Annotated in this window: 44 protein-coding genes, 1 tRNA gene and 1 pseudogene; 27 read left to right on the top strand and 19 right to left on the bottom strand. The window is 58.5% G+C overall.

Annotated features, from left to right (window positions below; all coding sequences use genetic code 11):
* On the bottom strand, nucleotides 1–1,752 hold a 1,752-nt coding region (locus WBG04_RS15495; protein ID WP_424315362.1), incomplete at its 3' end, for a DEAD/DEAH box helicase.
* 174 nt (nucleotides 1,753–1,926) lie between these two features.
* On the opposite strand from WBG04_RS15495, the gene WBG04_RS15500 reads away from it, so the two are divergent.
* The gene (locus WBG04_RS15500) at nucleotides 1,927–2,238 is read left to right on the top strand and encodes a pyrimidine/purine nucleoside phosphorylase (protein ID WP_424315363.1); all 312 of its coding nucleotides are present in this window, start codon (nucleotides 1,927–1,929) and stop codon (nucleotides 2,236–2,238) included.
* An 82-nt stretch (nucleotides 2,239–2,320) separates the two neighbouring features.
* Here WBG04_RS15500 and smc read toward each other — a convergent pair whose 3' ends face one another.
* Nucleotides 2,321–6,154, bottom strand: a complete 3,834-nt coding sequence (smc, locus tag WBG04_RS15505; protein WP_424315364.1) for a chromosome segregation protein SMC — start codon at nucleotides 6,152–6,154, stop codon at nucleotides 2,321–2,323.
* A gap of 226 nt (nucleotides 6,155–6,380) precedes the next feature.
* On the opposite strand from smc, the gene WBG04_RS15510 reads away from it, so the two are divergent.
* The 7 genes from WBG04_RS15510 (at nucleotide 6,381) to WBG04_RS15540 (ending at nucleotide 13,555) form a co-directional block, all read left to right on the top strand.
* Nucleotides 6,381–7,457: an Ldh family oxidoreductase gene (locus WBG04_RS15510; protein WP_424315365.1), complete on the top strand. Its 1,077-nt coding sequence runs from the start codon at nucleotides 6,381–6,383 to the stop codon at nucleotides 7,455–7,457.
* Nucleotides 7,454–7,795: a low molecular weight protein tyrosine phosphatase family protein gene (locus WBG04_RS15515; RefSeq protein ID WP_424315366.1), complete on the top strand. Its 342-nt coding sequence runs from the start codon at nucleotides 7,454–7,456 to the stop codon at nucleotides 7,793–7,795. The genes WBG04_RS15510 and WBG04_RS15515 overlap by 4 nt, the downstream gene beginning before the upstream one ends.
* A gap of 297 nt (nucleotides 7,796–8,092) precedes the next feature.
* Nucleotides 8,093–9,295, top strand: a complete 1,203-nt coding sequence (locus WBG04_RS15520) for a bifunctional 3,4-dihydroxy-2-butanone-4-phosphate synthase/GTP cyclohydrolase II (RefSeq protein ID WP_424315367.1) — start codon at nucleotides 8,093–8,095, stop codon at nucleotides 9,293–9,295.
* A gap of 74 nt (nucleotides 9,296–9,369) precedes the next feature.
* Complete coding sequence (gene ribH / locus WBG04_RS15525) at nucleotides 9,370–9,888, top strand: 6,7-dimethyl-8-ribityllumazine synthase (RefSeq protein ID WP_424315368.1); 519 nt, start codon at nucleotides 9,370–9,372, stop codon at nucleotides 9,886–9,888.
* A complete protein-coding gene (gene nusB / locus WBG04_RS15530) occupies nucleotides 9,881–10,774 on the top strand; it encodes a transcription antitermination factor NusB (RefSeq protein WP_424315369.1) in 894 nt (297 codons plus the stop codon). The genes ribH and nusB overlap by 8 nt, the downstream gene beginning before the upstream one ends.
* Nucleotides 10,775–10,883: 109 nt before the next feature.
* Entirely contained in the window at nucleotides 10,884–12,296 is a 1,413-nt protein-coding gene (locus tag WBG04_RS15535; protein ID WP_424315370.1) for an AI-2E family transporter, read from the top strand.
* Entirely contained in the window at nucleotides 12,293–13,555 is a 1,263-nt protein-coding gene (locus WBG04_RS15540) for a peptidylprolyl isomerase (protein WP_424315371.1), read from the top strand. The genes WBG04_RS15535 and WBG04_RS15540 overlap by 4 nt, the downstream gene beginning before the upstream one ends.
* On the opposite strand, the gene WBG04_RS15545 is transcribed toward WBG04_RS15540, so the two are convergent.
* Entirely contained in the window at nucleotides 13,542–14,540 is a 999-nt protein-coding gene (locus tag WBG04_RS15545; protein WP_424315372.1) for a calcium/sodium antiporter, read from the bottom strand. The genes WBG04_RS15540 and WBG04_RS15545 overlap by 14 nt on opposite strands.
* A 119-nt stretch (nucleotides 14,541–14,659) precedes the next feature.
* On the opposite strand from WBG04_RS15545, the gene leuB reads away from it, so the two are divergent.
* On the top strand, nucleotides 14,660–15,772 hold the full coding sequence (leuB, locus tag WBG04_RS15550) for a 3-isopropylmalate dehydrogenase (RefSeq protein ID WP_424315373.1): 1,113 nt from the start codon (nucleotides 14,660–14,662) through the stop codon (nucleotides 15,770–15,772).
* Nucleotides 15,773–15,950: 178 nt separating this feature from the next.
* Here the strand turns inward: leuB and yihA are convergent, their stop codons facing one another.
* Nucleotides 15,951–16,544, bottom strand: a complete 594-nt coding sequence (yihA, locus tag WBG04_RS15555; protein WP_424315374.1) for a ribosome biogenesis GTP-binding protein YihA/YsxC — start codon at nucleotides 16,542–16,544, stop codon at nucleotides 15,951–15,953.
* 179 nt (nucleotides 16,545–16,723) lie between these two features.
* On the opposite strand from yihA, the gene WBG04_RS15560 reads away from it, so the two are divergent.
* The 4 genes from WBG04_RS15560 (at nucleotide 16,724) to WBG04_RS15575 (ending at nucleotide 20,878) form a co-directional block, all read left to right on the top strand.
* The gene (locus tag WBG04_RS15560; protein ID WP_424315375.1) at nucleotides 16,724–17,701 is read left to right on the top strand and encodes a metal ABC transporter solute-binding protein, Zn/Mn family; all 978 of its coding nucleotides are present in this window, start codon (nucleotides 16,724–16,726) and stop codon (nucleotides 17,699–17,701) included.
* A gap of 125 nt (nucleotides 17,702–17,826) precedes the next feature.
* Complete coding sequence (locus WBG04_RS15565) at nucleotides 17,827–18,633, top strand: metal ABC transporter ATP-binding protein (RefSeq protein ID WP_424315376.1); 807 nt, start codon at nucleotides 17,827–17,829, stop codon at nucleotides 18,631–18,633.
* A 26-nt stretch (nucleotides 18,634–18,659) separates the two neighbouring features.
* Nucleotides 18,660–19,982, top strand: a complete 1,323-nt coding sequence (locus tag WBG04_RS15570) for an iron chelate uptake ABC transporter family permease subunit (protein ID WP_424315377.1) — start codon at nucleotides 18,660–18,662, stop codon at nucleotides 19,980–19,982.
* Nucleotides 19,979–20,878, top strand: a complete 900-nt coding sequence (locus tag WBG04_RS15575; protein WP_424315378.1) for a metal ABC transporter permease — start codon at nucleotides 19,979–19,981, stop codon at nucleotides 20,876–20,878. Before WBG04_RS15570 ends, WBG04_RS15575 begins: the two co-directional genes overlap by 4 nt.
* On the opposite strand, the gene WBG04_RS15580 is transcribed toward WBG04_RS15575, so the two are convergent.
* The 3 genes from WBG04_RS15580 to WBG04_RS15590 all read right to left on the bottom strand — a co-directional run bounded on the left by WBG04_RS15580 (nucleotide 20,862) and on the right by WBG04_RS15590 (nucleotide 23,392).
* The gene (locus WBG04_RS15580) at nucleotides 20,862–21,461 is read right to left on the bottom strand and encodes a hypothetical protein (RefSeq protein WP_424315379.1); all 600 of its coding nucleotides are present in this window, start codon (nucleotides 21,459–21,461) and stop codon (nucleotides 20,862–20,864) included. The genes WBG04_RS15575 and WBG04_RS15580 overlap by 17 nt on opposite strands.
* A 6-nt stretch (nucleotides 21,462–21,467) precedes the next feature.
* Nucleotides 21,468–22,214 carry a hypothetical protein gene (locus WBG04_RS15585; RefSeq protein ID WP_424315380.1) on the bottom strand — a complete coding sequence of 249 codons (747 nt, stop codon included), beginning with the start codon at nucleotides 22,212–22,214 and terminating at the stop codon, nucleotides 21,468–21,470.
* Nucleotides 22,215–22,303: 89 nt separating this feature from the next.
* Entirely contained in the window at nucleotides 22,304–23,392 is a 1,089-nt protein-coding gene (locus WBG04_RS15590; RefSeq protein ID WP_424315381.1) for a peroxiredoxin family protein, read from the bottom strand.
* Nucleotides 23,393–23,490: 98 nt separating this feature from the next.
* On the opposite strand from WBG04_RS15590, the gene gatC reads away from it, so the two are divergent.
* From gatC to WBG04_RS15610, 4 genes are all read left to right on the top strand, one after another.
* Nucleotides 23,491–23,784, top strand: coding sequence for an Asp-tRNA(Asn)/Glu-tRNA(Gln) amidotransferase subunit GatC (gene gatC, locus WBG04_RS15595; RefSeq protein ID WP_424315382.1), 294 nt, complete (start codon nucleotides 23,491–23,493; stop codon nucleotides 23,782–23,784).
* A gap of 5 nt (nucleotides 23,785–23,789) precedes the next feature.
* Nucleotides 23,790–25,208, top strand: a complete 1,419-nt coding sequence (gatA, locus tag WBG04_RS15600; protein WP_424315383.1) for an Asp-tRNA(Asn)/Glu-tRNA(Gln) amidotransferase subunit GatA — start codon at nucleotides 23,790–23,792, stop codon at nucleotides 25,206–25,208.
* Between the two features lie 187 nt (nucleotides 25,209–25,395).
* A complete protein-coding gene (locus tag WBG04_RS15605) occupies nucleotides 25,396–31,254 on the top strand; it encodes a hypothetical protein (protein ID WP_424315384.1) in 5,859 nt (1,952 codons plus the stop codon).
* 25 nt (nucleotides 31,255–31,279) lie between these two features.
* Nucleotides 31,280–31,558 (top strand): amidase family protein, encoded by a 279-nt coding sequence (locus WBG04_RS15610; protein ID WP_424315385.1) that lies wholly within the window; start codon nucleotides 31,280–31,282, stop codon nucleotides 31,556–31,558.
* Nucleotides 31,559–31,779: 221 nt separating this feature from the next.
* Here WBG04_RS15610 and WBG04_RS15615 read toward each other — a convergent pair whose 3' ends face one another.
* The 3 genes from WBG04_RS15615 to WBG04_RS15625 all read right to left on the bottom strand — a co-directional run bounded on the left by WBG04_RS15615 (nucleotide 31,780) and on the right by WBG04_RS15625 (nucleotide 37,371).
* The gene (locus WBG04_RS15615; protein WP_424315386.1) at nucleotides 31,780–33,393 is read right to left on the bottom strand and encodes a c-type cytochrome domain-containing protein; all 1,614 of its coding nucleotides are present in this window, start codon (nucleotides 33,391–33,393) and stop codon (nucleotides 31,780–31,782) included.
* Between the two features lie 70 nt (nucleotides 33,394–33,463).
* A complete protein-coding gene (locus WBG04_RS15620; RefSeq protein WP_424315387.1) occupies nucleotides 33,464–33,688 on the bottom strand; it encodes a hypothetical protein in 225 nt (74 codons plus the stop codon).
* Nucleotides 33,689–33,804: 116 nt separating this feature from the next.
* A complete protein-coding gene (locus WBG04_RS15625; RefSeq protein WP_424315388.1) occupies nucleotides 33,805–37,371 on the bottom strand; it encodes a DEAD/DEAH box helicase in 3,567 nt (1,188 codons plus the stop codon).
* A 442-nt stretch (nucleotides 37,372–37,813) separates the two neighbouring features.
* On the opposite strand from WBG04_RS15625, the gene WBG04_RS15630 reads away from it, so the two are divergent.
* Genes WBG04_RS15630 through WBG04_RS15640 form a run of 3 tightly spaced genes read left to right on the top strand, consistent with a single transcriptional unit; the run spans nucleotide 37,814 to nucleotide 40,092 of the window.
* Nucleotides 37,814–38,071, top strand: coding sequence for a FeoA domain-containing protein (locus tag WBG04_RS15630; protein ID WP_424315389.1), 258 nt, complete (start codon nucleotides 37,814–37,816; stop codon nucleotides 38,069–38,071).
* A gap of 13 nt (nucleotides 38,072–38,084) precedes the next feature.
* Nucleotides 38,085–39,965 (top strand): ferrous iron transporter B, encoded by a 1,881-nt coding sequence (gene feoB / locus WBG04_RS15635; protein WP_424315390.1) that lies wholly within the window; start codon nucleotides 38,085–38,087, stop codon nucleotides 39,963–39,965.
* Nucleotide 39,966: 1 nt separating this feature from the next.
* Complete coding sequence (locus tag WBG04_RS15640) at nucleotides 39,967–40,092, top strand: hypothetical protein (RefSeq protein WP_424315391.1); 126 nt, start codon at nucleotides 39,967–39,969, stop codon at nucleotides 40,090–40,092.
* 44 nt (nucleotides 40,093–40,136) lie between these two features.
* Here the strand turns inward: WBG04_RS15640 and WBG04_RS15645 are convergent, their stop codons facing one another.
* The 3 genes from WBG04_RS15645 to WBG04_RS15655 are packed head-to-tail and all read right to left on the bottom strand — an operon-like array spanning nucleotide 40,137 to nucleotide 44,026.
* Entirely contained in the window at nucleotides 40,137–42,140 is a 2,004-nt protein-coding gene (locus WBG04_RS15645; protein ID WP_424315392.1) for a cytochrome c biogenesis protein, read from the bottom strand.
* 1 nt (nucleotide 42,141) lies between these two features.
* Nucleotides 42,142–43,356 (bottom strand): cytochrome c biogenesis protein ResB, encoded by a 1,215-nt coding sequence (locus tag WBG04_RS15650; RefSeq protein ID WP_424315393.1) that lies wholly within the window; start codon nucleotides 43,354–43,356, stop codon nucleotides 42,142–42,144.
* Between the two features lie 49 nt (nucleotides 43,357–43,405).
* On the bottom strand, nucleotides 43,406–44,026 hold the full coding sequence (locus WBG04_RS15655; RefSeq protein ID WP_424315394.1) for a hypothetical protein: 621 nt from the start codon (nucleotides 44,024–44,026) through the stop codon (nucleotides 43,406–43,408).
* Nucleotides 44,027–44,121: 95 nt separating this feature from the next.
* On the opposite strand from WBG04_RS15655, the gene WBG04_RS15660 reads away from it, so the two are divergent.
* The gene (locus WBG04_RS15660) at nucleotides 44,122–45,006 is read left to right on the top strand and encodes a phosphatidylserine decarboxylase (RefSeq protein WP_424315395.1); all 885 of its coding nucleotides are present in this window, start codon (nucleotides 44,122–44,124) and stop codon (nucleotides 45,004–45,006) included.
* Nucleotides 45,007–45,539: 533 nt separating this feature from the next.
* Nucleotides 45,540–45,815 carry a hypothetical protein gene (locus WBG04_RS15665; RefSeq protein ID WP_424315396.1) on the top strand — a complete coding sequence of 92 codons (276 nt, stop codon included), beginning with the start codon at nucleotides 45,540–45,542 and terminating at the stop codon, nucleotides 45,813–45,815.
* A gap of 309 nt (nucleotides 45,816–46,124) precedes the next feature.
* Here the strand turns inward: WBG04_RS15665 and WBG04_RS15670 are convergent, their stop codons facing one another.
* Nucleotides 46,125–47,009: an ATP-dependent helicase C-terminal domain-containing protein gene (locus WBG04_RS15670; RefSeq protein WP_424315397.1), complete on the bottom strand. Its 885-nt coding sequence runs from the start codon at nucleotides 47,007–47,009 to the stop codon at nucleotides 46,125–46,127.
* Nucleotides 46,966–47,370, bottom strand: coding sequence for a hypothetical protein (locus WBG04_RS15675; protein WP_424315398.1), 405 nt, complete (start codon nucleotides 47,368–47,370; stop codon nucleotides 46,966–46,968). Before WBG04_RS15675 ends, WBG04_RS15670 begins: the two co-directional genes overlap by 44 nt.
* A 388-nt stretch (nucleotides 47,371–47,758) precedes the next feature.
* On the opposite strand from WBG04_RS15675, the gene WBG04_RS15680 reads away from it, so the two are divergent.
* From WBG04_RS15680 to WBG04_RS15690, 3 genes are all read left to right on the top strand, one after another.
* Nucleotides 47,759–50,941, top strand: a complete 3,183-nt coding sequence (locus WBG04_RS15680) for an efflux RND transporter permease subunit (protein ID WP_424315399.1) — start codon at nucleotides 47,759–47,761, stop codon at nucleotides 50,939–50,941.
* A gap of 72 nt (nucleotides 50,942–51,013) precedes the next feature.
* Nucleotides 51,014–51,628: a hypothetical protein gene (locus tag WBG04_RS15685; RefSeq protein ID WP_424315400.1), complete on the top strand. Its 615-nt coding sequence runs from the start codon at nucleotides 51,014–51,016 to the stop codon at nucleotides 51,626–51,628.
* An 11-nt stretch (nucleotides 51,629–51,639) separates the two neighbouring features.
* The gene (locus WBG04_RS15690) at nucleotides 51,640–51,963 is read left to right on the top strand and encodes a hypothetical protein (RefSeq protein ID WP_424315401.1); all 324 of its coding nucleotides are present in this window, start codon (nucleotides 51,640–51,642) and stop codon (nucleotides 51,961–51,963) included.
* A 40-nt stretch (nucleotides 51,964–52,003) separates the two neighbouring features.
* On the opposite strand, the gene WBG04_RS15695 is transcribed toward WBG04_RS15690, so the two are convergent.
* Together WBG04_RS15695 and WBG04_RS15700 are read right to left on the bottom strand one after the other, a co-directional pair.
* Nucleotides 52,004–52,600, bottom strand: a complete 597-nt coding sequence (locus WBG04_RS15695; protein WP_424315402.1) for an SET domain-containing protein — start codon at nucleotides 52,598–52,600, stop codon at nucleotides 52,004–52,006.
* Nucleotides 52,601–52,614: 14 nt separating this feature from the next.
* Complete coding sequence (locus WBG04_RS15700) at nucleotides 52,615–53,232, bottom strand: hypothetical protein (RefSeq protein ID WP_424315403.1); 618 nt, start codon at nucleotides 53,230–53,232, stop codon at nucleotides 52,615–52,617.
* Between the two features lie 148 nt (nucleotides 53,233–53,380).
* Between WBG04_RS15700 and WBG04_RS15705 the strand changes: the two genes are divergently transcribed.
* Together WBG04_RS15705 and WBG04_RS15710 are read left to right on the top strand one after the other, a co-directional pair.
* Complete coding sequence (locus WBG04_RS15705; protein WP_424315404.1) at nucleotides 53,381–54,271, top strand: ParB/RepB/Spo0J family partition protein; 891 nt, start codon at nucleotides 53,381–53,383, stop codon at nucleotides 54,269–54,271.
* A 15-nt stretch (nucleotides 54,272–54,286) separates the two neighbouring features.
* Nucleotides 54,287–55,252, top strand: coding sequence for a M28 family peptidase (locus tag WBG04_RS15710; protein ID WP_424315405.1), 966 nt, complete (start codon nucleotides 54,287–54,289; stop codon nucleotides 55,250–55,252).
* Nucleotides 55,253–55,290: 38 nt separating this feature from the next.
* On the opposite strand, the gene WBG04_RS15715 is transcribed toward WBG04_RS15710, so the two are convergent.
* Together WBG04_RS15715 and WBG04_RS15720 are read right to left on the bottom strand one after the other, a co-directional pair.
* Nucleotides 55,291–55,366: transfer RNA gene (locus WBG04_RS15715), tRNA-Phe, on the bottom strand.
* A gap of 130 nt (nucleotides 55,367–55,496) precedes the next feature.
* A pseudogene (locus WBG04_RS15720) lies at nucleotides 55,497–55,829 on the bottom strand (hypothetical protein); the annotation flags it as partial.

A 55,829-nucleotide genomic window follows, 5' to 3' on the forward strand; every position in this document is an offset into this window, starting at 1 on the left:
CAGCTGCTCCATCCGGTCGTCATACTCGACGCCCTGATCTTTCAGTTTCGCGACAAGTTCCGACTTCAACTTGTCGACCTGTTTGCGGATCACCGCCGTCGGATCCTCAAGAATCGCTTCCACCAACGAAATCACGTTCACCACGTAATCCGGCGACTCGCGATCGAGCTTGGGAATCGCATCGATCAGATAGAGACCGAGCGCCTGATTCATCGTGAAGTCGTCCTGCAACTCGACGTTCAGCACCACCTTGGCCGGCCCACTACGTTGATCCTTGGGCAAGATACTGAGCACCTTCCCTTGCACCAATCCCTTGAACAAGGCGAAGGCCCGGCGGCGCAGCTCCTTCTTCTTCACCGGCGTCTCATGACTCCTCGAAATAATCCGCCGCAGCTCGGCGCAGCCATCGATCTCGGACCGACTCAACACATTGAGCAGCATTCCATGCCGAATATTGAAACTTGAGACCAGCTTCTCGGAAGGTGAACTCATCAGCTTCTGGAAGGTATTCTCGTCCCAATTGACGAAACCCTTCTCCGGCGGTTTCTTCTTCATCGCCTTGCTCTTCTTGCCCTTCGCCGCCGCTTTCGCATCGGCCTTGATGTTGTCGATCACATGCTCGGGAGCCTGCGCGACGACGTAGCCGACGCTGTCGAACCCTCTCCGTCCGGCACGCCCACAGATCTGCTTGAAATCCCTCACCGCAAGAATCTTGGTACTCTGTCCCCCGTACTTGAAAAGCTGCGTGAACATCACCGTCCGGATGGGCACATTCACTCCCACCCCGAGCGTGTCCGTCCCGCAGATGACCTTGAGCAGCCCCTTCTGCGCCAGCTTCTCCACCAGCACCCGATACTTCGGCAGCATCCCGGCGTGATGAATGCCAAGGCCGTGCCGCAGCAACTTTTTGATCTCCTTGCCATACGGACTCCTGAAGTCCGCATTCTCCAGCACCTCCGCAATGCCCTCCTTCTCCTCCTTCGAGCAGAAGTTCCGGCTCATCAGGTTCTGAGCGGTCCTCGCACAAGCAAGCTGCGTGAAGTGAACGAGATAGATCGGCGCCCGGTCCTGCTCCACCAACTCCTCGACCTTCTCCTCCAGGGCCGTCGTGCTGTATTCAAATTCCAGCGGCACAGGTCGATCCTCCGACTTCACCAGCACCGTCTCCACTCCCGTCAATGCGGTGAGTTCCTTTTCAAAGAAGGCCGTCTCACCAAGCGTCGCAGACATCAGCAGAAACCGCGCCTGCGGCAAAGTCAGCAGCGGCACCTGCCAGGCCACGCCTCGTTCGTGATCGGAGTAGTAGTGAAACTCATCAATGATCACATCATCGACCAACGCCAACTCGCCTTCACGCAGCGCCATGTTCGATAGAATCTCCGCCGTGCAGCAGATCACCGGTGCCCCGGCATTGACCGTCGCGTCGCCCGTGATCATTCCCACCTGATCGGGACCAAAGGTCTGGCAAAGTGAGAGAAACTTCTCATTCGCCAGCGCCTTCACCGGCACGGTGTAAAACGAGCGGCGTTTCTGACAGATCGCCCGAAAATGCAGCGCCAGCGCCACCAGGGATTTCCCCGATCCCGTCGGCGTGTTCAGGATCACATTTTTCCCCTCGAAAAGCTCAAGAATCGCCTCCTCCTGATGATCGTAGGGCTCGATGCCACTATCGACCAAATATTCGAGGAAAGCATCGAGCACCGCCGAATTCGAGTCGGGATCCGAAACTTGGGATGGATCGAGAACTGGCATGAAGAAGAAAGGCCCGCGACCCTGACTCTCAGAACACGAATTGCAATGCCTTCCCACTCGCCATCAGAAGACAGAGGCCGAGGACCAAGCCAATTTCACCAATTCATCCGCAGACTCTCGCGGCCTCCGCTTTCCGCTTGTGCCTCCCTCATGATCCAGTCATGGAATTCGCCCATGGAAATTCCTAACGTCACCGCGATCGCGGAAGCCAACGTCTATTTCGAAGGTCGCGTCGTCTCCCACACCATCATGACGGCCGACGGCGCCAAGAAGACCCTCGGTGTCATCCTTCCAGGCGACTACCACTTCGATACCGTCGCTGCCGAACACATGGACATCATCGTGGGCTCCTGCGAAGTGGTCATCGCAGGCACCAACCAGACGGAAACCTTCCGTGCCGGATCCTCGTTTAACGTCCCTGCCGACTCCAGCTTCACGATCACCGTAACCGGTAGGCCCTGCCACTACGTCTGCTCGTTTCTGTGAGTAAAAAATAAGGAGGCGGCAGCTCGGACCCACTCAGGTCCTTCGCCACCGCCCCCATCCCTCTTCTGTCGGAAGAACTGTATTACGCATCCAGGCGCAGCGCGGCCTTTTGAGCCGCCGACTTCGCTTCACCCTTACCCCCGATCGTCTCGTCCTCGGCCGTGAGGCGCATGCCCACCGGCTTGGAAACTCCGAACTCTTCCATCGTCACGCCATACATCACGTCGGCGCGACTCATCGTGCGCTTCGAGTGAGTCACGATGATGAACTGCGAGCGATCGACGAAGCGATCGAGCACCTTGACGAAGCGGCCGATGTTCGACTCATCGAGCGGCGCATCAAGTTCATCCAGCACACAGAACGGGCTCGGCTTGATCATGTAGATCGAGAACAGCAGTGCCACGGCCGTCATCGAGCGCTCACCACCGGATAGCAGCGCGATCGATTGAAGCTTCTTGCCCGGAGGCTTGGCGATCACCTCGATGCCGGACTCCAGCGGGTCGCTTTCATCAATCAACTGGAGATCGGCCTGACCCTTTTCACCAAAGAGCTCCCTGAACATGTCGCGGAAGTTGATCTTCACCTGCGCGAAGGTCTCGGAGAAGCGGCGCTGGGTCTCTTCGTTGATCTTCTCGATGACCTGAATGAGTTCCTCCTTCGAGGAAACGAGATCCTCATAACTGGTGCGGACATCGTTGTGGCGTTCTTCGAGCTCTTCGAACTCTTCGATCGCATCGACATTGACAGGACCCATCGAATCGAGACGACGTTTGAGATCGGCCACGCAGGCTTCCACGAAGTTCCAGTCCGGCTCTCCGACCATCCCGCCGGGCAATTCGATCTCATCCTCGTCGGCCGTATCATCGACGACCATCACCGGTGCTTCTTCCTCATCGGCTTGATCCCCATCACCATTCTCATCATCGCCCAGATCGACAAACTTCTGGCGCCCACCGCGGGCCTGGGCCTCCTTCTGGCTGGCGATGCAGGAGAGCAGGGCATGGGCATCCGGCTCGAAGGTCGCCAGCTCGATATTGTGACGCTCAAGGATGGCGTTCACCAGATTCTCAAGACGCAGCTCGATCTTGGTGACCGCGACTTCCTCACGTCCACGCTGTTCCGACGCCTTGGCATGACCACGACGAGCGTTGGCAAGTTCGGCCTCGGCCTTGTCGATCTCACTGAGAAGCTCATTGCGCCGACCGGCGCGCGACTCGAGTTCGGCCTCTAGATCCTCCGCCTCGTGACGGTGGGTATCGCACTCTTCAATCAAGCGGGCATTCTCTTGGACTGCTCCCTCCATCCGCTCAAGAAACGCGTTGATCTCCGTCTCACGACGAACACTGACCTCGCGCAGCTCGGCAAGCCGGGCTTCCATCGGCTGCTGCTGGGCTTCCTGGGCCTGCTTGCTCTGCCGTTCTACGGCAAGTGCCGTACGCAGTTCGTTGAGTCCTTCCGCCAGTTCGGCCGCATCGCGTTGCGCGGACTCGACCTGCGATTGCAGACGCTGCTGGTCGCTTTCACAAGCTTCCAGACGCTCGCGGCCAGCCACGAGGTCCTGCTCGAGCGAAGAGCGGCCTTCGTTCGCGGACTGCTCCCGACTTTCAAGATCTCCACGTTCCCAACGCACACTCTCCAGCTTGGTCTCCACCCCTTCGAGCTCGCGGGTGGCGAGTGAAAGCTCTCCCTGAAGCGTCGACATCTCGACCTTGTGACGCTGCATCCGCTCGCGTGCCGACTCGACCTCTTCCTGAAAGCGAACCACTTCGCTCTCCAGGTGAGCCACGCGGTTCCGCGCTGCCTCTTCAGAAGCCGACAGCTGGGCGACTTCGACTTCGAGGTCACGCACTTCGTTCTGACGTTCGAGCACCGATACGTTGCCTTCTCCTGCGGCACCTCCGGAGACGATGCCCTCCGCACCGATCAGCTCACCTTGCTTGGTGGCAAAGATGATCTCGCGATGGCCCGGACGAAGCCTCAAGGCCGTCGCCAGATCGGGAACGATCAACACCTTTTCAAGCAAGCGCTCAATCACGCCACTGACCCGTGAATCAATCTTCACCCGGTCGAGTGCCCACGCAATCGCTCCGTCGGGGACGGTCTCCATCTGCGTGCCTGCCGCAGCGCCGACGAAACTTTCCGGAAGAATCGCGGCATGTCCGAGCTTCTTCTCGGTGAGTCGCGCGATGAGTGTTTCGGCCAGGGATTCATCGGCCACCAGCACCGCTTGAAGATGACCTCCGAGCGCCACTTCGATCGCCCGGGCACACTCGTTGTCCGCTTCGATGAATCCAGCGAGCACGCCTTGAATTCCCGGTTTGAATTGATCCGGCTGATCCAGACCGTTGAGCACCTGTCGCGTGCCGCCTTCAAATCCTTCTCCACTTGCTACGAGCTGCCTCAGCACATCGAGACGCGACGAACGTTGCGCCAGACTCTTGTGGGCCTCCGATGCCGTCGTGCGGGCGGCGTCGAGATCTCCACGGTTGTGCTGGTACTGCCTCTCAGCCCGTTGAAATGCTTCTTCCAACCCGGTCGTGTTTGCCGCGTGCTCTTCGAGCTTGGTGGCGATCTCCTGACGCTGGACCGTCGCCTCTTCGAGTTCCTGATTCAGGCGCTCCTCCTCATCGCCCAACTGCTTGGCTCGTTCGCGACTGGTTTCGAGCTGTGCCAGTGAACTTTCGATCTTGGCCTGGGTCGCCGCGATGATCGTCTGCGTCCGATTGGCTTCGGAACGGGATTCGCGAAGCAGCGTCTCGATCTCCTGTCGACGCGCGTGAGCCACCTGGGTCTTCTCTTCCTGATCTGCCAGTTGGATCTCCATCTCGGCGATCCGGCGGGCGAGCTGCTCAAGCGCCTCATTGGCCGCAACAAAATCAAACTCCTGACGCTCAAGCTTCTCGCGGGTCGCCTCGATCTCTTCACGATTCTGTCCGACACGGCCTTCCAGCTCGGCGCGACGCTCGTCATTGAAGGCGATCCGGCCTTCGGAACTCGCCAGCGCATTGCGATGGTTGTTGAGCTCCTGTCGCAGTTCGGCGAGTTCTCCTTCGAAATTTCTGGCAGCCAGACGGGCATCCGCCACCGCCTCTTCCTTGGGCTGCATCAGACGCTCCAATTCGCACTCCGTCGCTTCGAGCGAGCGAATCGAAGTTCGGTATTCATCGCGTTCGGCGCTCATTTCAACGAATCGCCGATGACCGAGGTGCGTATCAAGCACCAGCACGTCAGCTGCGAGCTTCTTGTAGCGCCGCGCTTTCGCAACCTGGCGCTTGAGTGAATTCATCCGGCGCTCCTGTTCGGCGAGCACGTCACTCACGCGGAGCAGATTCGCCTCGGTGTAATCGAGCTTCCGCAGCGCCTCCTTCTTCTCCTTCTTATACTTGGTGATCCCCGCCGCTTCCTCGAACACCGCACGGCGCTCTTCCGGCTTGGAGGAAAGAATCTGGTCAATCTGACCCTGCGCCATGATTGAGTAGGCCGTGCGACCAATGCCGGTATCCATCAGCATGTCGCTGATGTCCTTCAAACGACAGAGTGTCCCATTGATCCGATACTCGGACTTGCCGTCGCGGAACACCCGGCGCGTGATCGCGACCTCGTTGTAGTCGACCTTCAGCTTCTCCTCGCAGTCGGCCATGGTCAGCGTGACTTCCGCCATACCGAGCGGCTTGCGCTTCTCGGTGCCATTGAAAATGACATCCGCCATCTCGCCGCCACGCAGCGCCTTGGCCGAAGTTTCACCGAGCACCCAGCGGATGGCATCGACGACATTGGATTTTCCGCAGCCATTCGGACCGACAATGCCGGTCACGCCTTGGTGGAACTCGAGGTGGGTCTTGTCGGCAAACGACTTGAACCCGTGGATATCTAGGGATTTGAGATACATGTGGTGACAGAAGTAGGGATGGAACATGCCCCGGGAGGGAATCCGGGCAAGCAAGAGCCTAGGGACGAAGCCCCAACGGAAAAGCTCACGTCGCGCATAACACCACATGAGATGGTGTTTACCATATTTATATACCATATATTGTGTTTTGGGCTAATTAAGACTTCCAAATCAATTCGCAAAGCGGGAACCCATTCCAAGCTTGAGTTGTCCGACAACTTCGCTTTGCTGTCCCCAGCCAAACGCTCAAATCATGTCTGAATTCCTTACCGTTTCCCGTGCCGATCACGACCGTCTCGTCAAAGCTGCTTACGAATCCCGGGGGTTTACCTCCGATGAGTCCGCCGAAGGTGCCAAGCTTGCCGCCGAAGCAGCCCGTCATGGAATCCGCACCCACCACGCGCTCAAAGCCCTCCACCTCGACCACCTTTTCGGCTCGGCCACCGGCGGCTGCACTCCCGGTGCGGAAATCGAAGTCATCCCTTCCAAGTTCGCCGCTTCCGAAACCTGGAACGCCAACCGCAAGCTCGGGCAGTCCGTCGCCTACCGTGCCATCGACCGTTGCATCGAACTCGCCGACCAGTATGGCATCGGCCAGGTCTCGGTCGACAATGCCTTCCACTACCTGTGGGGCGGCGGCTACGTGATGGAAGCCGCCGAGCGCGGATACATCGCCTACACCAACTGCACCTCGGCCCTTGCCGAGGTGGTTCCTTTCGGCGGAAAATTCCCTACGCTCGGCACCAATCCCCACTCATGGGGCTTTCCTACTACAGACGCCGTAGGTTTCCCGCTCGTCAGCGACTGGGCCACCTCCGTCGTTGCCATGGGCCGCGTCCAGGCACTCAAGCGCGAAGGCAAGCAGCTCCCACCAAACGCCGCGGTCGACAAAGACGGCAATCCCACCACCGACCCGAATGAAGTGGTCGCCCTCCTCCCCTTCGGCGCGCACAAAGGCTACGCCATGTGCCTTCTCAACGAACTCTACGGCGCACTCATCGGTGGCTCGCTTCCAAGCATCCGCGGCCGCGCCCAGCAGGCAGGTCCCGGCGAGAAAACCAGCACCGCCTTCTACTTCCAGGTCATCCATCCCGACGCGGTTTCGGGCAATGCTTTCGCCAAGGGCCGCAGCCAGATGGAGAACCTCAAGGAGGTCATCGCCGACATCTTCGGACACGGCAACGAGAAGTGCATTCTCCCCGGCCAGTTCGAAGCAGAGGCTCGCAAGCGCTCCGACGAAGCCGGCGGCCTTCATTTCACCCAGGCTGAACTCGACGAATTCGCTGAGCTCGCCGAGGAAGTCGGCACCGAGCCACTCAAGGCGATTTGAGCAGTCAGCCAAAACGGATTCTTTTCCTCTGTTCGCAAAACAAGCTCCGCAGCCCAACGGCCGAAGCCGTCTTTGCAGAGCGAGCGGATGTCGAGGTCGACTCGGCCGGCTTGAACAATGACGCCATCGTCACCCTTTCGGCCGAGCAGCTGGAATGGGCGGATCTGATCGTCGTCATGGAGAAGGCGCATCGAAATCGACTGAACCGGAAATTCCGCACTTCGCTGGCGGGAAAACGCATCGTCGTCCTGAATATCCCGGACGACTACGACTACATGGACCCGGAACTGGTCGAGCTGCTCGATCGGCGCTGCTCGCCGTTTTTCCCCGCCGGATAATTGTATCAAGGCAGATTGAGAACAACGAAATCGCGCGAAACTCCGCGAAACTTTTTGAGGTTTGAGGCCCAGTCTTTGGTTCTATCTCAGAGTCGCAAACCTATTTCACCATCACTTCATTTTCCGTGTATTCGGTGGTTCCCCATCTGCCGTTCTGAAATTTCGCGCTTTTTCGCGCGATTTCGTTGTTCCCATTCATAGCATTCGCCGAAGTTTCGTTGTTCCTCATTCCATCAACCATCGACCCGATTCCCCCCCTTGACCGGATAGCTTCCAGCACCGAGCATTGCGTCCCGCATGGCCACCGCCCTTCAATTCAGTCCGATCGATGAAATCATCGCCGAAGTCGCCGCAGGGCGCATCGTGATCGTCGCCGACGATCCATCACGCGAGAACGAGGCCGACCTGATCGCGGCGGCCTCCCTTTGCACTCCCGAAACCGTCTCTTTCATGGCGACTCATGGCCGCGGTCTGATCTGCGCCCCGATCACGGAAGAGCGTGCCGAGGAGCTCGATCTTCCGCCCATGACCCGTCGCAACCGCGAGGTCCAGCGCACCGCATTCACCGTCACGGTCGATGCCGCCCGAGGCATCACCACCGGCATCTCCGCCAGCGACCGCGCCCTGGGCATGCAACTCCTCGCCGATCCGAAGGCCGGACCGGACGACTTCGTCCAACCCGGACACATCTTCCCCCTTCAGGCACGCCAAGGCGGCACCTTGCGACGCGCTGGCCACACCGAGGCCGCCGTCGACCTGGCACGCCTCGCCGGTCTTCCCGCGGCAGGGGTCATTTGCGAAATCATGAATGACGATGGCAACATGGCCCGCGTCGGCGATCTCGGAGACTTTCAGAAGGCGCACGATCTGAAAGCCTGTACCATCGCCCAACTCATCGAATGGCGTCGTCGCTCCGAGAAGCTCGTGATTCGCGAGGAGACGATCAAAATGCCAACCGACCACGGAGAGTTCGATTGCCATCTCTACCGGATCAACACCGACGACTCCCACCATCTGGCACTCAGCCGGGGTGATATCGACCGCGATACGCCAACCCTGGTCCGCGTGCATTCCGAATGCCTCACCGGTGACGTCTTCGCCTCGAAACGCTGCGACTGTGGCGGCCAACTCCACGACGCCATGGCGCGCATCGCAGATGAAGGAGGCGTTCTCCTTTATCTCCGCCAAGAAGGCCGGGGCATCGGGCTTGCCGGAAAAATCCACGCCTACAAACTTCAGGAACAGGGCCTCGATACGATCGAAGCCAATGAAAAGCTCGGATTCTCCGCCGACCTGCGCGACTACGGCATGGGAGCCCAGATCCTGCAGGACCTCGGCCTCGGCAAGATCCGCTTGATGACCAACAACCCAAAGAAGGTCGTCGGACTCGAAGGCTACGGGCTCGAAATCGTGGAACAACTTCCGATCAGCCGCCCGTCGAATCCTCACAACGAGCGCTATCTGGAGACCAAGCGCAGCCGCATGGGTCACAGCATCTGAAATTCGGCGCTGGAATCTTACATCCAGCGTGCCTGCTCGTTGACAAGCGCGCTCCCTGCCGCCATACCCCGAACATGTCTTCGGCACTCCCGCCCCAACCCCGTATCATCGGACCCCGCGTCCGGGTGTGCATCGTTGCCGCCAAATACAACGAGCAGTTCGCTGACGCTCTCGTTGACAACGCCGTCGAGGAAATCGGAGTGCTGATGCCCTCGACTCGTGTCGACCTGATTCGCGTCCCCGGTGCTTTCGAAATCCCCGTCGCAGTCGCCACCGTGCTCCAGCGCGAAAAACCCGCCGCGGTGCTCGCGCTTGGAGTGATCATCAAGGGAGCCACCGCCCATGCGGATCTCGTTGCCTGCTCGGTCACCGAAGCACTGCAACGTCTCGCCGTGGAATACACCATCCCGGTGATCAATGAAGTGCTGCTGCTCGAGGACGAAAAGCAGGCCTACGCCCGCTGCATCGGTGCCAATCTCAATCGTGGTAAGGAAGCGGCTCGAGCCGCAGCCGCGATGGTCGACGTCTTCCACGAACTCGACCGCACCATGCCCAAGGACTCGTCCAAGACGAAGAAGTCACGACATGCCTAGCCGCCGCCAGATCCGCGAGGCCGTCGTCCAGTTCCTCTACTGCTCCGACCTCGAAGGCGGTGCCGATCCCGCGTCTCTACGCGAACCCTTCTGGCAATTCGTCACCGAGTCCGATCGGCGGGCCCTGATGCTGGCCACCTGGAAGACCATCCATCACCTCGGCGTCGGTCGTGATCAGCGACACGACGAATTCGTCGCTCGACTGCCCACCGCATCCGCCACCCTGCGCGCCGATCCGGCACTCGAAAAAGCGTCAGCACTGCTCGACCGGATCGCTTCGCTCGAAGACGAGTGGACTGCCCGGATGGCCAAACTCTCGCGCATTCCAAAAGACGATGACGATGATGCCGTCGGCAGCCGCTTTGAGTCGGCGATCGACGATCTCTTCCGCACCGATCGAACGCTCTCGACTTCGATTCAAGAGTTTCAGGAGATGATCGAGGATCACCCCGCTGCCCGGCCACAGCTTGAGCCATTGATGGGAAGCCTCCGACGCCTCAAGCGCGTCTCCGATCGCATGCGGATGATCGAGAGCCCTGAGGATTTTCCCGAACAAAGTGAACTCGCCAAGATCCGCGACTCACGAACCTCACTCAAGGTCCTGCGGGAAGAAGCCAACCGGCTCGCCGACGCCGTCTTGAGTCAGCGGGAAGCCATCGATGAACGCCTCCACGAGGTCATCGAGAACTTCGCGCCCGAGCGAATCGACCCGATCGACCGCTCCATCCTGAGATTGGCCACTTGGGAAATCCTCCACGATCCAAACGTTCCCGCACCCGTGGCCATCGACGAGGCCATCGAACTCGCGAAACGCTTCGGGACCTCCGACTCCGGACGCTTCGTCAACGGCGTCCTCGACAAGATCGCGAAAGGAGTGGCGCTCTGAGAGCGCCATGAAAGGGCACGGCGCTTTTCAGGCCCACCATCGCTCCAAAAGCAGGCCGATTTTCCCATCCCCAATTGGGTCTGATGTCTGCTAGAACCCTCCCCATCGCATGGCACGCTACCCGACCCGATTCCAGCTCCGGACCCTTTGGAACGCCGCAACAGGCGTCTCGATCCTCATTCTAGGAGCCCTGCTCGTCGGCCTGATCTGGTTGTTCGGGGAGGTCTTCGGCTTCCTCCAACCCGTTCTCGTCCCACTCGCCGTCGCTGCCATTGTCGCCTATCTCCTCGATCCGATTGTCCGCTGGTTTCAAAACCACGGCATGACTCGTGGCCGCGCCGTCGTCATGACATTCGGCTCAGCCACCGCACTCACGCTGGCCTTGGTGGCAATCATGATCCCGCTGGTCGGGAATCAGATCAATCAGTTCAAGCAGCGCCAGGTTGATGAAACAGGCCCCGCTATTGAAAAAGTGGGCGAGAATGAGGAACAACCTGAAAAGCCTTCTTTTGACGACAAGATTGTCAACGCGCTGATCAAGGAACGAAACACCGTCCCATGGACCCGGCCCGCCATCGACTGGGCCCTGTCCGCGCCTCAGGAACTCATTCTCAAGGAAGCGAAAATCGAAGAGCTCAGCGACGAGGGAAACGTCGACGAAGTCGCCTCCATGCGCGGAGACGCCCTCACTGAGCTTCTCGACAAGGCCTATGAAAACGACGGGATTTCAAATCCTAACATTCAACTCGAAAACACCCAGATCTGGCATTCGATCAAGGGTTTGCAGGACGAAGCACTTGCATGGGCGCGAGGAGGCACCTCGAAGATTATGGGCTTCATCGGCTTGATCATCGGCTTCTTCATGGTGCCGATCTATCTTTACTACTTCCTCCGCGAAAGCGCGGCGATCAAGGAACACTGGCATGAGTTCGTCCCGCTCAAGGCCTCCCGTTTCAAAACGGAACTCATCGAGACGCTCACCGAGGTCAACCAGTACCTCATCTCCTTCTTCCGTGGTCAGGTGCTCGTCGCCTTCATCGATGGCATGCTGGTCGGCATCGCCCTCACCATCTTCGGCCTGCCTTTGGGCCTGCTGATCGGTATCATGATGGCAATTCTGGGAATCATTCCCTACATCGGCAACATCATCACGCTGATCCCGGCCTGCGTCCTCGCCTATTTCCACTTTTCGGCAGAGCCCTCCTTCCTCGGTGCCAACCCTTGGTCCTATGTCCTCGCCGTCATCGCCATCTTCATCATCGTCCAACAGATCAATTCGCTGATCACCGCACCAAAGATCGTCGGAGACTCCGTTGGACTTCACCCGATGACGGTGATTTTCTCGATGCTCTTCTGGTCGCTGCTGCTCGGTGGATTCGTCGGAGCCCTGCTGGCCGTCCCCCTTTCCGCTTCCATCAAGGTCCTCTTCCGCCGCTACATCTGGGAGCGCAAACTCAAGGAGGGGCCCTCGGATCCGGAAATCGATGGCGATGAATGGTCACCTGCTGAGGCAGAAGCTTGATCGATCTCTCCTTGCATGCGGAAAAGCGCCATGCGAAGTCTCATTCGTTGAAGCTAGCCACCATCATCCACCTCAGTCTCGCAGGTATTGCGACGGCTGACTTGATCGCCCGTTTCGAAACTGACAGGGGGGATATCGACGTCATTCTGCAATACGAAACGGCACCGCAAGCGGTCGCGAATCTGATCACCCTGTCGCAGGGCACCCGGGCGCGCCTCGACCCGGCCTCAGGCGCACCGACATTCAAACCACTTTACGTCGGGGAGAAATTCTTCCGCACTGGCAACAACGATTTTTCGAAATTCGCCCAGACCGGATCAGGAACCGGAACCAACAGCGGGAGCACGGGCTTCACGTTCAAGGATGAATTTACGCCCACCCTGAAGCATGAGGGCTATACGCTCTCCATGGCCAACAGCGGACCGAATTCCAACTCCGGACAGATCTTCTTTACGGGAAACATTACCATCCCCAGCTACGATCCCCGCCATACCATCCTCGGACTCGTGCTCGATGAAGACAGCCGCGCGGTCGTCGACGAAATCATCAATGCCGGAGATAACAACAGCATGATCAATACGGTTAGTATTGAACGTACCGATCAAGCGGCCATCGATTTCGACGAGCACGCCCAAGGACTTCCGACTCTCTACAAACCCGAAGGAAAACTATTCGTTACAAAGAACGAGTCTACCCGGTTCAATCTGCTTCCTGCAGCCACCACCGGCGATGTCGTCCGCGCATTCAGATCGACCGATCTCATCAACTGGGAAACAACGAACACGGCTCACGTCGGCATCAGTACCGGAGCGATCGCCGTTCCCGCCCTGACCGACATCATCTTGGATGACGCGAGTTTCGACTCCGCTTTCTATAATATCACCGTCGCTTCTCATCCGGGAGCGGTTGCACCTTCATCGCTCCGCTCCCGAAGCCTTGAGATCACTCTGGGGGGGAACGCCTATCGCTTTGACTTCGATAATTCCGGGGCCGGGGGAACAGTTGCCTGCACTCCCAGCAGCGGAGAACCCGTCTCCGGCCCGTTCAGCGTTTTCGACTTTGCCAGTGGGGCGCACAACGTCTTCGTAATCACGGATTCATTATCCATCGCCTCGCCGTCAATACCTCGCTATTTGCAAATCCGCTTCGGTGCCGATTCGGCCACCAACTCCCTTGTCAGTGGTCACCAGCTATCGTATTTCTGGGTTGGAAGTTGGGCGGAATACCCACCCGGAACCGCCACCATCACCCGGCAATAAGGCCAAACCACTCCGGCTTCACCAGCCAGGCACAGTAGATCATGTAGCCGGTAACGAGCGCTCCCCCTTCGTAGCGGTTGATCTTTCGTCCCCACGCCAAAAAGGGCACAAGGATCAATGTCACTCCCCCCATCACCCAAAGACTGACCGAGTCCATCGTCTTTGCTTCGATCGGCTTCACTGCGGCAGTAATACCCATCACCGCGAGGATGTTGAAAAGGTTCGAACCGATGATGTTCCCCGCAATGAGATCCATTTGACGACGTCGAACCGCAGCGATCGTGGTCGCAAGCTCCGGCAGCGAGGTGCCCAATGCCACAAGCGTCAACCCGATCACCAGCTCGGGAACCCCGATCTGCTGCGCAAGAATCACTCCACTGTTTACCAGACGGTCCGCGCCGAATAGCAGCGCTGCCAAGCCCAGCACGACCCATCCGGCGCTTTTCAGATAAGCCTTAACGCTGTGATCAGCCGCGTTCGCGATCGCTTCCTCAGGGATGTCGTGCACCGCAGGATCCCCGCGATGCCGCTTTGAGATGCGAATACTGGTCACGACATAAAGAATAATTGCCAGTGTCATCGCAACCCCCTCCCATCGAGCAATCGCCCCATCCCAGATCATGACCATGAAGACCCCGGTCACGACGAGAAGAATGGGCAACTCCCGGCGAACCACCTGACTGCTGACGACGAAGGGGCGCATCAGCGCGGCGAGTCCCAGCATCAGCGCGATGTTGCAGATATTGGAGCCGACGATGTTGCCAACGGCGATATCCGCATTCGTATCGGGATCGAGGTTCGCCTTGAGACTCACGATCAGCTCAGGAGCACTGGTGCCGAACGCCACCACGGTCAATCCAATCAACAATGGCTTGAGCCCCGATTTCAGCGCGATTTCCGAAGCTCCGCGGACCAACCAGTCGGCACCGAACGAGAGCAAGGCGAGACCGGCAATCAGCCAGGTGAGGTGCACCAGTAGTTCCATTCGCTCCAGACTGGACTGAAACCACCGCTTGCCAACTGGAAATCATTGCCGCTTTTACCAGTGCACAATTCCCGCTTTTTTCACTTCGCACAGCCGCCTCCACCCTTTACCCAACGCCCATGTCACGCACCCACCGCATCGCAGTCCTCGCCGGCGACGGCATCGGCCCTGAAGTCATGACCGACTCGCTGCGCGTCCTTGACGCCGTCGAGGCGAAATACGGTTTCACCACCGTGCGCAACGAGCAGCTTGTCGGAGGTGCGGCCCTTGATGCCACCAACAACGAGACTCCTCTGCCGGCCGAGACCATCTCTGCCTGCGAAAACAGCGATGCCATTCTCTTCGGCTCCGTCGGTGGCCCGAAATGGGAATCCCTCCCGCCGGACATCCAGCCCGAGCGCGGAGCCCTGCTTCCGCTCCGCAAACACTTCGGCCTCTTCGCCAATCTCCGCCCGGGCGTCTGCCTTCCCTCCCTGACCCACGCGTCGCCCGTCAAAAACGAGCTCATCCCGAATGGCTTCGACGTCCTCTGCGTGCGCGAACTCACCGGTGGTGTCTACTTCGGCAGCCCGAAAGGCCGCGAGGAACGCGATGGCGAAACCGTCGCCTTCGATACCATGATCTACAAGCGCAGCGAGATCGACCGCATCCTGCGCGTCGCCTTCACCGCCGCCATGGGCCGCGGCAAGCGCCTTGTCTCGGTCGACAAGGCCAACGTGCTCGCCTCCTCCGTCCTCTGGCGCGAAGTCGCCACCGAAGTGGCCAAGGATTATCCTGAGGTCGAACTTTCCCACCTCTACGTCGACAACGCTGCGATGCAGCTCTGCCGCCGGCCCGACAGCTTCGACGTGCTTGTTACCGAGAATCTTTTTGGCGACATCCTCTCCGACGAAATGGCGATGATCTCCGGATCCCTCGGCATGCTTCCTTCCGCCTCGCTTGGAGAAAAGAAGGAAGGCAGCGATCTCTATTTCGGCATGTATGAGCCGTCCGGCGGATCCGCACCCGATATCATGGGGCAAGGCATCGCCAACCCGATCGCCCAGATCCTCTCCGTCGCCATGCTGCTGCGCTTCTCGCTCGGCGAAAACGATGCAGCCCAAGCGATCGAAGACGCCGTCTCAGCGGCCATCGACAAGGGCTTCCGCACAGGCGACATCGCCACCGGTGCCGCCACCGAAACCAAGGTCGGCACCACCGCCATGACCGACGCGATCCTCGCAGGGATCTAATGGGAAGAGCGACGCCCCCGTCGCTCAAGGGGAGAGGCCGCCTCTCCTTGACGCCCCACCAAGCAATCAGGTTCCCCGCAAATCTGAGCTCGGATCAGAACCATACGATCCGACTGTTAGAGCGCCTGTTGAAACAGACCACTCTTCAGCTAATGGCACGGGGGCGTGCCATCTCCCATCACGCCTTCAAGACCTGCTCGACAAACTCAAGCACCTCCCCCCGGCCCTTCCCTGTCTTCGTCGAGGTCTGAAAGTATCTCGGCTCGCCTTCACAACGCTCGGAGAGCGCCTCAAGAAAAAGCGCCACGTTCGACTTCACCTTGTTGGCCTTCGACTTGTCGGTCTTGGTGAAAACCAACGCGAAGGGAATCCCGCCAACCGCGAGCCAATCGCAGAAATCCAAATCGATCGCCTGAGGCGTAAGCCGTGAGTCGATCAACACAAACACACAGCGCAACTGCTCGCGCTGAGAAAGGTAGTCGGACACTGCTTTCTGAAACTCCTGCCGACTCTCCTTCCTTACCTTGGCATAGCCGTAGCCCGGAAGATCCACCAGCATCCACGCTTTGTTCATCACGAAGAAGTTGATCAAGCGCGTCGCACCGGGAGTCGATGAGACCTTTGCCAGGTCCTTCCGATTGGCCAGCAGGTTGAGCAACGAGGATTTTCCAACGTTCGATCGACCAATGAAAGCGAACTCCTGGAGTCCCGATTCAGGACAAGTCTCGAAGTCCGGTGAACTGGTGAGAAAGTCGGCAGCAGTAATCTTCATGGGCGCGGAGCCATCTAGCCGCAAAACCCGTCCACAGCGAAAACCAAATCTTCCATTCATTCGTCGCGCGTCTCGCTTGCCCCTAGATACAAGTCCGGAAATGACGATGAAAAACCCATTTTTGAGCTATCCCGCTCTTTTTCTTTGACTACTCAAAGTCAATCGCTTCAGTTCGCCTCATGCGAAGTTCCCTGACACGGCTTTGGCTCGTTGCTTCTTGCCTCCTGATCCCTTTGACGAACTGCTCCAAAGAGCCCGCGAACAGCGCGGCCGATGCCCGCTACAAGACGGTCGCCACCGTCGGTATGATTGCCGATGTCGTCCGCCAGATCGCAGGAGACAAAACCGAAGTGGAAGGCCTGATCGGCGAGGGAGTCGACCCTCACCTCTACAAGCCGACGGGATCCGACGTGAAGAAACTCCAGGCGGCGGACATCGTCTTTTACAACGGTCTGATGTTAGAAGGAAAGATGGGAGATGTGCTCGTGCGCGTCGCCTCCAGCGGCAAGCCGGTCCACGCCGTCACGGAGAGGATTCTCGAGAGCAAGGACTTCGTCATGAGCACGGAGGAAAACCACTACGACCCCCATGTCTGGATGGATGTCGCAGGCTGGATCAAGGCCAGCAGCGTGATTGGAGATTCGCTTGCCAAATACGACCCTGCGAACGCGAACTACTACAAAGACAGGACGAGTCAATACATCGACCAACTGAACAAGCTCGACGAGTATGCCCGCGTCTCCATCGCTTCGATTCCCGAAGGCAAACGCGTCCTGGTGACCGCTCATGACGCCTTCAGCTACCTCGGTCGTGCCTACGGCATCGAAGTCCGCGGCATTCAGGGCCTCAGCACCGAGTCCGAAGCCGGCCTCAAGGACATCAACCAGCTCGTTGACTTTCTTGTTGAAAACAAGATCCCTGCCGTCTTCGTCGAAAGCTCGGTCTCTCAAAAGAACATCAAGGCTCTCATCGAAGGAGCCCGGGCCAATGGTCATGAAGTCAAAATCGGCGGTGAACTTTTTTCCGACGCCATGGGCCCCACTGGCAGTTACGAAGGAACCTACATCGGCATGATCGACCACAACGTCACCACCATCACCCGTGCCCTCGGTGGCGATGCGCCGGCTGGTGGATTGAACGGAAAGCTCTCTAACTGATCCAGCGAGCGGGGATTTGTGATCCTCGTGTAACTCCAGCACCCCACCCTCAACAAACGATCAACCCCAAGCTCTCCAATCAGCCTCATCCTTCGGGGACTGCACGTCCCCGCTCCTTGCCATCCATGCACAACACATCCAGCGTCGATATCGCCACCGGTGTTCATCCGGAGCATCCACCGGACTGCCCTCTGGCGATTCATGACCTAACGGTCGCCTACCAGCGCAAGCCGGTCATTTGGGACATCGAGCTCAACATCCCCGAAGGCAAACTCGTCGGCATCGTCGGACCGAACGGTGCCGGCAAGAGCACGCTCCTCAAAGCCTGCCTCGATCTCATTCCTTCCACCTCCGGATGGGCCCACATCTACGGCCAGCCCTACAAGAAGCAACGCCACCTCGTCGGCTACGTCCCCCAACGCGAAAGCGTCGACTGGGACTTCCCTGTCAGCGCGCTCGACGTGGTCGCCATGGGAACCTACCGCACACTCGGCTGGCTGCGGCGCGTTGGAAAACGAGAGAAGGCCCTCGCCCACGAAGCCCTCGAGAAAGTCGGGATCGCCCACCTCGCCAAGCGCCAGATCAGCCAACTCTCCGGCGGTCAGCAGCAACGCGTGTTCCTCGCCCGTGCTCTCGTCCAGGACGCCAGACTCTACTTCATGGACGAGCCCTTTGCCGCGGTCGATGCGGCGACCGAACAGGCGATCGTCACCCTCCTCAAGGAGCTTCGAGCCCAGGGCAAGACCTGCATCGTCGTCCACCACGACCTCGCCACCGTCTCCCAGTACTTCGACTGGCTCATTCTTCTCAACATGCGCGTCGTCGCCGCAGGACCGACCGAGGAAGTCTTCACTCAGGAGAACCTCAGGAAGACCTACGGCGGAAAACTCGATCTGTTAGACAATGCCGCGGTCGCCCTGCGCCAGCGGTAAACGAAACGCGGAAACACCGGAAAACATTGCCCTTCACCCTTCAGGACCTGTTCGACGTCGTTTTGCTGAAAAGCTACAACGTCCGGCTTGTCGTCGTCAGCACCATGCTGCTGGGCATCACCTCCGGGCTCATCGGGTCATTCCTCCTGATGCGTAAACGCTCGCTGATGGGCGACGCGCTGTCCCATGCCACGCTCCCCGGCATCGGCATCGCTTTCGCCGTCATGGTCGTAGCAGGCGGAACAGGCAAGTACCTTCCCGGCCTGCTTCTGGGCGCGACCATTTCCGGCATCGCCGGCGTGCTCGTCATGCTCGCCATCACCAAAACCACCCGGCTGCGCGACGACGTTGCCATGGGATTCGTGCTCAGTGTCTTCTTTGGCATCGGCGTCGCAGTTCTCGGACTCATCCAAAAGATGCCCCAGGGAAATGCCGCCGGTCTCGAATCCTTCATCTACGGCAAGGCCGCATCGATCGTCTGGCAGGACTCCGTTCTCATTGCCGCCATCGCCTTGGTAACCGCCGTATCCGCCGTTCTTCTGAGAAAGGAATTCACCCTGCTCTGCTTCGACGACACCTACGCCGCCTCCCAAGGCTGGCCAGTGCTCTTTCTCGATGTGCTGATGCTCGGACTGGTCACGGCTGTCACCGTCATTGGCCTTCAAGCCGTCGGCCTCATTCTTGTCATTGCCTTCCTCATCATTCCGGCTGCTGCCGCCCGCTTCTGGACGAACCGCCTCGGCATGATGCTGCTGCTTGCCTCGATCGTTGGAGGTATCAGCGGCTGGCTCGGAGCCTCGCTTAGCGCGCTCCTTCCCAAGCTACCCACCGGCGCGGTGATTGTGCTCGTCGCCGCCACCATCTTCATCATCAGCATGCTTTTTGGCAAAGCCCGCGGCGTCATCCCACGCCACCTCGATCAACTCCGGCTCAAACGCCGGGTCGGCCGCCAGCATCTGCTGCGTGCTGCCTACGAGATCCTCGAGCACCACAACCGTCCCGCGATCAATCTGCCGATCAGCCGCGACTCGATGCTCGAACACCGGGCGTGGACGCCTCGCCAGTTCAAGAGACTGCTCTCTCTGGCGAAACGCGAAGACCACCTCGAAGCATCCGCACCCGGAACCATTCGTCTTTCCGAATCGGGCTTCGGGGAAGCCGCCCGCATCACTCGAAACCACCGCCTCTGGGAACTCTACCTGATCCGCTACGCCGACATCGCCCCCAGCCACGTCGACCGCGATGCCGATATGGTGGAACACATTCTCGGTGCCGAAATCGTCCGCCAACTCGAGGCGGAAATCGCCCCGCAATCCGAAATTCCCCCAAGCCCGCACCGGATCCAATGAACTGGACGTCCTTCGATACCTGGATCGCGATCACCGCCACGTTGTGTGCAGTCTCATGTGCCTTGCCCGGGTGCTTTCTCGTACTGCGAAAAATGAGCATGATGGGAGATGCAATCAGCCATGCCGTGCTTCCCGGGCTTGCGATTGCCTTCATCGTCACCGGCAGCCGTGCCAGTGTGCCGATGTTCATCGGTGCGGCCGTGGTCGGCATTCTAACAGCCTTGTTCACTCAATGGATCAGCCGCTTCGGACAGGTGGATCGGGGTGCCGCGATGGGCATTGTGTTCACCACCCTTTTCGCCATCGGCCTCGTTCTGATCGTGAATGCCGCCGACCGGGTCGACCTTGACCCGGGCTGCGTGCTCTACGGAGCTATCGAACTCACGCCCCTCGACACCGTCAAAATCGGTTCGCTGATGATCCCTCGCGCGGCCCTGGTGAACGCCATCATCCTCATGCTCAATCTCGGGATCATCACCCTGCTCTACAAAGAACTTCGCCTGAGCGCCTTCGATCCTCAACTCGCCGATACCCTCGGCTTCTCATCCGGCTTTCTTCACTACCTGCTCATGACCATGGTCGCCGTGACCACCGTCGCCGCCTTCGAATCGGTCGGCAGCATCATCGTCATTGCAATGCTCATCGTCCCACCCGCAGCCGCACTCCTGCTCACCCGGCGGCTTTTGCCCATGCTCCTCATCAGCACGGTGCTTGCCGCCGCTTCGGCCTGGCTCGGGCACTTCCTCGCCATGAGCCTGCCGAAGCTCATCGGCTTCGAAGACACCACAAGCTCCGGCATGATCGCCTTTGCCGCAGGCTTGCTCTTTCTTCTCGCCTGGCTGTTCGCCCCTCACGAGGGACTGATCAGCCGCCGCTTCATCAAGATGCAGGACTGATCCGGATGCAATCCGTATCGACCTCCACCTTCCAGTCCGGACGATGAGAGGCCACGAAAGAGCGCACTTCATCCATCGTCGGATAGATCTGCTCGCTCTTTCCCTCAAAGCAACGGGCGTCATCAATCAAGATCACACACCGCAGATCTTCGCGGGCAAAAATGTGGCCCAACTCCTCCATCACCGGCGTGTCCTTGTCGCCCCGCGCGGTATTGCCTGCGGAATAATGTCCATCGAGCCAGAAAAGCGCCGGGCCATCCAGCTTGGGAACCAATTCCGACATCACCTGACCACTATCCCCATGCAGGATCTCAATGCTGGAATCCCCCTTGAAACGCTCGACGGCCGCCTGATGAAAATGATCCGCCAACTCGATCGAATAGAGCTTCCGGAAATCCCCACGCATCGCCTCAATCATGTCCCCCTTGAAGGTTCCGGTCTCGACCAGAACGTCGAGGCCGAAGCGCTCACGATAATCGCGGATGTTCTTCTGCTTGATCGCGTGCGGTGGAGGCGCCGGACGACCCGCTTCCTCCCACTTCGCGACGGCGCGCTTATCTTTCCATTTTGAAAACAGGCTCATGAGTTTTTAGTCGGTGTTGCTGCCTTGATCCTCGAAAACATAGCCGTGGATCTCAATCTCTTTCCGAAAAACGCGATCGATGATCTCGAGGTGGGGTTTCTCAAGGACCTTGCTGTAGTGGGTCCGATCCTTCCGGTAGCCGCCCTTGGCTCGAACCCCCAGCGATCCATCGAAGGGAATCCCGAAACGCTCGCAGATGCCACCGATCCCCTCGGCCAGATTCTCATACTTGATGATCTCGTCCACCAGGCATTCCCCATTCTGATCGAGATAGAATCCGGTGTTCTGACAGAAGACACCTTCCTCAAAATACTCGTCGAGTGTCAGCTTCCCCCCACGATACGCCTTCTGCATGTGGTAGTGGGAAAGTGTCTTGTCCCACGGGTTCCTTTCGACGGCAAATTTGTGGTAGCTGTTCCAGATCTCAGGATCGATCCGCATCCTGGCAATCCGCGCCGGAATATGCTCATGAAATTTCCGCCGCTTGCGCATGTCGTCGAAAGTCCGTCGCGGCGTGAAAAAGCGACGTTCCACGAACACACTTTTGTCCACCGGATAATTGAAGCTGAAGAACTCCTTGAGAGGAAAAAACGCCTGCTTCCAATTTCGAGGCTCATGTCCTTCCACCGGTGGCCGCGTCGTGGTGAAAACATCATCCGGCCCACAGTGCGGCGAGAGAAACGCCTCAATGCTCGTTCCGGCTGTTTTCGCGGTCTTGATGAAAATAAACCGGTGCTGATGGGAGATGACCATTCGCGCCGCCAGCGATAGCCCAGCCCCGCCCAGTGGCGCAAGTGGTTTCCCCTGCCTCGCGTTCAAGGCCGCCCGGCATCACGCCACGATCATTCGCCTTCAAGCACCGCGGCAGCGGTCAGTTCGGCAAACGGCCCCAAGGCGCCGAAGAAGCGGATCTCGCGCTCACCATTGAGCACATACACAAAGGGCCACGATCCCACCCGATACTCGTTGCCCAGCTTGTTCTCAGGATCGGAAAAGTTCGGCCAGTCCACCGGCGCGGTCGGCCTCTGTTGAAGATCCCGCAAGGTCTCCCGAGAATCGCTATTTACACCAACGACCTCAAACTGCTTCCCAGCAAATCGCTCATCCGCCCGCACCGATCGGATCATGTCGATCACTCCATCCGCCCCTTCGTTCCCAGAATTCCAGAACAACAGCATCACCACCTTCCCAGAATAATCGGATAGCTTCATCGGACGCCCCCCGGAATCCACCCCGTTCAAGTCCGGAGCGACCCGTCCCTTGCTGAGATTCATGATGATGTAGAGCTCGTCTTCCGCCATCTTGGCAACCGACGAGCCGTCGATCACCACGTCCGCCGCATCGATGATGGCCTTCCTCAACATACTCAAACGCTCGGCCATCACCCTCGGATCGTCTCCAAGATTCTTATCGAGCATCGCAATGCCAAGCGCTGCGACACCCCGCACGGTCTTATCCGGATTCTCCTTCTCGATCCGGCGTAGAAGACTCATCGCCTGATTGTCACCACAGGCCACCAAGGCCATGCACATCGGAGCCAGCTTGGAACTCTTGATATGATGCTGCCCGACCTCGCGCCGAACCGCCTCCACCTGCTCCGCCATCAAGGGTCGTCGGATCCCGTCGTCTCCGATTTGGGCCAAAGGAAACGCCAACCTCAGAAACCACGCCGCAGGATCCAGGACCCACTCCTTGTCGAGATCCCCCTTGATGACCGTCCACATCTTCTCCGCTGCCGCCACCTGATCGGGACGTTGACCAAGCAGTGATTCCCTCTCCTCGACGCTCTTCGCCAGTTTTAGTTTCAACTGCCAGGCCTCATTCGCTCGCTCGTAGGCGGTCCTTATCGCCGCCGCCTGCTGAGGCGTGCCGGCATTCGCAGCAAGGCTCAAACCGGCAAGCACGAGGGTGATGATCCGCAAAATCCGCATGGCTCACGCTATCAAGCCGGACCCAGCTGACAAGTCCGGCCGCACACGCCCTTCCAATGCTTGCCCCAAGCGGCTGCCTCCCCTTTACTCCCGGCCCGATGGCCACCGAACATATCGACGTCCGCTACGTCGCCAGCCTCGCTCGGCTCGAATTGAGTGACGAGGAGTGCGCGACTTTCCAGCCCCAGCTGGACTCCATTCTCAGCTACGCAGAAAGCCTGAGCCGCCTGAATGTGGAGGGGATCGAACCCACCGCCCACCCGGTCCCCGTCTATGACGTCATGCGCGAGGATGTCCCCGGCACCAGCCTCACCCAGCAGGCGGTTCTTCAAAATGCCCCGGATCAGGCCCAGCAGCAGATCCGGGTTCCCAAAGTCATCGCCGACGCCTGACGACCATGTCCCTCGCGACCGCCACCATTGCCGAACTCCGCCGCAAGCTTACCGCCGGCGAGATCCAAGCCACCGACATCCTCGACGATCTCGCCGCAGCGATTTCCGCCCGCGATCCAGAGCTCGGCGCCTACCTCTCTCACGATCTCGATGCCGCCAAGGCTGCAGCGTCGAATGCCGACCTTTCGCTGCCACTCGGCGGCATCCCCATCGGCATCAAGGACAACATCAACGTCCTCGGCCAGCCCTGCACCTGCGGCTCCCGCTATCTTGAAAAGGGCTACACCTCACCCTACGACGCCACCGTCACCAGCAAGTTGAAGGCCGCCGGAGCGATTCCCTTCGGCCGACTGAACATGGACGAGTTTGCGATGGGTTCGTCCACCGAGAATTCCGCCCTCGGCCGCACTCTCAATCCTCACGATCCCGCACGCATCCCGGGCGGCTCTTCCGGCGGTTCCGCTGCGGCCGTCGCTGCCGACATCGCCATCGCCACGCTCGGATCCGACACCGGTGGCTCAATCCGCCAGCCCGCTTCCCATTGCGGAGTCGTCGGCCTCAAGCCTTCCTATGGCCGCGTCTCCCGCTACGGACTCGTTGCCTTTGCCTCCTCGCTTGATCAGATCGGACCACTCACTCGCAGCGTCGAGGACTCCGCCTTGCTTCTCCAAGCAATCGCCGGTCACGACACCCGCGACTCCACTTCACTTAATACCGAAGTCCCCGATTTCCTTTCAGGTCTGAACGACGGTGTCGTCGGCCTCAAGCTTGGCCTCCCGAAGGAATACTTCGGTGAAGGTATCGATCCCGCCGTGCGCGAAAAGGTCGAAGCCGCCACGAAGAAACTCGAAGCCGCCGGTGCCGAGCTTGTCGAAATCTCGCTCCCTCACACCGAATACGCCGTCGCTACCTACTACATCATCGCCCCTGCGGAAGCGTCATCGAATCTATCGCGTTTCGACGGCATTCGCTACGGCCATCGTAGTAGCGACCACGGCGACCTGCTCGAACTTTACTGCAAATCGCGCGAAGAAGGCTTCGGCCCGGAAGTGAAGCGCCGCATCATTCTCGGCACCTACGTGCTGTCCTCCGGTTACTACGACGCCTACTACAGCCGCGCCCAGAAGGTCCGCACCTTGATCCGTCGCGACTTCGAACAGGCCTTCGAAAAGGTCGACGCCATCCTTTCCCCAGTAACCCCCTCACCCGCCCGCAAGCTCGGGGAAAACAGTGACGACCCGCTTACCGAGTATCTCTCCGACATCTACACGATTGCCGCCAACCTCGCCGGCATCTGCGCCATCTCCGTCCCCTGCGGCACCGTCCCGGCAGATGGCGACAAGCAACTCCCCGTCGGCCTCCAGATCCTCGGCCCCCACCTCGGCGAAGCAAAACTCCTGCGCATCGCCAAGAGCGCCGAGTAGAGTGCACGCGCTCGCACCAAGACCTGAGTCTCCATAGGAGGCCGAGCAAATCTGCCTTTCGAGGAAGCCATTTGTCGGGGACGCTCAACCGCTATTGACGAGCAAATACAAGCTCGCCATGTTTCCCTTGTCGTCCCAAAGACTTAAGTTTAGCCCACCATCTGGCAAAATCGACACGCCCGCCATCATGAGTTCACAGCTGCTACTTTTGTTCGTGTTGGTTTTTACTCTTGCCGCCACCAGTCAGGCAGGGGCTCGGAATCGGTCCATCCTTGGAGATGACCTTATGGTCAGAGCTTCAGGAAATGTCGAACTATACCGATGGGACGGCTCGACGGCCACCAGGACGAACGTTTTCACGAATTGCGAGCAGTTCACGGCGGACCAGGCTCAAGCATTCTATCTTAAGTCAAACCAGGTTAAGGTTTCAGTGGCCCACGGCACGGCTGTCAACTTCCACTCCAGCACCCAAGCGGTCAGCGACTTGATCCTGTCTGATCGCGACCTGCTCCTCGCCCGTCCCGGGGCCGCTTTCGCGATTCTCGACCGCTTCGATGGGCGAGAGCTCGGGACACTCCCCGAACCTGCTGACTCAGGCGCATGGATATGGGATCACCGCGTCGACGAAGGCGTGCTCGCCGGATTCCGGTCCGGTGCGGCAAGCTGGGAGGTCTGCGTCATTTCTCTAAGGGGTGACCGAAGCCCGAGTTACTGGAGCATGCCCCGCCTGAGACAAGCTGCGTCCGGCGATGCCATGTGGATCTGCCGTGGCGGACGGAGGGCCTGGTTTTCAGACGGGTCGCTGCGTGATCTTGCGACAGGAGAAGTTCGAATTGATGCGGGGACTTCGATCAATGCCGCCGACTCCATTTCACTCGGGATTCACGCCATCGCCGTTGGAGATACGATCCGATTTCTCGACCATGAGGGAAACCTCATCGAGGAATTCAGCCACTCCTCCGAGTTTACCGCTCTCGCATCCAGTGGTCACACGGTCACCTGCGTTGACGCTCGCCGCCAAGGATTGGTGATCGTCCTCACTGACGAACCACTCCGCAATCCACCCGTCATTCTTCCGCCGGAGCCCTACAATCCCTATTCGTTCGGGCACGTGCAGGGCCTTGCGGACGGGAGGCTCGTCCTGAGTGGCCCGGCCTCCAGACAAGCCCACGTTTTTGATCCCAGCCTCGGAGACTTCCACTTTTCCATTCAGCTGCCATCCCGTGGACGCGTTCATGCGTTCGATAGCATCAACCGGATTGGTTTTGCGCCTGAAAACCGCGCAGAACCACCGAGTTTCGCCGACTTCAATCCTCGCGCCTCTTGGAGTGTCGGTGCGGCCGCGCCCCACAACTACACACACATCCTCCACCGAGCCGCCACAGATACGGCATGGATGCTCTCGCTTGATAGCGTCAATGACTTCCAAATCGGCTGGAATGCCCTCAATGGTGAGATTGTTGAGGCACCGCTTCAGGGCGACATCACGACTGATGGAGCATGGGATGATGTGAGTCGGACCCTCCATGCGATGGAAGGCACCCGCACCATCAAGAAATTCGTAGCAACTGACGGAGGAGGTATCGAAATGGTGAGTTCCGTCTTCGAAGGCCTCGTCTCGGATGGAAATCCGACATTCGTCTCCGTGGCACCCGGTGGAGACCTGGTCGCCACCGCCGAAAGCGTATGGGGACAGGATCCCGGGCGCAGGATCGCCCGATTCGAAAACCGGGTGGCCGCAGCCGTCTGGACCGACGATAAGCAACTGGTCACACTCAGGGCTGGCTCCGGCAACACCACGATTCTCGAGGTCCGGCCCGGCCCCTACTACTGGGCCTCCGAAAGGAAACAGTTTCCGGGTCGCCCTGTGGCACTCCACCGGCATGGTTCAGGTCTGACTGTGGTTGTTCAGGATGAGGGAAAGCCATGGTTCATCTCCCTCGACTCATCGCTCAAACCCGATCCGCGAACGGTGTTGCCCCCAATGGATCCTGCCGGCATCAGCCTCACGGCGAAAGAACGGACTTCGCTCACTTTCAGCATCGGCGCGGGTCTAACAAGCAACGACGCGATCATTGCCGAATACCGACGCACATCGTCAATCGAGAAGCCTTGGATTCCCCATTCGTGTCACCCGGGTGACGCCGCTCTGATCGAAATCGACGGATTGGTATCCGGCTGGCAGTACCAGGTTCGTTTTACCGGAATCCGGGGAGGATTTCGTTCTCCAGCCTCCAATCTGGAGACTCATACCACGACCAAATCCATCGGAGCGCTTGATGGAAACCCCTTCCGCTTGAATGCCTCCTGGACTCCCGGCTCGGGCGTCCAACTCCATTGGGACGACCTTCTGAGCGAAGAGACCGGATTCCGGATCACGAGGCGCAACACGGTCAGCAACGAAACTCTAACATTTGATGTTGCCGCCGACTCCACTGCTTTCATCGACGCCTCCGCTGCCGGTGGCACCGAATACGAGTACACGATTCTCGCCAGACGCGGAAACTTTTCCGGCACCGCCTCCCCGCCGACCGCCGTTTCGACCCGGGATCCCGGCAGCACGATGTCCTCCCATATTGATTTCGAATTCGTCGATTTCGGACTTGTTGGTATATCCTGGAGGTCACTGGTCAACAACGGCGCCTTCGAGGTTGCGCTGGAAAAACGGGGCTCGATCTCAAGTGAATGGCAGCGTCTTGGAGTCTTCGGCTCCGACGTGAGCCACTATCTGGATATCTCGGCACAACTGGAGGGGAGATCCCAATACCGCCTGGTCCTGTTGAAAAGCAGTGGTCCGGAAGCGGAGCAGGAAAGTGAATGGCTGAGCCATGTTTCATGGGCATGGAAGGGCAACGAAGTCGCCAAACGGTATGGCGACGTGGTCTATCTCCGCGATCCGGGTCGGAATTTGGTTCGTCGCTATTCCTTGTCGGAGAAAGCATGGCTACCCGACCTCAAACTTCAGCTTCCCGAAGCTTGCCCAAACTTCTTCGTCTCACCCCTCGGGCTGTTTTTCGGAAATGATCGCGGAATCTTTCACCATCCCGCTGGTCCCGGCACAACAAGCCGGTTGGAATTGGGACCGGGGGTTTCGCAGGTGAGGGCTTTCTGGACCTCGGGCAACCGACTCCACTTCGCCACCCAAACCTACCCCGCAGGAATCCACAGCCTGAGATTCGAGGAGGGCGAAGTTCATGGCCCTGCCATCACCTCGCCCATGACATCAATGCCTATCGGGCCGGTCTTTCTCTCGGAAGATTCGCGCCAGGTCTACAACAAGCAGGCCGGATCCTTCGGAAACCTCGTCCGACTCGACGAGTGGGCACCTGGTCGCTTTGAAGTTTCTGAAGTCGCCACCCCCCCATCATCCGGAGCGTCTCGGTTCGTTCCGATTCCCGACTCGGACTACGTCATGGATGATCATGGATGGCGCATGAAACGCCAACAACTCGACTCGCCCATCCGGGTCAACCTGGGATGGCATCTATTCGGACTCTCGGACTCCGGGCATTTCCTCCTGCAGCAGAGCCGCCGGATCTACCTGCAGAACCACTTCCTCTCCTACCAAGGGAACGTGAGTATGCAACCCGGTGAATCCTTTGCCGCAGGCGGCCGGGAATACCTGCACCTGTTCAGGTTCGACCGGAATGACGACTCCGTCTGGAAGGAGCGAAGCGTGGAACTGAGCACCCTCGGATTCGAACCGATTGAGAAAACGATCCCGACATCTCTACCCGACTGGTTCTGGTCGACCCCGTCCGGTGTGCGTTGGCATCAGCCGAGAGATTCGAAGAAGCTCATCACCACAACCTCAAATGCGATGATTCCGCTCACCGGATACTATCTCCAGCACGCGATATCAGCGGATCAACGCCGTGCAGCAGTGCTCGTCGTCATGGAATCAGGCAGACTCGAAGTGAATCTGATCGATGGAGAGTCCTCGCAAGTACTTGCCGCGATTCCAGTCAATCCCGACAGCCACTCCGTTTCATGGGAAGACTCCCTTGTTCGGGTCATTTCACCCGCCACGTCAACGACCTACGACCTTGGAGGGAACCCTCTGACGAACACTCCCGGCGCGATTTTTCCGTCGATCATGGCAAGCCTTCCGGCCCCACAGGACTCTGTTTCCTTCACACGGACCGAAGGCAATAAGGCGGTGATTTCGTTTTCCGGAACGGACTTCTCGGAAGAAGTCACTCTCGATTCCGCAGCATCCCGACTGCAGCTCTGTGTCGCTCCGGAACTGGACCGCCTCTTCACCTGGCCGGGCGGACTTCGCAGCATTTTCGAACTGAGTGAGACCATCCATTTGAACTGCATCTCACCTGTCGACGTCTGCTTTGCATGCGATCGGCTCATCATTCTCGATGAGGCCGGCCCCGTGAACTGGGTCATCGCCTACGACGCCTCAAGCGGGCAGGAACTGCAGCGGAGAAGACTCTCGCACCAGGTTCGCTCGCTTGACCCCGTCACGACAGGATTCGAAATGACCGAGGTAGGTCTGAGCCATGGTGTGGCTCTCTGGAAAACCAATGCAGAGTTGGCCCCTGCACCAGACACTCATTCCTTTCCTCCTGCCGCGATCATTCCAATCTCATCCAGCGAGGGGGTCGAGGGAGACGACTTGGTCGTCTATCCCCAGTACTCGGGATCGGGGCCGTTCTCATCTCAATGGTACAAAGACGGAATCCCGCTTCCCTCCCAGGTTTCCTTGAATCTGGAACTGCCAGAGGCCGAGCCGTCGGACAATGGTTCCTATCATCTTGTGATCACCGGTCCGGGAGGCTCGATCCAGACATCTCCCCACCAAGTCGTCATCCACCCGCTGGCCGCCGAATCAGAACAGAAGTTCCTCGCCAGGAAGGGATTCAGCCTCATTGAATTTGGTCGCGACGGGCAAATCAGCAAAACCATCCCCATTCCGCAGTCATATTGGGAGCAGCCACGCAGCTTTTGGAAGGATGGGACCGGCCGCTATGTCGTGACCTACGGCTTCAACTTTAGTGAGGTCGACTACATTCTCGTTTCCGAAAGCAACGGTGGATGGAAGAAGCTCGAAGTTCCGTCTTTCGGCGACGGAAACACAAGCAATCTCATGATCCACCGGAACTCCATGAGGATAGGTCAATTCGACTACGACCTACCATCACAGCGACTGCGGCGATCCGAATTTCGCGCGCTCAGATCCTTCGGCCAGTATCTCGTCACCAAACGAGGAATTGAGGATTGGGATTTCAATCTGATCGTTGCCATCCCAGTCGGAAACATCCCGCTCGAGAACGGCTACGCAGTACCTTCAATCTACTCCAACTATGGCTATGGCGACCCATCCCTGGACGGAGTCTTCAGCCTTACTTCGATTGAGGACCTGTCCACCTTCCTCGTAAAAGTTCCCGCGACCTACTACAGGTTCTCTCCCGCATTAAGCCCGTTCACCCATGATGAGCTCCTGTTCATTTCTCAGGACACGATTCTGCTCTACAACATTGCAACCAACGAATGGACGAACATTCCCGTCCCTTCGGGCATGACTTACTGGGAAGCACGGGACATTGCACCATTGCACCGTCCAGATGTCACCTTCGACCTGAGCTCCCTTTCGAGATCCGCACCCGAACTTGCCTATTTTCTCAATGTCGGTTGGATCGCAAGAAACAGATCCAGCGCCGTTCACGAGATACAGGAATTCGGCCGCACATCGTCGTTGAAACCAACCGATCCCTCCGACCATTCTGATCTTTTGGTGTGGGACGATTTCTTCCTGCCTATCGAAAAAACGTGGCACAACTGGCGCACTCCGCAGATTTGGAATGGCATCCGATATTACGGTATGGATGTAGCACTTTCCTCCCAGACGAACCTTCCCATTTCAAAGCTCCTCTTCAGCACCGACCTCAGGAACTGGAGTGAGGAGCCTCCGCCGGGCGTCGAGGTTCGCGTGGTGTCATCGAGCCCCGCGTTCCGGATCGAAATGCCAGCGGACAGTGCCGAACTCCCGAGATTTTTCTTCAAGCTTGAAAGCCCTCCACTCCCCGCGAACTGATCGCCTGGCGCGGGGCCGAGGCTCGATGATCCAATTCGCTCATCATGGACAAGCTCATGCCATCCTTTCCCCAGCAACCCCCTCACCCGCGCGCAAGCTCGGGGAAAACAGTGACGACCCGCTTACCGAGTATCTCTCCGACATCTACACCATTGCCGCCAACCTCGCCGGCATCTGCGCCATCTCCGTCCCCTGCGGCACCGTCCCCGCAGACGGCGACAAGCAGCTCCCCGTCGGCCTCCAGATCCTCGGCCCCCACCTCGGCGAAGCAAAGCTCCTGCGCATCGCCAAAAGCGCGGAATAGAGAAATACGGAGAAGGACTTTTTAAGTCCTTTGCGGCGGAAGAGGGGTAAGGCGGTCCTGGGGTTGGGCGAAAGGAGTTACAAACTCCTTCTCCGTAGCGCTGAGAGAAATACGGAGAAGGACTTTTTAAGTCCTTTGCGGTGGAAGAGGGGTAAGGCGGTCCGGGGGTTGGGCGAAAGGAGCTACAAACTCCTTCTCCATAGCGCTGAGCCATTCGGACATCAAAGCCCCATCACAATCTCGCAATCGGGCATCTTCTTGCGTAGCTCTTCCAAACCCGCCTCATCCACCTGCGTCTGCCAGAGGTAGAGACTCTTCAACTTCGGCAGGTCGGCAAGCTTGGAAACTCCACTCGTCGTGACCGCCGTGCCATAGAGATTCAGGGATTCCAACTCCACCAAACCCGCAATCACCTCCAGAGAAGCATCGCTCACCTCGGTCTCAGGAAGCCTCAGCATGCGAAGCCTCTTGGCACCGGCAAGCGAAGCAATCCCTTTGTCACTCACCTTCGTCGCCGATAGATCCAAAGTCACCAAGTCGCCCATCACCGGCTCCAATTTGGCAAGCTCCTCATCCGAGAACTTCTGACGCATGCTCACCGCCGTGAACGTCAGACCACTTGAACTTTGCGATTCGAAATTCAAAGCCGACGGAAAATCCTCCCGCAGCTTCTCGACTTTGGCGGTTAGAGCTTCACGCTGCTCGTCCTCCTTGCTCGCCTCCTCTTTCTTGGCTTCCTCTTTCGCTTTCAGCACTTCGGGCGGCACGATCCTGGCGATGGCCGCCTTCACCGGCTCAGGGATTTCGACTTCGGAGAGCTTCGCATCAGGCGAGGCACCACTGTCGATCCACCATTCAAGGATCACCAACTCGTAGTCTTCGATCTGCTCCTTGCCCTCAGGCGGCATGTGCTCGTCGTCATCTTCGGGAAGATGAATGCGATAGATGATATTGCTATCCAGAGCATTGCCCGGCTCAAAGCCTTCGCCTTCCTTGCCGCCAACAAGCAAAGCCTCATAGCTATCCATCCGCAACTTGCCCTTTTGCTTCTCCTCGCCGTGACAGGACACACACTTCTGCTCGAAGATCGGCTGAACGAGATGCGTGAAGACAACCTGATCCTCGACGGCAACCGATGGCTTCACCGGTTCTTCGGCATCACCTTTCAGCGGCTCACCATCTTCTGGCGGAACGCCATCTTCGGCAGCGGGCGCATTCCGGAGCGGAAGCTGCTTCACGCCTGGAATCTGGTTCACCCAAGCGCGGACTTCATCCGGCTCTTCCTCGCGAAGAAAATTTTTCCCATGGGTGATCGATCCTCCGTCATGACTGGCGACCGTCATCACGCCAGCGCTTCCCAAAAGCATCAGCACGTAGAGGAAATTTCCTTTCCCCCCGGCGAGGTCCACCCAGCTTTTGACGACGAATGCCGCTACCATCGCGCAGGCAAAACCAATTCCCCACCAAAGGTGATCCTCGATCAAATCACCGCTGTATCCACCGGACTGATAGAGAAGAAATCCCGCGATCACCGCTGCCACTGCCGAAACGGCGGTGAAAAAAGCAGGCACCAAAGTTGAGGATCCCTTGTCCTTGCGGAACAGCTTTCCCAGCTCCATCAGGATCACCAACGAAAGCATCCCAATCGGCAGATGGAGCAGCACCGGATGGAAGCGTCCGACGAATTTTCCCCATTGAGAAACCGCCTCCTCGGATGGCTCACCGGCGAGCCACGGCATTGCAACCATTCCAATAATCGCGGCAATCCCGAATGCCGTCAGGAATCCGGCACGGGTTTTGGACGGAGCAGGCTCGGGTAGTTCTTGATCGGACATTGTCAGGTGGTTCTACGCTGAAAATCGAACGATATTTCGTAAAGCGCGACAAGCCGGTCAGCCAGCTTTGTCAGACATCAACCACGGGACCTTTCCCACTCGTCTCCTTGGTCGTCTTTTTGCCCATAAACGGAAGAAATCTTGAGATATCGAAGCCCAGCGCTGACATCGATTTGACGAAAATCAGCAGTGCCGTGGCCTCGTCAAGAAACGGCAGTGGGTCGGGCGCTATCCCAACCGTCAGGAGATAAATCCCCGAAACCGCGGCAAATATTAGAGTCAGAAGCTTTTTCACTATGACTGATTATACGCTCCATTCGCGCGAAATCAATCAGCAGAGGAATTTCCCCGCAAAAACCCATCACCTCCCGGAATCAGTCTTCCGGAAGGCATCGGGCAATCGCTCCAAGCTCATTCCTTGCTCTTCGCCGTCTTTTTGGGGGCGGTCTTGACGACAGCCTTCTTCACCACCTTTTTCGCGGGCTTGGGAAGATCCTCCTCGTCCTCTCCACCGTGGTTGAGAATGAACTGCAGATCATCGAGTCCCAGATTCGATGCAAATCCCTCGTCGCCGAGCACGTTGGTCACGAGCTGCGTCTTCTGGTGCTGCAGGATCCGGATCTTTTCCTCGACCGTGTCGCGAGTCAGCAAGCGGTAGGCGATGACCTTGTTTTTCTGACCGATCCGGTGCGTCCGGTCGATCGCCTGATTTTCCACGGCAGGGTTCCACCATGGATCGTAAAGGATGACGTAGGACGCGGAGGTCAGGTTCAGACCGGCACCGCCCGCCTTGAGCGAAAGCATGAACACCGAGGCGTCCTTGGTGGTCTGGAAGCTTTCGATCTCCCCCTTCCGGTCCTTGGTCTGGCCGGTGAGGTAGTGGAAGGGACGGGCTTCGAGCTCGAGACGCGCCTTGATCAGGTCGAGCATCGACACGAACTGCGAGAAGACGAGCACCTTGTGGCCCTCTTCATAAAGCTGATCGAGCAGATAGAACAGCGACTCCATCTTGGCGCTCTCTTCCTTCAGATACTTCGGATCGATCAGGCCGGGGTGACAGCAAATCTGGCGCAGACGCATCAGCCCCTGGAGAATCGCGAACGAGTTCTTTTTCACCGCCTCGTCGGAATCGAGCCCGAGCAGCGCCTTCTGAATGCGTTTCAGCTCGGCCTTGTAGAGGTCCTGCTGAATACCCTCCATCTTCGAGTAGACTTCTTCCTCCGTCCGCGGCGGCAGATCCTGCGCCACCTGGAGCTTCGTCCGACGCAGTAGGAACGGACGCAGTCGGGCGGCCAGACGGTTCTGTGAAAGCGGATCTTTGCGCTTGTCGAAGCGCTTCTTGAAGTAGGCACGACTTCCAAGCACCCCAGGCATCGCGAAGGCCATCAGCGACCACATGTCGAGCAGGCGGTTTTCAATTGGCGTTCCCGTCAGCACCAGGCGATTGCCAGCATCCAGCTCACGCGCGCACTTGGCGGCCTTCGAATCCGGGTTCTTGATCTGCTGGCCCTCGTCGAGAATGACCGTCAGCCACTTGATCTCGTTGAGCAGGTCACCGCAAACGCGGAGCTGCGCGTAGTTGAGAATCAGCATGTCGACATTCTCCTGAATGTGCTTCACATCGAGATCGTCGCGATTGCGCAGGATCTTCGAGCGGATGCCCTTGGCAAATTTCTGACCCTCACTGTCCCACACATCGAGAACCGACTTCGGACAAACGATCAAGGCAGGACGATGAGGCTCCTTGGCTTTTTCCCGCGACTCAAGAAGCCACAGGATATAACAGAGCGATTGGATCGTTTTTCCGAGACCCATGTCATCGGCAAGGATTCCACCAAAGCGATTGGTCGCGAGGTAGGCGAGGAATTGGTAACCTTCGATCTGATAGGGACGAAGTGTTGCATCGAGACTCGCCGGCACATCCGGTTTGACTTCGATGGTGATTTCTCCGGCGCTGTCCTTGATTCGCTTCCAGGCTTTCGGATCGAAAACCTCGGCCGCCTTCGGATCGGCGAGCTGGAGGGCATGCATCCGGTGGGTTTCGCCAGAGAGGTCGAAAGGATCGAGTCCCAGACGGGTAACGGCATCGCGCTGTTCCGGGTCGAGCTTGATCTCGAGGCGCATCCACGAGCCATCCTCCATGCGGACATAGCCACCACGGGCAGCGACGAGCTGGCGGATCTGGGCTTTGGAAAGATTCACACCCTCGACGTCGATGACGATCTTGAGATCGAACCAGTCGATGTCCTGATTCACCACCTCGAAACGGACAGCTGCGGTGACTGGGTCCGCGAGAATCGACTTCAGTCGAGTGTCGATATCCAGCTCAAGTGTGTCCGGCATGGCGGCAATCCACTCGGCAAATTTCTCAGGGAACTGCTTGGTGATCCGGGATTTGAAGGCGTCGAGCTTCTCGTCGTAGGTCAGACCCATCTCTTCGAGAATACCGGGAACCGCATAGAGCTCTTCGCGCGCGAAACGCAGCAGCTGCTTGCCCTTGAGGGTCTTCTGTTCGACCAGCTCCCATCCTTCCTTGACCAACTTTTCCTTCCGGCGGTCCTTGGCTTCGATCGCCGTGACTTCGATGACCAGATGCTCGGTTTCGGCAGCGGTCAGGCCTGCGACAAGCTTGAGCTCGAAACGCGGCTTGAGTTCAAGATCGACCACCCGCTTCTTGAGCGACTCGGGAAGCGAGGCACCGATCTTGCGGAGAAACTCCACACCTTCCAGCGAGTCGATCACCTTCTTCGGGATGTCGTAGCGCGGCATCACCTCGGTATCCTCAAGCCAACGCGGAGGTCCCGGGAAAACGGTCTCGTCCGATTGATACAACTCCTGACGGCCCGGCAACATCCGCACCGAGTGGGAGACATGCTCGCCTTCGTCGGTCACCAATTGAATCGCGAAACTACTAGGATCATAGGGGTTGTCTTCACAGATCCAGCGCAGCGCCTTGTCGACCACCTTGAACTCATTCTCATCAAGGTTCACCAGGTAACCCTGAAGCGCCGGCTGGCGGAAGACCCGGTTCATGAATCGGCAGGCATCCTCGGAGTCGAAATCGAAAGTCGTGTCTCCATACTCCCGGTAGTAGGCGAGGAAGTGTTCCCACAGCACCTGACTGGGCGCATCCATCCGCAAGGCCGCTTCGTTGAAGAGCGGAAGCAGGCGTTCAATGTCGTTCTTCTCCCGAAGCTGGTGCCATTCACCCTCCCCCTCCTTGCACTCGAGGCGCGCCTCGTTGATCGTCGCCACTAGGCGAAAGGCGATCTTCACGGGCTTTCCAACCGGAGGACTTTCGTTGACCTGCTCGATCCGATCATACCAGGCCGCGACTTCGCGCTCCTGCTCCCAATCAGCCATCTTCTTCTGAACATAGTTCAAATCGGTGACCACGTTCATGAACTCCGGATAAGGGAGCTTCTTCTTGTAGAAAGCGTAACCGAGGTAGTTCCAGAATTCGAGAATGTCACCCGGCGGCATCGGCCAGAGCTCGAGCGGCTCGTAGGTCGTGATCTCCCAGCGCGGGGTCAGACGAACCATGTCGTGATCGTGGATCTCACCCTCGATAACGTAGCGACGGTAGCGTTTCTCGACCTTGGAAACGAAATCCGCCTCCTTGTCGTCCAGCTCGCGACCCAGCTTGTCCTCGATGATGTCGAGAATCGGCGTGTCATCGAACTCGTTCGGTGACTCGGGCAGGTCTTCTCCCCGATGCATGCGCTCCATCATCGTCGCGTATTGGCACGCCCCGGCGATCATCTCATCCTCAGCCGTGCACGAACCAAACCAGCGGTTGCCCTGAAGGCGCAGACTGGTCCTGAAAGTCCCGGTCTCATCTTCAACCCGGCCCTGAATGAAGAGGTGGTTTCCGAAAATCTGGGTCACCGTGCCCTCACGTTGAAGCATTTCGCCACGGGTTCGGGCTTCTTCGGGAAAGCTATTGAGGAAGTTCAGCGTCGCGCGGTCCGGATTCATGACAAAAAATACAGAAAAACCGCATCCCATCCCGGAGCTCGATCTTTGAGCGCAGGTGGGGAAGCGGGCCGCGAGTCTAAGCCCTGCTCTTGAAATCCCGCAACAAAAACCTGAGCCACGAATCTGCGTAGAATCCAGAAGGATTCAGGCAGACAGCAATAGGCCGGGTAGTTGAATTCTCGAAGCCCTGTCAGAGAGACTTCACGCCCGATCAAACGCCCTCAAAGGATGACCAGCTACCCTACGAATTCGGGTGCATGACCGGATTCGCCAACCTTTATCCATTCGTTTTGGAAATCCGTACTATTCGCGCATTTCGCGATACAAGCTAGAGCCTCGATGAGTATGAAGCTCCTGAAGATCGGCTGGTTCGCCCTTCTGCAGCGATTACCAGCATTTTCTTGTTGCAACTCGGTCTCAATTACAGGAGCCTTACGAAGTCATGCCGCAAGTGCTCGCACAAGATTTGGAAACTGACAGCCTGCAAAGCCTCGCTCAGGCCACAGTCGGCTGTGATTTCCACATCAAAATGCTGGAAGGTCCCGCCTGCGATCAACTGCGGCGCCTCGGCTTTTGTGAGACCATGCAGGTCCGCAAACTGGCCAACGGGCGCAATCTGATTTGCACCGTCTGTGGCACGAGAATGGCACTTAGCCGAGACCTCGCCCACCAGGTGAAGGTCGCGCCAGTCCCCGCCTGAGCCCTCGGCGATCATGGAGGAGAACATCGAAACGGTCGCCCTGGCCGGCAATCCCAATGCCGGGAAGACCACGCTTTTCAATGCACTGACCGGTTCGACCGCCAAAATCGGCAACTACGCCGGAGTCACCGTTGAAATCAAAACCGGTGAGACCTTTACTCCGCACGGTCGCAAGCTCAAGGTCGTGGACCTTCCCGGCTGCTACTCGCTCGACGGAGATTCGCCGGATCAGCAGGTCGCCCGCCACGCCATCTTGGGAGAAATCGAAGGCAAGGCTCGGCCGAATCTTGTCATCTGCGTCGTCGACGCCTCCAACCTCGAGCGCCACCTGATCCTCGCCATGGAAATCATGGAGACGGGTCTCCCGGTCATCATCGCGCTCAACATGATCGATCTCGCCGAGAAGTCCGGCCTGCGTCTCGATCCCCAAAAAATTTCCGAAGAACTCGGGGTCCCGGTCGTTCCGATGCAAGCCAACGCCGGCAAAGGCATCGTCGAACTCAAGCAGGCGATTCGCCACCCGCTACCTCCCGCAGCGGACACTCCTTGGACGAAAGAGGAAGATCCAGAAGCGGCTCGTCGCACCACCGCTTACAGCATTTGCGAAATGGGTGCTCGTCGCCCGAGTACCCACACCGGCACGCTTTCCGACCGTCTCGACGCCTACTTCCTCCATCCCGTGCTCGGCTGGGTTTTCCTGATCGGCATCATGCTCGCGGTGTTCTGGTCGATCTTCTCGTGGGCCGGCATTCCCATGGGATGGATCGAGGAGAGTCAAGGCTGGCTCGAAGGACTGGTCGAGGGATCAATGGCCGAAGGCGATCTGCGCGACCTCATCACCGGTGGCATCATCGGTGGCGTCGGCTCCGTGATCGTCTTCCTGCCGCAGATCCTGATGCTGTTCTTCTTCATTGGCCTGCTTGAGAGCTCCGGCTACATGGCGCGCGCCGCCTACATCATGGACGGTCTCATGGCCAAGGTCGGACTAAGCGGCAAGGCCTTCCTCCCACTGCTCAGCTCCTTCGCCTGCGCCATTCCCGGCGTGATGGCGACCCGCACCATCGGCTCCGCGAAAGAACGACTCGTCACCATCTTCGTCGCCCCCTGGATGAGCTGCTCGGCGCGACTCCCCGTCTATTTGCTGCTCGTGCCCATGCTGCTCGGCGGAAGCGAGGGAGGCCTCACGCAGGCACTGATTCTAACAGGCATCTACGTGCTTGGCACACTCACCGCCTTTCTCGCGGCAAAGATTCTCCGTCGCAGACTAGGGCCTGATGAAACCACCCATCACTTCATCCTCGAACTCCCGCCTTACCGCGCCCCTCAGTGGGGCTACATTTTCCGTCATGTCCTCGACCGCGGCTGGGCATTCGTGCGCAAGGCCGGCACCGTCATCCTCGGCTTGATGATCCTGCTCTGGGCGGCCCAGACCTACCCCAAGACCGACAGTGAAGACCCCGCCGAACAACTCAATCACTCACTCGTCGGCCGCATCTCCAATGTCATCGAACCAGTCGTCCGTCCGATGGGATTCGACGGGCGCACCGGCACCGCCATCCTGACCTCCTTCGCTGCTCGCGAAGTCTTCGTCGGCTCCATGGCCCAGCTCTTTCAGGTGGAGGAAAGTGATGATGAAGAGGAAACCAACATCAACCTGCGCGAAACCCTCGCGGCCCAGACCTGGCCGGACGGCAGCCGGATGTTCACGCCACTGACGGTGATCTCCCTGCTCATCTTTTACATCTACGCCCTCCAATGCCTGCCCACCTCCGCGGTCGTCGCCCGCGAGGCCGGTTCATGGAAATGGGCGGTTGGCCAATTCTTCTTCATGACCTTCTTCGCCGCCGGTGCCTCTTTGGTGGTGTATCAAGTCGGATCGATGCTAGGATTCTGACATGGATGATTGGCAATCATGGGCCGCCGCCGGCATTGTGCTCTTCACCTTGGCCGCCTTTCTCTTTCGTGCCTTGAGAAAGAAGCCCAGCAAAGGTCATTGCGACGACTGCTCCTGCGGGAAGTAGCGCCCTCCCTGAGCGCGCCCCCTGGTCTTTTCGCCATCGGGCGATCAGCTCTCGGCCTTCTTGAGACGCCGCGCTGGTTCCTCCTCGGCCCTACTGCCATTTTCCAGGGCACGGGCGACGAAGCCAAAGAGCAGGAAAATCCCGACCAGACCGTAGAGCAGCCAGATATACTGCCCGCCTTCGGCAAAGCCATAACTATGCAGGCCGGTCCCGAGAAGATTCACACCCCACCATGAAAAGGTCACGATGGCGGCCATGAAAATCGCGGCTAGATGAATCCCCCACTCGCGCAAAAAACCACCCAGGCGTCCATGCAGAATCGCCAGATTCGCCAGCACGATCATCAGCGCGCCATTCTCCTTCGGATCCCAGCCCCAGAAACGACCCCATGAGTCATTGGCCCAGATGCCACCAAGCACCGTACCGACCAAGGAGAGGAACAAGGTCAGGCACACCATCCCATAGACCGCTCTCGTCAAAGAACGGCGCAATTCCTTGTCGCCACCGTCCAATCGCAGTCCGCGCAAGAGCACGTAAACCATTCCCAAGAGTGCGGTTACCAATCCACCGGCGTAACCAAGTGTGATCGAGATCACATGAGTCGTCAGCCAGTAGTTCGAACGCAATACCGCAATCAAAGGATCCATGTGATCCTTCGCATCCCCCACTTCGAACATCCGCGCGAGCAGGATCAGCATCACCCCCGCGATCGGCAACACGCCGAGCGCGTAGCGACGCTTCGTCAGCAACTCGGTCAAAGCTCCAAAGATAATCACCGCGGCAGCAATGAAGATGATCGTGTCGTAGAGATTCCCGACCGGAGGCCGCTCCATGATGATGCATCGCTTGACGATGGGAATGATCGTATAAACCAGCCCGAGCATCGTGGTCACCCAGACGCCGCCCGCCAAAATCTTCCCGGCCTTCGTGCGGCCGGTCATCCACATGCCGATCGTCAGCACCGTCCCGAACAGGAACCACACCAGTGCATAGAGGAACCAGTTCTTGTGGTAGTAATCAGCCTCCAGAGGCACGTGCTTGTATTCCCCCCGGGCCTCTGCCCGCGAAACCACATTCTCTTTGAATTCACCGAGCTTCTCACGGAACGAGGCCTCGCTTTCAGGCAAGGCACGAGCAACCGCTTCCATCGAAGCGATGTCCTCGATCGACTGCTCCGCTTCACGAGTGGTCATCTGCATCACATTCATCACCCGCTCACCCGGACTCAACCACTTGGTATCCCCTTCGTTTCCGGGAGGAAAAACGAACATCCCGAACTTCGACGCGTTGGCACCGTTGATCAACTGCTCAAGAAGGTTCTGCACGTGAGTCGGAATCGGAGTCCCTTCGGCCTGACTCCTTTGGAGCACGCCCTGAATCACCTCCGCGGTGGCCATCACCGAACTGGCATCCGCCCGCTTGGGTTGATCTTCCGCCCCACCGAGTGAGTCCATGACCAAGCCAGATCGCGCCATGCCGAAGGTGCCGAGCAACTGCTCATAGGTCTGCACATTCGAAGCCAGCGCCATGATCTGCTTTTCCATCGGATTACGGCGATTCGCTTCGATCTCGCCATAACTCCCCGCCAACTCAAAGAGCCGGTCCCGACCCGGTTCGATGTCGCTGTAGCTGTATCGATCGCGCCGCTCGCCGGGCGTCACTCCGATCGCCCGCAGGATCTCCGAATCCTCAATCCTGAAGGACGGCATCTTGATCGAATACTGGGGGCGGAAGAAGGCATCCATCAGCCACGCCAAAGGTTTGATCCTGATCTCTTCGCCACCCTCATCCGCCGTCAGCTTCATCGAACGGGCGCCATACATCCGCAGCATCGTGAAACCGGCATAGGTCGCCAGCGGTTTGACCCTTCCACCGTCCTGGACCGGAATGGTCTCCGCCACCAGCAGCGTCTCCTTTTCCCAAGGCTGATAGCCGGGAATGTTCCGCACATGTTCGGGCGGCGTCGAATTCCTATAGGTCGCGACCAAGGCCAGCGCAAAAAGCAGCAAGCCAAGTCCGAAAAGTGTCCAGCGGGCAGGTTGATTCATCTTAAGCTTTGGTTTTTGGACGATTCGATGCACGCAGGTGCATCGTGAATTTCATCACGAAGTGGAACAGCAAACCCACCGTGACCACATAAAGACTATACTCCGGCCATTTGTCCGCCGGATTGGAAACCACTTCAAAACCTGAGAACTCGGGTCCTTGCTGCTGTTGCGGTCCACCACCCATCGTCCGTTGGAAAAAGGTGAAGCCCCCCGCACGCATCGGCTCGTTCATCTCGATCCGCAATTCCACCGGCTCCGCACCGTCCTCGATGCGGACGATATCACTATGGAAGGACTTCGGCCGACTGGAGTTCGGAAAGTATTCCGCGACCGCATCCTCGAGTTCCACCTTGAAAGGAACCGGCAGCGTCTGCTTCACCATCCGCACCGCAAATTTCCGATCATCGACCTCGATCACCTGTGGCGGATAATCCTGCAGGCCCGATCTCGGCGGCGGAATCGCCAGAATAAAGGGCTCCCCCTTCGAGCCATCCTCAAAAACCGCCCGCGCATAGCAGGCCGCGCCATCCAGTTCGCTCTCCTTGTTGACCGGAATCTCCCTGAGCGTCCAGCCATCGACTTCCCGATTTCCGGCCTCCTCGCCGGCCGGTCTCACCATGGCGTTCTTCAGCCAGCCCGTAATCTCCAAATCAAAGGGCTGCTGCGGGAACCTCACCAAACGTGCGTCCGCTTCCTCCAAACCAGACAGCTGCTTGTCTCTCGCCACGCTGATCTCCCCGGCGACCTCGCCGTCCACGATTTCCATCACTTCAATGGTCGGCTCGGTCAGCGAAATCGCATAGTCCGCCTTATCCCCTTCGACCAGCATCATCACCCCGCGCTCCTCGTAGAGCTGCGCCACGCCACCCGCTGCGATCATGAAAATAATGCCGAAGTGCGAAAGCACCACGCCGGCGGTCTTCCAGCCCTTGCGTGCCCGGATCAGACCTCCACAGATCATGTTGACCAATAGCAGCGCGCACACCCAGTAACCACCCGGCAGCGGCAGCCAGACAGTCTTGCCGTTGATTTCCGGAATGATGTACCATTCACGCCAGTGGAAATACTTCCTCAGCGTCGCCAACAGCCCGTGATCGACCTGCTCAAGCGTCGCCAACCAGGTCAGAACACCGAGGACCACGAGCAGCGTGGTCGCCAGTCCGAAACCGGAGATCCATTTCCAAAAACGGATTGGCAGTGATTTTGAGTGACTCATGAAATCCTTTGCTAGTTGGCGCTCGTCCTTACGTCGGTGAATTCCCCATTCATTCAACCGGCTTCAGCCCTGCGACGAAGGCCCGGAGCCTGGCCTCTTCGTCCGCTACCGCTGCGGCGGGTCCGATCATCTTGACGGTCAAAATCTCGCCGCCCTTCTCGGCAACGACACCGAGCAAGCCGTAATCCGACTGCGAGGGGCGACCCATCCCAGGCGCGTAGTCGCCATCCAATTGCAGGAACACCCCCTCAAAGCCCGCGATCTTGATCTTTTCCAATCCAGCCAAACTTTCCGCATCCAGACCCGGGCGTCCGAACTGCCCCACCCAGCGGTTGACGTTGTCAATCACCCCACCACGGCTCAGCGAGACCGAAACCTCGCCGCCATCGCCGAAACTGTAGTTGAGCAGCCGGAAAGCATTGCCCGGCAGCTCCGTCCAGCCCGCAGGCAGATCACCCGCGACGACCGGCGAAGCAGGTGCCTCCCCCGTTGGCTGGGGCAACGATGGCATCCCGCCCCCGGTTCCAAAGCGATCATTGTTCGTCGCATCCAACTTCAGCCCATCGTCCCGCATCGTCACCGGACGCGTCTCGGTAACCGTTGTCTCCGAGTTTTTGCGACAGGATCCAAACACAAGTAACGCGGCAATCACGAGGCTCAGGTTTCTCATCGCGCGTCCGATAGCCTCGCATATGCCGACAAGCAAGGAAGGATCGTCCAACTTTTACGCTCCCCCAAGCGGAAATCGGCGTTCATCCTCCGCGCGTGGAGCCCATCAGATTCTTCAACCGCCAGAATGGCCAAATCGAGACCGAAAAGGTCTACGGCGAATCCTTCCTGCGTTTCTCCTACGCCAACCCCCTCGGCGCGCTGCCCCTCCACGCGATGGTCAAGCGCGCCGCCTTCTCCCGCTGGTATGGCAAACGCATGGATCAAGCGGAAACCCGCTCCAAAATCGCCCCCTTCATCGAAACCTACCACCTCGATCCGGCGGACTTCGCCGATGCTCCCGAGTCCTTCGCCAGCTTCAACGAGTTCTTCTACCGCAAACTCAAACCCGAAGCCCGCCCGATCCACTCCGATGCCCCCGCCGTCTTTCCCGCCGATGGCCGACACCTCGGCTTTCCCAAGATCAGCGCCATCGATTCGTTCTTCGTCAAAAATCAGCGCTTCGATCTCGGGAAACTCCTCGCCGACGACGAACTCACCTCCCGCTTCGCCGACGGCACACTTGTTCTGTCCCGTCTCTGTCCCGTCGACTACCACCGCTTCCACTTTCCCTGTGCCGGCACCCCCGGCAAGACCCGACAAATAGACGGCCCCTTGTTCTCCGTCTCCCCCATCGCCCTGCGTCGACGCCTCGCCTATCTCTGGGAAAACAAACGCACCATCACCCGTCTCGAATCCCCTGAGCTCGGCCTCGTCCTCTGCATGGAAATCGGTGCCACCTGTGTCGGCTCCATCCACCAGACCTACACCCCCGACCAGCCTGTTGGAAAGGGCGACGAAAAGGGCTACTTCGCCTTCGGTGGCTCCTCAACCATCACCCTCTTCGAACCCGGCGCCGTAAAGCTCTCCGCCGATCTGTTAGAAAACAGCGCCAAGCAGCTCGAGCTCTACTCAAAAATCGGCACTCCGATGACCGAGTAGCAAAGCGCCGCAATCCCCCCATGGGAGGTGGCAGCCCCCCGCATCACAACTCAAGGCGTCTCTCCCCTCACCAATCGCTCGCCACCAATAACCAGCGATCCCAACCCCAACGGGGTTGCAGCCTTCAGCTCCCAACCCCGAAAGGGTTGTGTCCCTCAGCCCAGGGTTGCCGGAGTGAAACGCAGGCTACCCTGGGTCTGTCATGCCCAAAACTCCCAACCCCAACGGGGTTGCATCCTAACCGCACAAATCCCAGCCGCCCAACCAACCCATCGCGTGGGGCGCAGCCCTCTACGCGACGCGACGCGACGAGACGAGACGCGACCAGCTCTAACAGGTCCTTTCAGGCAGCAGCGATGGGCATCCCATCCAACCGACTCGTCACCCCCAGTCCATGCGCTCCCACCAGCACCTGCAAAAACACCGAAGGCTTGTAGGTGTTTTGGACAGGAGCGAATGCGACGTGCCCCGCAGGGGTAAGGGGCCGGGCTGAGGCCCCGAATCAAATAAATCTGCGTCGTCGTGATGTCTTCATGCCCGAGGTCTTGCTCGACAAGGATGGCAAGGAGCTTGCCCGATTGAAGTCTGATGGAACGGCGGTTGCCAAGGGTGATCATCGCCTCGGCAAGATTCTTCCCAACGGAGACATCGAAATGGATCCGAACAAGAAATTCACGTGGGAGAAAGGTAGTCTGAAGCTAGGTGACGATGGCCCTCTGATCGAGCTCGTTCCTGATAAGCCCGCGGTCAGACGCTGGGCTTCATTTTTGGTCCTATTGAACTTCACCGCAGTGCCGCAAAAACCATAATAGCGAATCGGGCCCCGGGGAGTAGCTAGCTCCCCGGTCCCACACCACCCTGCGTACGGCTCCTTACAGGGCGTTTCCAATCAGACTCGGACTTCTGACCCGCAGTGCAGCTTGATCCAGATGGCCTCCAGGTCCGGAAACAGGGAAATAGGTTCAGTCAGGGTTTTCTCTTTTTTGCTTGGTAATGCAGCTCGTCTCGCACCCTACCCATCAGTGGCGCACGGTGTGATTGCCATTCCTCTGGATCTCACGATTGATCCAAACGGCCAATTTCCTGATAGGCAAACGGGGCACCACGAACCATGCTTTTCACCAAGGCAATATCGTCTCCCACACACTCGCTTTCGCACAGTCCACCACGGCCTCCTCCTCACTCATCCGCCGGAACCGTCCCTTTTTTTCAAACTCATCAAGGCCTCGCCTAACAGCCTTCAACTCGATTCCAAGCCCGGTCACTCGAAGCGCCACATGAAGGGCAATAATCAGCAAACCGATGGCCATGATCCATGCTGGAGCCACACGATGAAAGACCAGTGAAAACACAAAGATCACGGCCACGAGAATGGGTAGGATCTTGAGACTCCACCAGCCGGTCCGACGCTTTTTGGCAACGGCTAATCCATCCTGTTCCAGCAGTCTCAATCCACAGTCCCGGAGAGCACTACCCAGTGCCGCCGCATCCCTGAGATCGTTCGGTTTCTTCCTCGGTTGCCCCAGCTTCTCGTAGAGTTCCGAAACGGTCATCGAGCACTCCACCCGACGTCCTTTATCTCTCACCCGTTTCCAAAACCACCACCGAGCCACCCACGCTGCTATCAGCGTGAGGAGAGCAATGATGATCAACAGTCTGGCCACACCCCAGCTGAACCCATCCTCGCCGCGCCCGCAACACGGAATCAGTCCCGCCATGCGAAGTTGATCGCGCCTTTCTCGGATCCTCCGCCGGGGATGCTTGGGATCGCGCCACGCCAAATCCTTCCGCATCCGGGCGTAGCCACTCCTCCAGAAGCTCTCCAGGTCCCTGGTCATCTGCCACGCCCGCTGATTCGCTGCCTGCGCATGCACCAGCACCGGTACCTTGCCGCCGGCAATTCTCGGTGTTTTCCAAACCTCGAACAGATCCCGCACCCACAATCCAAACCACGAATCCTTACCGTGCTCGCAGGTCGCCGTGGCCGAGCGTCCATTCGCCAAATCGATCCGTTCCGGAGCATAGCTCGCGAGCCACCACCTTTTGCGGCGCGCTCAGCCAATCCTTCAAAACCGGCCCCACCCCCACCTCCTTGATCTCCTTGAAGCTCGCCGCTCCGTGACAGATCTGAGCGACTTCCGACGCCCTGTTCTCATCTTTCCATCCCGGCAGCGCCATCTCCGTCATCCATTCGCTCACCCAGGCCAAGCGGGCGCACCACTGGTCCACCGCCACGTCCCACTTCTTCAAGATGAGTTCACCCGCAAGCACCCGCTTCGCCAGCTCCTCGACCGCCGCATCCGGATTCACGCCCTGATCGCTGTCCTTGGATTCCAGCACCAAATCAAAGGAAAGCGGATCCACAGGAAAGGGGGATTGCGGTAGGAACCGCCGTTGTCGGCGCGCCGACCGTGCAAATCCGTACGTGAGGGACTACCTCATACGACTCCTGCCGTGAGTCGGGCATGGAGGTCGATCAAGTTCGCCTCTAGTACACCGTTTGCAAAGTTAGAGTGCACTCGGAAAGGAATATGGAGAGGAAGATGGCGTGCGATCTTCGATCGGGGAAAAAGAAGACGCGGCGCTTTTTCCTGATTCCAGCGTTGTTCCTCAGTCGTTGTGCTCGCTCAACTCCATTCGTCACTGCCAGGATTCCAGGAAACTCCATCAAAAGCATCAAAACGCGACCATTCCCAAATAAAACCCGGATCCTCTGCTAGACTCACCCCTCCACCCCACGTATGGCCCCTACATGATTCGCTGGTTCGCGCGCAATGACATTGCGGCCAACTTCCTACTGATCGGCATCCTGCTCACCGGGATCTGGTCATACAAGAATCGCGTCGCACTCGAGGTTCAGCCGGGCATGCAGTTCCGCGAGGTTCGAATCAACGTCCCTTACCGCGGAGGTAGCCCCGAGGACGTCGAACGTGCCGTGGTCATTCCCATCGAACTGGCACTCGAAGGTCTTCCCGGCATTTCAGAAATCGACTCACGCGCCAATGCCGGCGGCTGCGACATCAGGGTCAGAGTCGCCGACACGGCCGACCCGCGTGACATGCTCGAGGAGATCAAGCAGCGGGTCGACGGGATCAATTCCTTCCCCGAGGAAATCGACCCCCCAACCTTGCGGATCCCGGACACCAACCTCTACTTCGATGTCATCAAAATCGCCGTGACCGGTGAGATGGAAGAGGCGGATCTTTCCAAAGCCGCCCGCAGGGTCCGCGATGACCTGCTTGAGATGCCCGGCATCTCGCAGTCGATGATTCAGGGAGAAACCCGACAAGAGATCGCCATCGAAGCCGACCTCGGGCGTCTGCGGGATTTCGGTCTCGGCTTCGCCGATCTTGCCAATGCCGTTCGCCGCTCATCCAACGATCTTCCGGCCGGTCAGATTCAAACCGACGAGGGCAACATTGTGATTCGCTCGAAGGGGCAGGCCTTCACTCAAAAAGACTTTGAGGAAATCGTCATTCGTAGCCAGACCGGAGCCGAAGTCACCGTCGGCGACGTCGCCCGTGTCTCCGATGGATTCGAGGAAAACAGCAAGCTCATCCGCTTCAATGGGAAACCGGCCATGCTTGTCGAAGCTCTTCGCCTGAATGACGAGAACGCTCTCGAGATTGCGGATAAGGTGAAGGAATACGTCGCCACCCAGCGTCAAAGATTCCCGGTTGGCATCGATCTCTTCATCTGGGACGACTCGTCGGTCGAGCTGCGAGGGCGCTTGGGAACGCTCTTCTGGAGCATGGTTCAGGGCGGAATCCTGGTGCTGATCGTGCTCGGCCTCTTCCTGCGTCCAATGATCGCCTTCTGGGTCGTGATCGGGATCCCGGTCGCCTTTGCCGGCGGTCTCATCTTCCTCCCGACCATGGGTCTTACCCTGAACTCGATGAGCATCTTCGGGTTCATTATCGTGATTGGCCTGGTCGTCGACGATGCCATCGTCACTTCGGAGAACGTCTACACCAAGCTCAAGAACGGAGTTCCTCCCCTCGATGCCGCGGTGGATGGAGCGAAGGAAGTCGCCGTGCCGGTGACATTCGGCGCGCTGACAACCATTGTCGCCTTTCTTCCCCTGATGACCTTTGATGGTTTCTACGGGAATTTCACGCGACAGATCCCCCCGGTCGTCGGGCTTGTCCTCATCTTCTCGCTGATCGAGACCAAGCTTGCCCTTCCCTGCCACCTTAAGCACATCAAGACCGGGCGGACTTCGTTCAACTTCTTCACGCGCTTCCAAAAGTCGATCGCCGACGGACTCGAGAATTTCGTCGACCGGGTCTACCGCCCTTCCCTGCACTACGCCACCAGTCACCGTTACACCACGGTCGCCGTTTTCCTTGCGATCGCACTGTGCACTTTCGGGGTCTGGAAGAGCGGTCGACTTGGTTTCGTCAACATGCCCTCGACCGATCGCAACCGGATCATGGCGATGGTCAACATGCCGCGCGATACCGCGATCGAAATCACCGACGAAAGGGTGCTGCGAATCGCCGCTGCGGTGGAACAACTGAAAACCGAGTTCGTTGACCCAGGCACCGGAGAGAGCCTGATCGAAGATGTTCTGACAAGCACCGGTGGTTGGAGCGGAAGGGATAATGTGGACCCTAAAGAGGGCTTCGTCGTCGTTTCCATTGTCGACCCCGGCATGCGCTCGGAACCCGGACCGAAGAACAGCACCATCGCCGCCCGTTGGACGGAACTGGTCGGAGAGATCCCCGATGCCCAATCGTTCTGGATTTCGGGTGAGCGAGGCGGTGGCTTCCGGGGTGGCGATGACGACATCGAATCGATCAAGATCGAACTTCGGGGTCCTGCCGGAGACATCCGGTCTGACATCGCTGACGAAATCGAAGCGACACTGGAAGAATATGATGGAATCGCGAGTGCCTGGTCGGATTCAGGGCGCAGCCGGAACGAAATCCATGTCACGCTCAAGCCAGAGGGCAAGTCGCTCGGCTTGAGCCAGATCGATCTCGCCCGTCAGGTTCGCGGTGCCTTTTTCGGAGAACAGGCCCAGCGCGTGCAGCGAGGAAGGGACGACATCCGGGTGATGGTCCGTTTGCCCAAGGAACAACGGCAGTCCCTTCATACCCTGGAGGAACTCCGCATTCGGACTCCGGATGGTGGCAATGCCCCGTTCCGCTCCGTTGCTGATGTTTCCTTTGTCCCTGCACGCTCGAACATTCGTCGCATCAACGGTGCCCAGGTGACGTCGATCGCCGCCAAACCCGATGACGAAACCGTCGACGTGATCGCCATTTCCCGGGACCTTGCGCCGCGGATCAATGCCATCGTCAACCCTTATCCCGAGTTCTCCTGGATCTATGACGGCTACATTCGCGAACATGAGGAAACCGGCCACAAGACCAAGGTCGCCTTCGCCGCACTCTTCCTCGCCCTCTATGCGCTGCTTGCCATCCCTTTCCGCTCCCTCACGCAACCCTTCGTCGTGCTCCTCGCCGTTCCCTTTGGCATCATCGGAGCCTTGGCCGGCCACCTCATTCTCGATCTAACACCATCCTTCCTCTCCGTCTTTGGAATGTTGGCGCTTGCCGGCGTAGTGGTGAACGACTCGCTGGTCATGGTTGACTTCACCAATCAAAGACGACGCGACGGACAGGATCTCTTTGAAGCAGTCGTGGACTCGGGTTCGCGCAGATTCCGTCCGATCATCCTGACATCGCTGACGACCTTTGTTGGGTTGTTGCCGCTGATGCTCGACCGCTCCCTCCAAGCTCAGTTCCTCATCCCCATGGCCGTTTCGCTCGGTTTTGGCATCCTCTTCGCCACCTTCATCACCCTCTATCTGATCCCCTCTTCCTACCTGATCATGGAGGACATCCTCAGCGGAGGACGCGCAATCAAGAACTGGTATCTCAAGCCGTTCCGGAAGAAGGAAGAGACTCAAATTAATCAAGAAACCTAAAACATTTCGCTGGCCTTTTTCCCTCTCAATTCCTAAAAGGAGCGCACTGTCCCGCCTATCATTCCCACAGGCATGCCTTCCGCAACCGAGCACACCCACCATCTCCGCATCCGCAATACCCAACTTGAAATGAATTCTTCCGACGACGACAAGTCGGGAGGAGATGTCGATGGCAAGCTTCGCCTTGCCCAGACGCAGTTGGAGGAACTTCAGGCACAGCGCAAGGAACTCGAGCGTCTCAAGATTGAGACCGAGCAGCTCAACACCCGCAAGCGCGAGCTCATTGGCTCGCAGGTGGAAATGAGCGAACGCCTTTCTTCGGCCGTCACTCTGATTGATCGGGAACTCTTCGAGATGAGGCAAGAGATCGAAGATCTCGAGCAGTGCCGCTCCTGTTTCTCTGCTCACCTCACCAAGATCGAGAAACTCAATCCAGAAAGCTGGACTCAGGAACAGGTCCCCGATCGTCTTGATCGCGCCATTGCAATAGTCGACCACGCCGAGGACGAATACTCTCAGGCGGCCGAACACTTTTCCCGCTCACGCAGCGCCTCGATCTTCCAGGGTGTCCGTCGGGCGAAAAGCAGCAAGAGTGAGTTCAGACAGCAATTTTATCGCGGGCTTGCCTTCAACCTTCCGGTTCTCGCCCTCGGTGGCCTTGCTTTGATTGCCTACATCTGCAAATAAGGCCTGCCGTCATGACCAAGACCCGCAAGTCCCGAGCCGTCGATCCCGATCTTGAGCCACTCGATTTGGCTCAGCGGGAACTCGATGCCAAAATTGCGGCTTTGGAAGCCCTGCCAGAGCAGCTCGAACTCGAAATCCGCGAACAAGAGCGGACCATGCCGCCGCCGGAAGATCTTGAGGACCGTCGGAGACAGCGCGACTTCGAGGAAAAGGCCGCACGTGGACAGATTCGCAACGAACGCAGGACTCAGGGACGCAGTCTGTTCCTGATGTTCCTGCTACTCGCGGCAACCGCCGCCATGGTGGCGTGGGTCATCACCCTCGCCCAAAAGTAACAGCGGAAGACGTTCCGGAACCCTCAGCTCAAGAGCCGGCTCAAGCCGCTCCCTTTTTCTTCTCCTCCTTGGCCCGGGCCTTTTTTGCAGCAGCCCTTTTCTTGCGCTCAAGCTGATCCCACTGCTCCCGGCTCACAATGTAGCCGACGCACTCCTTGCTGCCACAGCGGCATGGATGATCCTCGTAGCACTCGATGTCAAAACCGTAGTCGAATCCCAGCTCTTCGCCCTTCTTGATGTCGCGGAGGGAATGGATGAAAATCTTCTTCCCCTCGATCCACGCTTCGCAATTTGGTGCGCAGGAGTGATTGATCAGCCGCGCGGTGTTCCACGGCACATTGCCATCGATGTCCCAGCGCTTGTTCAGAGTGAAAATATACACTGCCGCGTCACCCGTTTCCTCGGCAACAGCGTGCTGGGCCCAGGCGCGCTTCTCGCTCTCCTCTTTGTCGATCAGCTCACCAATGTACTCGATCACCTTCGTCTCGGCAGGAATATCCTGTGTCGCGTAAACACCGCGCCCATGGATCGCCGATCCACGAACTTCGCAGTACTCGCTCTGACCACGGTTCCACAACTTGGTCAGCTTTCGGCGCAAGCGCGCCTCCTCCTTGATTTTTCTCGATTGCTTTCCCATCGGATTGATCATGTTTATTTTGCCTCTTCACGCTTCACAGGAGGCAACTCCATGTTGGCCGGAAGCGTGATGAAAAGTGAGCGCAAGTCCGATACAGACAGATCAGAACCATCAATGAAAGTCCAGTTGCTCTTGCCCTTGTCAGCGATCGCGACCTGAAACCCATGCGTATTAATGACCGTCCCCTTTGGACTTTCATCATGGAAAATCCTGAATTGAGTCACCGTCGGAATCAACACCAGCCATTTCGTATAATTGATCTCGCCCTCCGCTTCATTCGAGCTGTCTCCCGGCCACACCTCGTAACTTTTCGGTGGGCCGGAGATTCTGAAGGAAATAATCTGCACACCATTGCGCGCCATGTAGTCGCCGATGCCCGCAAGCTCCTCCTCGAGCTTCTCCATGCCCCCCTTGCGTTTCGCCATGCGGTCCTTCCATTGCGGATACATGCTGTCGATCGCTGCCATGAAGTCGTTGTTGACGACCTTCTTGCCAAGCTCCTCGACCGAGGCAACCGCCGACTTCACCACCTCAGGTGGCGCACTATTCTGGGCGCAAAGCACCGGCAGGCATATCGCCTGGAACAAAGCTAAAACTGCGAAAATTTTCATGGCATAGGCATGACGCGACATCCCCCCGCCGTCAAGTGCTCCCCGGCTTCCTCCCGGGCTCGTGCCCTGCCTTTTCCGCGATCTCATTGGCCCACCAGCAAAACATGAGAAATATTCACTGCAAATACCGCTTTGATTTCACTGCCTCGTTTGCCACCTTGTTTCTCCTATGTCGAAACAGGCTCTCGGAAAAGGACTCGGCGCACTCATTCGCAAGCAAGGCGGCAACTCCTCCAGTCCTACGGAAGTTTCTTCCGACGGTGCCGGCAGGGCGCGCGAAGTCCCCATCAACATGGTGGTTGCCAGCCCGCTTCAGCCCCGCACCCAGTTCGTCGAGACCCCGCTCGACGAACTCGTTGAATCCATCCGCCAGCACGGAATCATCCAGCCGTTGATCGTCCGTCCCGTCGACGGCAAGCTCGAGCTGATCGCCGGCGAAAGACGCTGGCGGGCCTCGATGAAGCTCGGCCTGGCCACCGTCCCGGTCATTGAGCGCGAAGCCGCCGACCGCGACGTGCTTGAGATGGCCCTGATCGAGAACCTTCAACGCGAAGATCTCAACCCCATCGAAGAAGCCGCCGGCTACGTCCGTCTCGCCAAAGAGTTCGCGATGAAGCAGGACGAAATCGCTGGCCGCGTGGGCAAGTCCCGCGCCAGCGTCGCCAATGCGATGCGCCTGCTCGACCTCCATCAGGACGTCCGCGACCTCGTCGCCCAAGGCCGCATCAGCGTCGGCCACGCCAAGGCCATTCTCGCGATCAAGGATCAGCCGTCCCAGCTTCAGGCGTGCAATGAGATCGTCCGCCGATCATTGACCGTGCGTGCCGCCGAGCGACTGGCCCAGCAATACGGTGCCGAAAGCCGCAACGGAAAAAAGGGAGCCGCCCCGAAACCCGAAGTCGATGCCCACATCCGCGCCATCCAAAATCAACTCCGCGATCGATTCGCGACCCACGTGCAGGTTCATCACGGGGCGAAGAAGGGAAAGATCGAACTCGAGTACTACGGCGACGATGATCTCCAGCGTATGCTGGAACTGCTTGGCATCGGCGAGATTTGAGCCAGCTTAAGTGCTGTGAAGCTCCGCCTGCTGCCCCTCGCCATTGTTTTTGCCGCTTTCGCCCTGACGCTCGGCCTGGGCCAATGCCGGAAGGCTGAAGTCGCGATTCCTCAGCGACTCTCCTTTTCTCCAATCCCGTCCGATCTCGCCGACTCGTTTTCGGGAGAAAACGCCTACCAACACGTCGCCAACGTCGTCGCCTTTGGTCCCCGCCCGCCCGCCAGTGAGGGCTTCGAGAAGACTCTCCAGTATCTGGAGACCACTTTGGCAAGTTTCGGCTGGCAGACGACCCGTCAGAAGCTGCGCGCCGCGACACCCGATGGCCCGACCGACTTCACCAACCTGATTGCCCGCCACTCCACCGCCGCGCCTCATCCCGAGTCGACACCCGTGCTGATCGGTGGTCATATTGACAGCAAGAAACTCCCTTTTCCATTCGTCGGAGCCAACGATGGAGGATCCTCAACCGGAGTTCTTTTGGAAATCGCCCGAGTCCTTTCCTCGCAGCCAGCCGCCGCCGCTCAAATCGAGTTGGTCTTCTTCGACGGCGAAGAAGCCTTCCGCCCGAACATCACCCCCAGCGACGGACTCTACGGCAGCAAATACTTCGCCCATGATCTCTCGACTCGCCGCTCCTGGCCATCCATCGGAATCGTGCTCGATATCATTGGAGATCCGAATTTCCCTCTCTTCTATAATCCTGAAGCCCCGCCAGCCTTCGCCGAGGCAGTGACAGACATTGCCACGACTCTCGCTTTCAAAAATCCCGTCGTGCTGGCACCCGGCCCAATTATTGACGACCACGTCCCACTCCAGAACACCGGCCTGCCTTGTCTTCACCTGATCGGCGACTTCAGCCAAATGACTTACTGGCATCAACCCGGAGACACCCTGGATAAGGTGGACGCCGACATGCTTGAAAAGGTCGGAAAGCTGACCCTGAGGTTCCTTTCGGTGATCCAATCGCCCGAGTCCAACTAGCCGACCTGGGAAGCCAGGCGGAGACCAAAAGGGGAAAGTGGTGGCTCGAGACGGGATCGAACCGCCGACACGCGGATTTTCAATCCGCTGCTCTACCAACTGAGCTATCGAGCCTAAACTCCTCCTGAAAGGTGGGCGGGATTAATGGGGCGACACCCGGGTTTTGACAACCGAAAAGTCAGCTTTTCTGAGCGGAATCTGTGACAGCCCATTTTCAGCGCTGGTCCGCCCTCCGACTGGTTCCTCAGCCATCAGGAATTCGGGAAGCAGGCTCGGATTCCCGCACCGCACCGCGAGCGAAAAGCAAGCCGACGAAATTCACAAAGGGGACCGCCATCCCGAAGTAGTGGGCCATCCCAAGCTCCAGATCATAGACCCTTTCAAATTCCGCATAGGCCCACCACACCATTCCTACCACCGAGCCCGCTAGGGCGATCGCCGAGCAAGCCACCACCAGCCACCAAAGCGGACGCGATCTGATCAGCACCCCCACCAAAAAAGGCGAAACCAAGGTAACACCAGCACTTAGCAGTGAAGCAGCGGCCACGAAGGTAAACAGGTGACCGATGTAACCGAT

The sequence above is a fragment of the Haloferula sp. genome (assembly GCF_049672945.1).
GTDB lineage: Bacteria > Verrucomicrobiota > Verrucomicrobiia > Verrucomicrobiales > Akkermansiaceae > Haloferula.

Bases quoted from the DNA above. Each gene is read 5' to 3' on its own strand.
- WBG04_RS15500 (WP_424315363.1), top strand. From the start codon at position 1,927: ATGGAAATTCCTAACGTCACCGCGATCGCGGAAGCCAACGTCTATTTC.
- smc (WP_424315364.1), bottom strand. From the start codon at position 6,154: ATGTTCCATCCCTACTTCTGTCACCACATGTATCTCAAATCCCTAGAT.
- WBG04_RS15510 (WP_424315365.1), top strand. From the start codon at position 6,381: ATGTCTGAATTCCTTACCGTTTCCCGTGCCGATCACGACCGTCTCGTC.
- WBG04_RS15520 (WP_424315367.1), top strand. From the start codon at position 8,093: ATGGCCACCGCCCTTCAATTCAGTCCGATCGATGAAATCATCGCCGAA.
- ribH (WP_424315368.1), top strand. From the start codon at position 9,370: ATGTCTTCGGCACTCCCGCCCCAACCCCGTATCATCGGACCCCGCGTC.
- nusB (WP_424315369.1), top strand. From the start codon at position 9,881: ATGCCTAGCCGCCGCCAGATCCGCGAGGCCGTCGTCCAGTTCCTCTAC.
- WBG04_RS15535 (WP_424315370.1), top strand. From the start codon at position 10,884: ATGGCACGCTACCCGACCCGATTCCAGCTCCGGACCCTTTGGAACGCC.
- WBG04_RS15545 (WP_424315372.1), bottom strand. From the start codon at position 14,540: ATGGAACTACTGGTGCACCTCACCTGGCTGATTGCCGGTCTCGCCTTG.
- leuB (WP_424315373.1), top strand. From the start codon at position 14,660: ATGTCACGCACCCACCGCATCGCAGTCCTCGCCGGCGACGGCATCGGC.
- yihA (WP_424315374.1), bottom strand. From the start codon at position 16,544: ATGAAGATTACTGCTGCCGACTTTCTCACCAGTTCACCGGACTTCGAG.
- WBG04_RS15560 (WP_424315375.1), top strand. From the start codon at position 16,724: ATGCGAAGTTCCCTGACACGGCTTTGGCTCGTTGCTTCTTGCCTCCTG.
- WBG04_RS15565 (WP_424315376.1), top strand. From the start codon at position 17,827: ATGCACAACACATCCAGCGTCGATATCGCCACCGGTGTTCATCCGGAG.
- WBG04_RS15575 (WP_424315378.1), top strand. From the start codon at position 19,979: ATGAACTGGACGTCCTTCGATACCTGGATCGCGATCACCGCCACGTTG.
- WBG04_RS15580 (WP_424315379.1), bottom strand. From the start codon at position 21,461: ATGAGCCTGTTTTCAAAATGGAAAGATAAGCGCGCCGTCGCGAAGTGG.
- WBG04_RS15585 (WP_424315380.1), bottom strand. From the start codon at position 22,214: ATGGTCATCTCCCATCAGCACCGGTTTATTTTCATCAAGACCGCGAAA.
- WBG04_RS15590 (WP_424315381.1), bottom strand. From the start codon at position 23,392: ATGCGGATTTTGCGGATCATCACCCTCGTGCTTGCCGGTTTGAGCCTT.
- gatC (WP_424315382.1), top strand. From the start codon at position 23,491: ATGGCCACCGAACATATCGACGTCCGCTACGTCGCCAGCCTCGCTCGG.
- gatA (WP_424315383.1), top strand. From the start codon at position 23,790: ATGTCCCTCGCGACCGCCACCATTGCCGAACTCCGCCGCAAGCTTACC.
- WBG04_RS15605 (WP_424315384.1), top strand. From the start codon at position 25,396: ATGAGTTCACAGCTGCTACTTTTGTTCGTGTTGGTTTTTACTCTTGCC.
- WBG04_RS15610 (WP_424315385.1), top strand. From the start codon at position 31,280: ATGATCCAATTCGCTCATCATGGACAAGCTCATGCCATCCTTTCCCCA.
- WBG04_RS15615 (WP_424315386.1), bottom strand. From the start codon at position 33,393: ATGTCCGATCAAGAACTACCCGAGCCTGCTCCGTCCAAAACCCGTGCC.
- WBG04_RS15625 (WP_424315388.1), bottom strand. From the start codon at position 37,371: ATGAATCCGGACCGCGCGACGCTGAACTTCCTCAATAGCTTTCCCGAA.
- WBG04_RS15630 (WP_424315389.1), top strand. From the start codon at position 37,814: ATGCCGCAAGTGCTCGCACAAGATTTGGAAACTGACAGCCTGCAAAGC.
- feoB (WP_424315390.1), top strand. From the start codon at position 38,085: ATGGAGGAGAACATCGAAACGGTCGCCCTGGCCGGCAATCCCAATGCC.
- WBG04_RS15640 (WP_424315391.1), top strand. From the start codon at position 39,967: ATGGATGATTGGCAATCATGGGCCGCCGCCGGCATTGTGCTCTTCACC.
- WBG04_RS15645 (WP_424315392.1), bottom strand. From the start codon at position 42,140: ATGAATCAACCTGCCCGCTGGACACTTTTCGGACTTGGCTTGCTGCTT.
- WBG04_RS15650 (WP_424315393.1), bottom strand. From the start codon at position 43,356: ATGAGTCACTCAAAATCACTGCCAATCCGTTTTTGGAAATGGATCTCC.
- WBG04_RS15655 (WP_424315394.1), bottom strand. From the start codon at position 44,026: ATGAGAAACCTGAGCCTCGTGATTGCCGCGTTACTTGTGTTTGGATCC.
- WBG04_RS15665 (WP_424315396.1), top strand. From the start codon at position 45,540: ATGCCCGAGGTCTTGCTCGACAAGGATGGCAAGGAGCTTGCCCGATTG.
- WBG04_RS15680 (WP_424315399.1), top strand. From the start codon at position 47,759: ATGATTCGCTGGTTCGCGCGCAATGACATTGCGGCCAACTTCCTACTG.
- WBG04_RS15685 (WP_424315400.1), top strand. From the start codon at position 51,014: ATGCCTTCCGCAACCGAGCACACCCACCATCTCCGCATCCGCAATACC.
- WBG04_RS15690 (WP_424315401.1), top strand. From the start codon at position 51,640: ATGACCAAGACCCGCAAGTCCCGAGCCGTCGATCCCGATCTTGAGCCA.
- WBG04_RS15695 (WP_424315402.1), bottom strand. From the start codon at position 52,600: ATGGGAAAGCAATCGAGAAAAATCAAGGAGGAGGCGCGCTTGCGCCGA.
- WBG04_RS15700 (WP_424315403.1), bottom strand. From the start codon at position 53,232: ATGTCGCGTCATGCCTATGCCATGAAAATTTTCGCAGTTTTAGCTTTG.
- WBG04_RS15705 (WP_424315404.1), top strand. From the start codon at position 53,381: ATGTCGAAACAGGCTCTCGGAAAAGGACTCGGCGCACTCATTCGCAAG.